Annotated in this window: 41 protein-coding genes and 1 pseudogene (2 of these 42 cut by a window edge); 36 read left to right on the top strand and 6 right to left on the bottom strand. The window is 42.4% G+C overall.

Features of this window, described 5'->3' with window-relative positions:
- Together DXA36_RS04140 and DXA36_RS04135 are read left to right on the top strand one after the other, a co-directional pair.
- Nucleotides 1-329, top strand: partial view of a hypothetical protein gene (locus tag DXA36_RS04140; RefSeq protein ID WP_118676616.1) — the end only. It extends 1,186 nt beyond the left edge of the window; the window shows 329 of its 1,515 coding nt (coding positions 1,187-1,515); the start codon falls outside the window, past its left edge; its stop codon occupies nt 327-329.
- Between the two features lie 2 nt (nt 330-331).
- A complete protein-coding gene (locus DXA36_RS04135) occupies nt 332-1,852 on the top strand; it encodes a hypothetical protein (protein WP_118676614.1) in 1,521 nt (506 codons plus the stop codon).
- Here the strand turns inward: DXA36_RS04135 and DXA36_RS04130 are convergent.
- On the bottom strand, nt 1,849-2,562 hold the full coding sequence (locus DXA36_RS04130) for a hypothetical protein (RefSeq protein ID WP_147366536.1): 714 nt from the start codon (nt 2,560-2,562) through the stop codon (nt 1,849-1,851). The genes DXA36_RS04135 and DXA36_RS04130 overlap by 4 nt on opposite strands.
- 1,005 nt (nt 2,563-3,567) lie before the next feature.
- Entirely contained in the window at nt 3,568-5,190 is a 1,623-nt protein-coding gene (locus tag DXA36_RS04120; protein WP_118676608.1) for a hypothetical protein, read from the bottom strand.
- Between the two features lie 147 nt (nt 5,191-5,337).
- Here DXA36_RS04120 and DXA36_RS04115 point away from each other — a divergent pair, with 147 nt between their 5' ends.
- Together DXA36_RS04115 and DXA36_RS04110 are read left to right on the top strand one after the other, a co-directional pair.
- Complete coding sequence (locus DXA36_RS04115) at nt 5,338-6,651, top strand: UDP-glucose dehydrogenase family protein (RefSeq protein WP_118676606.1); 1,314 nt, start codon at nt 5,338-5,340, stop codon at nt 6,649-6,651.
- Between the two features lie 23 nt (nt 6,652-6,674).
- Nucleotides 6,675-7,697 carry a GDP-mannose 4,6-dehydratase gene (locus DXA36_RS04110; protein WP_118676604.1) on the top strand — a complete coding sequence of 341 codons (1,023 nt, stop codon included), beginning with the start codon at nt 6,675-6,677 and terminating at the stop codon, nt 7,695-7,697.
- Between the two features lie 61 nt (nt 7,698-7,758).
- Here the strand turns inward: DXA36_RS04110 and DXA36_RS04105 are convergent, their stop codons facing one another.
- A complete protein-coding gene (locus DXA36_RS04105) occupies nt 7,759-9,390 on the bottom strand; it encodes a hypothetical protein (RefSeq protein ID WP_118676602.1) in 1,632 nt (543 codons plus the stop codon).
- Between the two features lie 177 nt (nt 9,391-9,567).
- On the opposite strand from DXA36_RS04105, the gene DXA36_RS04100 reads away from it, so the two are divergent.
- The 10 genes from DXA36_RS04100 to DXA36_RS04055 all read left to right on the top strand — a co-directional run bounded on the left by DXA36_RS04100 (nt 9,568) and on the right by DXA36_RS04055 (nt 22,123).
- Nucleotides 9,568-10,572: a glycosyltransferase family 2 protein gene (locus tag DXA36_RS04100; protein WP_118676600.1), complete on the top strand. Its 1,005-nt coding sequence runs from the start codon at nt 9,568-9,570 to the stop codon at nt 10,570-10,572.
- Entirely contained in the window at nt 10,556-11,473 is a 918-nt protein-coding gene (locus tag DXA36_RS04095; RefSeq protein WP_243114562.1) for a ChbG/HpnK family deacetylase, read from the top strand. The genes DXA36_RS04100 and DXA36_RS04095 overlap by 17 nt, the downstream gene beginning before the upstream one ends.
- A gap of 14 nt (nt 11,474-11,487) precedes the next feature.
- The gene (locus DXA36_RS04090; RefSeq protein WP_118676598.1) at nt 11,488-12,864 is read left to right on the top strand and encodes a DUF3329 domain-containing protein; all 1,377 of its coding nucleotides are present in this window, start codon (nt 11,488-11,490) and stop codon (nt 12,862-12,864) included.
- A gap of 54 nt (nt 12,865-12,918) precedes the next feature.
- The gene (locus DXA36_RS04085) at nt 12,919-14,397 is read left to right on the top strand and encodes a DUF6056 family protein (protein ID WP_118676596.1); all 1,479 of its coding nucleotides are present in this window, start codon (nt 12,919-12,921) and stop codon (nt 14,395-14,397) included.
- A 149-nt stretch (nt 14,398-14,546) separates the two neighbouring features.
- Nucleotides 14,547-15,596: a GDSL-type esterase/lipase family protein gene (locus DXA36_RS04080; protein WP_182478920.1), complete on the top strand. Its 1,050-nt coding sequence runs from the start codon at nt 14,547-14,549 to the stop codon at nt 15,594-15,596.
- Nucleotides 15,597-15,867: 271 nt separating this feature from the next.
- The gene (locus tag DXA36_RS04075) at nt 15,868-17,655 is read left to right on the top strand and encodes an HAD-IIIC family phosphatase (protein WP_182478919.1); all 1,788 of its coding nucleotides are present in this window, start codon (nt 15,868-15,870) and stop codon (nt 17,653-17,655) included.
- Between the two features lie 10 nt (nt 17,656-17,665).
- Nucleotides 17,666-17,908, top strand: coding sequence for an acyl carrier protein (locus DXA36_RS04070; RefSeq protein WP_118676592.1), 243 nt, complete (start codon nt 17,666-17,668; stop codon nt 17,906-17,908).
- A 221-nt stretch (nt 17,909-18,129) separates the two neighbouring features.
- Entirely contained in the window at nt 18,130-19,503 is a 1,374-nt protein-coding gene (locus tag DXA36_RS04065) for an MBOAT family O-acyltransferase (RefSeq protein WP_243114561.1), read from the top strand.
- 48 nt (nt 19,504-19,551) lie between these two features.
- Nucleotides 19,552-20,502: a glycosyltransferase family 2 protein gene (locus DXA36_RS04060; protein ID WP_118676588.1), complete on the top strand. Its 951-nt coding sequence runs from the start codon at nt 19,552-19,554 to the stop codon at nt 20,500-20,502.
- Nucleotides 20,495-22,123 carry an ArnT family glycosyltransferase gene (locus DXA36_RS04055; RefSeq protein ID WP_118676586.1) on the top strand — a complete coding sequence of 543 codons (1,629 nt, stop codon included), beginning with the start codon at nt 20,495-20,497 and terminating at the stop codon, nt 22,121-22,123. Before DXA36_RS04060 ends, DXA36_RS04055 begins: the two co-directional genes overlap by 8 nt.
- A gap of 50 nt (nt 22,124-22,173) precedes the next feature.
- Here DXA36_RS04055 and DXA36_RS04050 read toward each other — a convergent pair whose 3' ends face one another.
- Nucleotides 22,174-23,637 carry an MBOAT family O-acyltransferase gene (locus tag DXA36_RS04050; RefSeq protein WP_118676584.1) on the bottom strand — a complete coding sequence of 488 codons (1,464 nt, stop codon included), beginning with the start codon at nt 23,635-23,637 and terminating at the stop codon, nt 22,174-22,176.
- Between the two features lie 213 nt (nt 23,638-23,850).
- Between DXA36_RS04050 and DXA36_RS04045 the strand changes: the two genes are divergently transcribed.
- From DXA36_RS04045 to DXA36_RS04020, 6 genes are all read left to right on the top strand, one after another.
- Nucleotides 23,851-25,053, top strand: coding sequence for a glycosyltransferase 87 family protein (locus DXA36_RS04045; RefSeq protein WP_118676582.1), 1,203 nt, complete (start codon nt 23,851-23,853; stop codon nt 25,051-25,053).
- Between the two features lie 35 nt (nt 25,054-25,088).
- Nucleotides 25,089-27,392, top strand: coding sequence for a hypothetical protein (locus DXA36_RS04040; protein WP_118676580.1), 2,304 nt, complete (start codon nt 25,089-25,091; stop codon nt 27,390-27,392).
- 218 nt (nt 27,393-27,610) lie between these two features.
- Entirely contained in the window at nt 27,611-29,026 is a 1,416-nt protein-coding gene (locus DXA36_RS04035) for a hypothetical protein (protein WP_118676578.1), read from the top strand.
- A 151-nt stretch (nt 29,027-29,177) separates the two neighbouring features.
- On the top strand, nt 29,178-30,707 hold the full coding sequence (locus DXA36_RS04030) for an MBOAT family O-acyltransferase (RefSeq protein ID WP_118676576.1): 1,530 nt from the start codon (nt 29,178-29,180) through the stop codon (nt 30,705-30,707).
- A gap of 158 nt (nt 30,708-30,865) precedes the next feature.
- Entirely contained in the window at nt 30,866-31,927 is a 1,062-nt protein-coding gene (locus DXA36_RS04025) for a hypothetical protein (RefSeq protein WP_118677103.1), read from the top strand.
- A gap of 26 nt (nt 31,928-31,953) precedes the next feature.
- Entirely contained in the window at nt 31,954-33,039 is a 1,086-nt protein-coding gene (locus tag DXA36_RS04020; RefSeq protein ID WP_118676574.1) for a DUF6077 domain-containing protein, read from the top strand.
- Here the strand turns inward: DXA36_RS04020 and DXA36_RS34185 are convergent.
- The gene (locus DXA36_RS34185) at nt 33,015-33,092 is read right to left on the bottom strand and encodes a DUF6783 domain-containing protein (protein WP_334295093.1); all 78 of its coding nucleotides are present in this window, start codon (nt 33,090-33,092) and stop codon (nt 33,015-33,017) included. The genes DXA36_RS04020 and DXA36_RS34185 overlap by 25 nt on opposite strands.
- Between DXA36_RS34185 and DXA36_RS34180 the strand changes: the two are divergent.
- From DXA36_RS34180 to DXA36_RS04010, 3 genes and pseudogenes are all read left to right on the top strand, one after another.
- Nucleotides 33,075-33,203, top strand: a pseudogene (locus DXA36_RS34180) (DUF6783 domain-containing protein). The gene DXA36_RS34185 and the pseudogene DXA36_RS34180 overlap by 18 nt on opposite strands.
- A 6-nt stretch (nt 33,204-33,209) precedes the next feature.
- The gene (locus tag DXA36_RS04015) at nt 33,210-33,971 is read left to right on the top strand and encodes a hypothetical protein (protein ID WP_118676572.1); all 762 of its coding nucleotides are present in this window, start codon (nt 33,210-33,212) and stop codon (nt 33,969-33,971) included.
- 85 nt (nt 33,972-34,056) lie between these two features.
- Complete coding sequence (locus tag DXA36_RS04010; protein WP_118676570.1) at nt 34,057-35,604, top strand: glycosyltransferase family 39 protein; 1,548 nt, start codon at nt 34,057-34,059, stop codon at nt 35,602-35,604.
- A 58-nt stretch (nt 35,605-35,662) separates the two neighbouring features.
- On the opposite strand, the gene DXA36_RS04005 is transcribed toward DXA36_RS04010, so the two are convergent.
- Nucleotides 35,663-36,808 carry an SGNH/GDSL hydrolase family protein gene (locus DXA36_RS04005; RefSeq protein WP_118676568.1) on the bottom strand — a complete coding sequence of 382 codons (1,146 nt, stop codon included), beginning with the start codon at nt 36,806-36,808 and terminating at the stop codon, nt 35,663-35,665.
- Nucleotides 36,809-36,969: 161 nt separating this feature from the next.
- Here DXA36_RS04005 and DXA36_RS04000 point away from each other — a divergent pair, with 161 nt between their 5' ends.
- The 13 genes from DXA36_RS04000 to DXA36_RS03935 all read left to right on the top strand — a co-directional run.
- Nucleotides 36,970-37,344 (top strand): EamA family transporter, encoded by a 375-nt coding sequence (locus DXA36_RS04000; protein ID WP_118676566.1) that lies wholly within the window; start codon nt 36,970-36,972, stop codon nt 37,342-37,344.
- Nucleotides 37,334-37,675, top strand: coding sequence for an EamA family transporter (locus DXA36_RS03995; RefSeq protein ID WP_118676564.1), 342 nt, complete (start codon nt 37,334-37,336; stop codon nt 37,673-37,675). The genes DXA36_RS04000 and DXA36_RS03995 overlap by 11 nt, the downstream gene beginning before the upstream one ends.
- Before the next feature lie 712 nt (nt 37,676-38,387).
- Nucleotides 38,388-42,494: an Ig-like domain-containing protein gene (locus tag DXA36_RS03985; protein ID WP_118676560.1), complete on the top strand. Its 4,107-nt coding sequence runs from the start codon at nt 38,388-38,390 to the stop codon at nt 42,492-42,494.
- Between the two features lie 482 nt (nt 42,495-42,976).
- Complete coding sequence (gene rfbB, locus DXA36_RS03980) at nt 42,977-44,053, top strand: dTDP-glucose 4,6-dehydratase (protein ID WP_118677101.1); 1,077 nt, start codon at nt 42,977-42,979, stop codon at nt 44,051-44,053.
- Between the two features lie 31 nt (nt 44,054-44,084).
- Nucleotides 44,085-44,954, top strand: a complete 870-nt coding sequence (rfbA, locus tag DXA36_RS03975; protein WP_118676558.1) for a glucose-1-phosphate thymidylyltransferase RfbA — start codon at nt 44,085-44,087, stop codon at nt 44,952-44,954.
- Nucleotides 44,955-45,052: 98 nt separating this feature from the next.
- Nucleotides 45,053-45,607: a dTDP-4-dehydrorhamnose 3,5-epimerase gene (gene rfbC, locus DXA36_RS03970; RefSeq protein ID WP_118676556.1), complete on the top strand. Its 555-nt coding sequence runs from the start codon at nt 45,053-45,055 to the stop codon at nt 45,605-45,607.
- A gap of 24 nt (nt 45,608-45,631) precedes the next feature.
- Entirely contained in the window at nt 45,632-46,657 is a 1,026-nt protein-coding gene (locus DXA36_RS03965; protein WP_118676554.1) for an ABC transporter permease, read from the top strand.
- Between the two features lie 34 nt (nt 46,658-46,691).
- On the top strand, nt 46,692-48,062 hold the full coding sequence (locus DXA36_RS03960; protein WP_118676552.1) for an ABC transporter ATP-binding protein: 1,371 nt from the start codon (nt 46,692-46,694) through the stop codon (nt 48,060-48,062).
- 106 nt (nt 48,063-48,168) lie between these two features.
- On the top strand, nt 48,169-50,265 hold the full coding sequence (locus tag DXA36_RS03955) for a class I SAM-dependent methyltransferase (protein ID WP_118676550.1): 2,097 nt from the start codon (nt 48,169-48,171) through the stop codon (nt 50,263-50,265).
- A complete protein-coding gene (locus DXA36_RS03950) occupies nt 50,262-52,286 on the top strand; it encodes a glycosyltransferase family 2 protein (RefSeq protein WP_118676548.1) in 2,025 nt (674 codons plus the stop codon). Before DXA36_RS03955 ends, DXA36_RS03950 begins: the two co-directional genes overlap by 4 nt.
- A gap of 26 nt (nt 52,287-52,312) precedes the next feature.
- Nucleotides 52,313-54,328, top strand: coding sequence for a glycosyltransferase family 2 protein (locus DXA36_RS03945; protein WP_118677099.1), 2,016 nt, complete (start codon nt 52,313-52,315; stop codon nt 54,326-54,328).
- Between the two features lie 130 nt (nt 54,329-54,458).
- On the top strand, nt 54,459-56,186 hold the full coding sequence (locus DXA36_RS03940; RefSeq protein ID WP_118677097.1) for a phospho-sugar mutase: 1,728 nt from the start codon (nt 54,459-54,461) through the stop codon (nt 56,184-56,186).
- Nucleotides 56,187-56,727: 541 nt separating this feature from the next.
- A protein-coding gene (locus tag DXA36_RS03935; protein ID WP_182478918.1) for a glycosyltransferase crosses the window boundary here: on the top strand, nt 56,728-57,671 show its 5' portion. The gene runs 388 nt beyond the window's last position; only the first 944 of its 1,332 coding nucleotides appear in the window; the start codon lies at nt 56,728-56,730; its stop codon lies beyond the right edge, outside the window.

Genomic DNA, 57,671 nt, shown 5'->3' with positions numbered 1-57,671 from the left:
AGGAAATAACGTATTCACGCCTGTTGTTTCCGTTTGTTTTCATGATGCTGTTGATGCTTGTCCTCAATTCAACAAGAGGGCGATATACATCCTTTCAAGCGGAGGAAAAAGCAAAGCTTACAAATCAAGTGATTTCATTGATTGATGAAGCCAGTGAGTCCGGTTGCAGGGCAATAGTAATGTATGTGCCTGAGAATTATGACCTTCCGCATTGGGCTATGAGTAGGCTTTCGCATACTTTATACTACCACAAAATTACTCCGACAAGGGTGACTATATTGGATGTAAAATATAGTACTGATGGCAGTTTTTATTACGAGGCGGAATGAAAATGAAAAAATTACTGTATAGAGGAAACAATAATCTGATAGCAGTTATATCAGTACTCGTATTTGTCATGAGTATGCTGCCTGTTTGGTATTTGGCTGGTTATGCGCGCCCAAGCGGTGATGATTATGGTTACAGTGCATTGACGCATGCTGCATGGCTTGATACGCAATCTCTGATTGAAGTGTTGAAGGCTGCAATAGAAACTGTAAAGAATAACTATTATGGATGGAACGGAGACTGGTTCACAACATTTCTTTTTTCATTAATGCCCGAGGTATTTGTACCATATTCTTTTTGGATTGTGCCTTATATTATGACTGGTGCGGTGATAGCGGGTACACTTGTTTTTATGCACGAGATATGTGTCGAACTCATGGGAGGATCATGGGCCGAATGCCTGATCTTTTCTTCCCTTATTTTGTTTGCCAGTTATCAATATATTCCGAGTACTGCAATCGGAATGTATTGGTATGTGGGGGCAGTACATTATATGCTTCCATATGCCGCAGGCCTTTTGGGAATTGCTTTACTATGCAAATTCATTAGAAGAGGAAAAGTCATTTATCTTATTATCGCTTCCCTATGTTCTTTAATGGTAGGAGGCAGCAGCTATTTTACCAGCCTTTTACTGTTTATTGTTCTCTTTATTGCAGGTATTCTTATATGGAGAAAAGCTCCTATAAGAGCGGTGTTACTATTGGTTCCTTTTGTGATTTGTGCAATTGCATTTGGAATTCAGTGCAAGGCTCCCGGGAATATTGTACGAGGAGGAGAGAATTTTGGATTCGATTTTTCTGTAGCAGTATACACAATAATTGAGTCGCTGAAACGTGGTGTGCTTATGATTGGATTATATATGCGCGAAAAAACACTTGTCTTTGTTATTTTATTCATCATCGGTGTAATAGGATGGGAAATGATGAGTAGGATAATAAGGGATAATGAATTTACATATTCATATCCTCTGTTGTTCTTAATAATTATGTATGGAGTTTACAGCGCTATGTTTGCTCCTGAAGTTTATTCTGAAGTTTATGACTCTATTGGAATATCTTTAGGGCCGGCAACTATTCAGTATTTTACCTTTTTAGTTGCTTCTTTATTAGCTATTTTATATTGTGAGGGATGGTTGCTGAAAAGAATTGGGAGGAAGAATAAATCGGATAGCTTTGATAATTTTATGGAAAGCAGGTATCGTATTTTTGTAATGTTTCCGGTATTTTTTCTGTGCCTGGTTCTTATCGTGATAAATAAAGGGTGGCTGAAGGAAAGCGTTGATGTACGTGCTTATGAATATGTAAGCAGCGGACAGGCAGAGGATTTTAAAGACCAGATTGCTTCCCAAATGGAAATATTGCTGGATGATTCAATTAAAGACGCTTATCTTGTGCCTATTAACCAGGATCAGGGTCCACTAATGCATATGCCTGTCACTACGGATGAAAATGCATTTACCAATGTGGTTGTAAAAAATTTTTACAGAAAAAATAAGGTAGTTATGATTGAGAATGACGGAGTTTAATGTGCCCAAATAATGTAAGTGTACGGTGTGGTGTACATGATATCATAAGATTTAAAAGGGAGATATTTTGATAAATATTTTACCATATCATCTTTATTTAAAGCAGTATCTATAAAAATAGTAGCTGCCTTTTGCTTAAGTAATATTTTATCAGTTATGGGAGCCTGTTTATTTCCATCTATAAAAAACAACCCCTTAAATTGAGGATAATAAATATAATCCTCCCACATTTTCCAATTATATTCATCCCCTGTTATATATACACAATAATCTGTTTTTTCTGCCAATTCATTCATAATATCCTTTTTTTCAGTAAAGAAATCATCTTTAATTGGTATTGTACCAAAATCAACAGTTATGAGTGTAAATAACAAACAGATAATTATATAAGTAGGTTTAAGCAGACATTGTTTTAAGTTCATATGGCGGATCAGCTTTATTCCCCATATAATAATTGCAGCAAAAAATATGGCAGCCACAGGACTGATATATCGTATGGTTACAAATGGTGAAGCTTTGGAAATGCCAATAAAGTATATGCAGGCAGGAATGATAGGTATGCTGTTTTGTATTATCGATACTGGCTTAATTTTCTGCTTTTTTATTAATATGAATACTCCTGTTCCAATAAATATCAGGACGAGAATTAAAAAGCCTTTAAAGACCTGTTGATCATATTGCTTAAACATAGAAAAAATTTCATTAAACAAAGAACTTCCTTTGAGAAATTTGTGGACAGCATCCCTTCCTCGGTATTTAAAAAAATATGATTAAGCGCTGCAGGATAAATAATAATGTATAATAATGCGCTGACAATCAGGCTGCCAATATAAGAGAATGCATTATGTATTTTCCTTTGATGTATTAATGCTAATATAAATAGAGAAGAAATTAGACATTGATAGATAATAAAATAATAATGAGACCATGCTCCCAGTATGGATATAATAATAAGTATTAGATAATTCTTCCAATATTTATGTAGGCTGAAAATTTCAGTCTTTGACATTTTTTCAAATAGTTTGAGATGATACCATGACTGAAAAAGACACAGCGCCATAAGAAGTACGTACATGCGGATAAAAAGCACCATATTAACGGAAAATCTGGAACAGCAGAATATGGTACTAAAAATAATGGATAGATATCTATGGTTAAGAAAGTGCTGAAATAATAAAAAAAGGGCGGTCCAGACTAAAAGCATAAGAGCGATGTTTAATACAATACCAAACCATCTTGAAAATTGACCAGGGAAAAATGAAGTTATTAGATTAAGCAAAAGATAGTAAAATGGAGGGTGTGTATCCATAGACTGGTTTTCCACAACCATTTTATAATTAAAACGTTCTGTGCCCGTGGTAACCAGTGCATTGCTGAAATATTCATTACCATACCAAGTTTGATCATCTAAATAACATATTCCTTTAAAGCCTCCCAGTGATGTGGAGGAAATATAGGAAAAAACTTCATCGCCTTCCATCCCATAATTGTTTATTGCAGAAATAATATTAATTGTAATAATTATAATGAAAGAAGAAATAACAGTAAGCCTGATGTAAAAATTGTCTTTTCTTGAAAGGTCTCTCATAATAGATATATCCCCTGTTTTTTATTTTATAAATGCCTGCTTATATTTATAATTTAGATTTAAATATATGTCAAGTAGCAGTAGATGTAGCAGGAAGGATTTATTCGTGATTTATTCGATGAGAGGTTTATACACTACATCTGGATTTGTTCAGAAAATATTTATAACCAGCGTATACAGCAAGAAACAGATAAGTGGCGGTACTGATTATGTAAGCTATGGTTTGAAATACCGTACCGTGATACCATACGGTTACGGTAGCATCTGCTGATAAATTATCTATTTGGATTCGGGTAATTCCGGTTGTCGGGTTTTTAGTAACCTGTAAGGATTGGCCGTCAGAAGAAACTGCCTTATATCCTTTATACCATATAAATGGGACATCATAATACTTTGCATCAGAATCTGCTTTGAAACTGAAAAACTGTTGTATTCTGTTTCCTGGAACGGATATTCCGGTATTGGAAACAGCTATGTGAGGTGTCGTAATATTATCACGGGTCGTTTCGAGAGGAAGCCACTCTTCGCCAGATCCAATACCAGCTATTTCTAAATATAATGTTCTGTTACCGAAATCTTCAACAGCACCAAAACGTCCATCAATAAAGTTAAAGCCGGCATAAAGCGAAATAATAAATAAAAAAATATTAAAATACTTTTTGTATTGTTCCTTTATTTTAAAGGTACTGTACCATATACCGCAGGCAAATATCATCAGAATAGAGGCCGGCCCTATTAGTCTTTTGGGAAACTGAAGAAATTTAAAAATATTTCTGGTGATTTGCCAAAAATGGCCGCATAGTGGAAGAAGCATGAAAATCAATCCTATGGCATAGAAAAAAGTGATATTACTTTTGTAATTGCGATTAATAAGCATCCAGAAACCGAGACTAAATGTGGCTGAAGTGAGAACCAATCCAAAACCATCTGTACGGATAAGGTTTGTGAGTAGCACAACATTATCGTTAACATATGTCCATGGCTGTGATACCCGATATTTTTGAATGGAAAATTGCTCTAACATAGGAAGCCAAAAGGCGGCTGTCAAGCAAGATACTACAAACACTGTCAATAGGAGGGTTTGTAGTTTCCCGGGTATTGAAAATAACTTTTTATATTGTAGGAGCATAATAAATGCACATACTACAAGGGCCAGAGCGGTTGAAAGTATGTGGGAAAAAATTAAGCCTGTGAATCCTACGCCAAGCATATATGGATTTTGATTTTCTGCTAGAAATAGATACATGCCGCAAATAGCTATTGGCATAAAAATCAGCCCTAGTGAAGTCCCTAAAGTAAACTCATAATAGAAACTCCCCAGTACCTGATTTGTAAATATAAATACTATCGCTGCACCTAAAGAAACTTGACAATCATACGTAAATTTGTAGACACAATAAAAAATAGAACTGAAAATGCCGGTGAGAATCATTCCGGCAAACAATTTGAACGATACTTCAAGTGAAAGGCCCAGGATACCTAATAATGCCGGGATATATAGAAAAAAATCCGGATAGAAAAATCCGACTCCATAACCGTATCCATAACACAAGTCAACATGGACTTTCGTGGGAAATATTCCATAGCGTAAATTTTGTGCAAGAGTTTCAATTCTGGCTAAATGAAATGAAGAATCAGAACCGGTGATTAAATCAGCTCTGATGTAGGGAGAAAAGACAAAGAAAATTGCAAGAAAAGAAATGATAATCTCAAATTTATAAAAAATTATTTTATCTATATACTTTTTCATTTATATACCTCATATCATTGAGTTAATTAATATTATTATAACTTATTATAAAATTATTACAAGAAGAAATGATATTATTTGTATTTAAAAGTAATAGTAAGTGTGTTAAAATAAATACAAAAAAGAAATAATGAAGAAGGTAAAAGTATGAACATAGTTGTAGCGGGTACGGGTTATGTTGGGTTAGTGGCTGGAGTGTGTTTCGCGGAAAAAGGGCATGATGTAACCTGTGTGGATGCAGAAAAAGACAAAATTAGATTAATGGAAGAAGGAATCTCTCCCATATATGAGGCGGATTTAGAAGCCTTAATGAGGAAGAACTATGCTGCCGGCCGATTACATTATACGGTTGATTATAAAAATGCTTATAAATATCCGGATGCGATCTTCATAGGGGTAGGAACTCCTGAGCAGCCGGACGGTTCTGCAGATCTTAGTTATATTGCGACAGTATCCAGGCAAATCGCAGAAAATGTGGAAAAGAACTGCTTAGTAGTAGTAAAGTCTACCGTGCCGGTTGGGACTAACGATAAGGTAGAGCAATTCATACATGACTTCTTAAAGAAAAAAGAATTAAATATAGAAGTCGCCTCAAATCCTGAGTTTTTGGCGCAGGGAACAGCAGTTAGGGATACCCTGCATGCGGCACGTATTATTATTGGGACGGAAAGCAGGGAGGCAGAAGCTATACTGAAAAAGATTTATGAGCCATTTAATCTGCCAATTGTTTCAGTAAGCCGCAGGTCGGCTGAGATGATAAAATATGCTAGTAATGATTTCCTGGCTCTTAAAATATCTTACATGAATGAAATAGCAAATCTATGTGAGCTGGTTGGCGCCAATATAGAAGATGTGGCAATGGGGATGAGTTTTGATGCTAGAATCGGAGCTGATTTCCTGAGGGCAGGAATCGGTTATGGGGGCAGTTGTTTCCCCAAGGACACAAAAGCATTAAAGTTTATAGCAAGGCAGCACGGATACTCCCTGAAGACGGTAGAAGCCGCAGTGGAGGTAAATGTATGCCAAAAGCTTCGCCTGTTCCAAAAAGCGGATGAAAGAATGATTACTTTCCATGGCTTAAAGACAGCTGTATTAGGGCTGGCCTTTAAGCCGGGAACGGATGACTTAAGGGAGGCGCCATCTTTGGATAACGTAAAGCTGTTATTAGAAAAGGGAGCGGATGTCATCGCGTATGATCCGGTGGCGGCGGATCATTTCATGGAAAGATTCCCGGAAGGAAAGATGGGTAAAGGAAGCATTGCATATGCTGATGCTCCGGAGAAAGCATTACGGGGGGCTAATATATGCTTTATATTTACTGAGTGGGCTGAAATAAAGCAAGTATCTCCTCAAAAGTACGTTCAGTTAATGCAGACGCCTTTGGTATATGACGGAAGAAATATCTATGATCCGGAAGATATGAAAGTATCAGGAGTGGAATATTACAGTATAGGCAGATAGGCAGGTTTTTAAGGAGAAGGCGGATGAGAAAAGATTACAGGGCATTTGATAATAAAAAGAGAATTTTAATTACAGGCTGTGCAGGCTTTATCGGTTCATATCTCGCCGGGCGCCTGCTGAGCGCAGGAGCTGTTGTCGCAGGTATTGATAATATAAATGATTATTATGACGTTCGGTTAAAGGAAGAACGTTTAAAAAAGCTTTTAAGCAATGAAAAGTTCTCTTTTTATAAAGGAAATATTGCAGATGGAATATTTGTAAAGGAAATATTTAGCCAATATGGTCCTGACATTGTTATCAACCTTGCTGCTCAGGCTGGAGTAAGATATTCCATTGAAAATCCTTCTTCATATATGGAAAGCAATATTATGGGTTTTTATCAAATACTTGAGGCCTGCCGCCAATCCTATAACCAGGGAAACAGACCAGTGGAGCATTTGGTTTTTGCATCATCATCTTCCGTGTATGGAAATCAGAAGAAGGTTCCTTTTTCAGTTGACGATTGTGTTGACAGGCCTGTCAGTTTATATGCCGCTACTAAAAAAAGCAATGAAGTAATGGCTTATTCATATAGTCATTTATATCATATACCTGCAACCGGCCTTCGTTTTTTTACAGTCTATGGGCCAATGGGCCGGCCTGATATGGCTTATTTCAGTTTTAGTGAAAAGATAAGGAATGATATTCCTATAAAAATCTTTAACCAAGGAGATTTGTACAGAGACTTTACTTATATAGATGATATCGTTGAAGGAATATATAGGATTGTAAATAATCCCCCTGTCCCAAATGAAGAGGGGGATTTATACAAAATATATAATATCGGAAATAATAAGCCTGTTAAGCTGATGTACTTTATAGAAACCCTGGAGAATATATTAGGAAAAAAAGCGCTGAAAGAATATTATCCCATACAGCCTGGAGATGTATATCAGACATATGCAGATATTTCCGATTTAATAGCGGACTTTGGTTTTAAGCCGAACACATCATTGGAAGTGGGCTTAATGAATTTTGCTGAGTGGTTTAACAATTGGAGTAAGTAACGGATATTATGCTTTAAATACACTAAATTGGCGCCGCAGTCATCAATTTAGTGCATTTAGTTTATTTATTGGAAAACAGGTGCCATCTTTTTGAAGATAAAAACAAAAGCATTACTAAAAAACTAATACCGCTTAAAATATAACTTATTATTTGTAAAACAGTAGCTTTATACTGAATGGAGATAACAATATTGCCGTCAGTTTGATTTATGCTTTGTTCACTGAAAACGCGAACCAGCCCGGTCCGGGGATTTTTTGAGATGTTTAAGTCTTGTCCATCACTGTTTTCTGCTTTATATCCTTTATACCAAACCAGAGGTATATCATAGTAAATGGCGGAGGAATCTGCCTGAAAAATAAATTTTCTTTTTTCGTGGATTCCCTCAATTGTCGTTCCCTTGTCGGTAGTGACAATATTGGGTGTGGTTAGAAAATCCCGGGTCGTTTCAAGAGGAAGCCATTCCTCCCCTGCGCCAATTCCGGCTATTTCGTTATATAAAGTACGATTTCCGAAATCTTCTGTAAAGCCAATTCTTGAATCAATATATTGATAGCCATTATAGATGGCAAATAATAAAATGATGCAGGATAACAGCTTTTTAATTTCTGCTCGACGACAATAATTACTGAATATAACAGCAAAAGAAAAGATAAATAACAGGGAGGCTGGTCCTAATAAACGTCGGGGAAATTGGATAAAATTAAAACAGTCCCTGAAAGTCCTCCAGAAGTAATGCGATGATGGAAGCAGCAACAGTATAAAGCCAAAGGGATAAAAGATTTTTACTTTATCGGGGAGTTCCTTATTGCTTATAAAATAGAAGGCCATTAGTATTACCGCAGAAGTCAAGGTAAAGCCCAATCCATCAGACCAAAATAGTCTGACCAGGGAAACGGTGTTGGCATCTACTGTAGTCCAGGGCTGTGAAACTTTGAACCTTTGCGAGAGAAACTGCTCAAACATAGGAAGCCAAAAACATGCGGTAATCGATGCGACAACACAGACTGAATATAATAAAATTATAATTTTTCTGGGGCTTTGGATTAGATGTTTATAATGAATAATCAATAAAATAAAGCATACTAAGAAAGCCAGAAAAGTTGACAGGACATGCGAAAATATCAAGCCTGAAAAACCAATGCAAAGCATATATGGTTTTCTATTGTTTTCTGTAATAAAAAGATACATGCCACATATGGCTAACGGCATAAAGATGAGCCCAAGAGAAGTGCCCAAAGTAAATTCATAAAAAAGGCTTCCCAACACCTGATTGCTGAATAAAAACACAGCGGCGGAACTAAGAGAAGCAATTCTGTCCTTTGTTAATTGAAAAGCACAAAAAAAGACGGAAATATAAATCCCTGCTAGGATTAATCCTGCAAATAATTTAAAAGATATTTCTAAGGACAGTCCGGCCGTCTGCAGCAAAGCGGGAATATATAAAAAGAAATCCGGATAAAAAAAACCAACGCCGTAACCATAGCCATAGCATAAGTCTATATGGATTTTTGAAGGAATTGCGCCGTATAATATGTTTTGTTTAAGAGTTTCAATTCGGGCCAAGTGGAATGGTGTATCAGAACCAATAATTAAATCCTGCTGAATGTAAGGCAAAAAAATAACTGATAGGCATATGAAGCTAAATAGTATTTCAAATCGGTATTTAATAAGGTTTGTTTTTAAATTTTTCATTATATTCTCTCTTAGTATTTATTGTAAACATAATTATTGAATATTAATATTATATTTTGATAATTAAGAAAAGTCTATACTAAAAGATAAAAAATTGGGTTGCTTGACGCTGTTTATATGAAATGTTATTATAAACACAATTATAATAGTAGTTAATAAGATAAAGAGGAAAAAAAGATGTATGATTATGTATCATGTAGAAATAAGGCAGGTATACTTTATTTAGTAGTACCCTGTTACAATGAAGAAGAGGCGCTATCTCTTTCGGCCCGAAAGATAAAGGATAAAATACAGAGGCTGATTGCCTGTGGTCTGGTAGCTGAGAAAAGCAAGATAATGTTTGTCAATGATGGTAGTAAAGATGATACATGGAAGATCATACATTCCCTATGTAAAGAAGATAGTATTTATTGTGGTATAAGCTTTTCCAGGAATTATGGCCATCAAAGCGCAATTCTGGCAGGTATGATGGCGGCACGTAACTATGCGGATATGATAGTAACAATAGATGCCGATTTGCAACAGGATATAGAGGCGCTGGATCGTTTTATAAAATGTTATAATGAGGGTTGCGAAATAGTATACGGTGTCCGGAATGACAGAGATACGGATGGCTTTTTTAAGAAAACTTCTGCTACGTTATTTTACAAATTTATGAAACTTTTGGGGTGCCATGTACTGGCAAACCATGCCGACTATCGTTTGTTATCTAAAAAAGCATTGGATGCGTTGGCCGAATATAAGGAAGTGAACCTTTTTCTGCGAGGATTAATTCCTACTATGGGATTTCAGTCCGATGTGGTTTATTTTGATGTTAAGGAAAGAGAATTGGGAAAATCAAAATATACTCTAAAAAAAATGATGACACTGGCTGTAGATGGTGTTACTTCAATGAGTACAAGGCCTATTCAGATTATAACATTGTTAGGTTTTTTTGTTAGTTTATTTAGTGCAGTTATGATTATTTATTGCATTTGGGACTGGTTTTCAGGTCATAATGTTCCTGGTTACACAACGACCATGGTGGTTTCGCTTTTGATGGGAGGATTGACCATTTTCTCTTTAGGGATTGTAGGAGAATATGTAGGGAAAATATACCTTGAGGCTAAAGCAAGACCCAGGTATATAATAGAATCTATTGTGTGGAAGGAAAGCGAGACAGAGAATGGGGAAAATGTGTAAAATAGATATACATGCGGATGATTATTGTTTGTCACCTCAAACTTCAGAAGATATTCTTATTTGTATCAGAGAGGGAAAGCTTGATAGTATTAGTGTAATGACTAATATGTCCTGCTATGAGTCATGTGCGCTGGAGCTATTGAAAGAAAAAAATAAAGTAAAAAAATCCTTGAAATTATCTGTACATTTAAATTTTATGGAAGGACATTGTCTGGCAAGGAAAGAAGATGTGCCTGATTTAGTGGATGATAGAGGGTATTTTAATATATCTTGGGGGAACCTGTTTTTATGGAATTATTCACCGAATAGGTATATGCACATAAAAAAACAGTTAAAAGCTGAGATAAAAGCGCAAACAGAAAAGTTTCTCACAATGTTTGGACAAGATCAGTTATTACGGTTTGATAGCCATCAACATACTCATATGATACCTATTTGTTATTGGGCACTTTTGGAGGTGATCGTCGAGCAACATTACCGGACCGATTATATTCGCATTACGAAAGAGCCAATAATTCCGTATATGAATGAAATTTCATTATGGAAATCCTATAAACCGGTAAATTGGATAAAAAATTTGCTGCTTAATTATTATGCTATAGGTATGGAAAAAATAATTGAAAAAAATAAGCCATCCTGGCAAAAGGCAAATGAACCGATGTTTTTATGGGGAGTCCTAATGAGTGGGAAAATGGACGAGGGAAGGGTAAAGAAGCTCATTCCGGGTATGATGAAAAAAGCTGAAAAGAAGGGCAGAATTCTGGAAATCTTATTTCATCCTGGTACTGCTTCCGAAGATGAACTGGGAGAAGAATTCTGTAATAATGAAGCAAATAAATTTTATACCTCTGCAGGAAGGCATATTGAATATGAATGTGTGCTCTCACTGCATAACAGTTAGTAGAGGAAAAATAAATGAAAATATGGAAGCAACGTAAGCATGTATTTTGGGCTGCTGTTTTTTTGGCATTTCTCGCAATTTTTATTTTTAACATATTTACACCGTATATGACGGATGATTTGTCCTATAAAGCTACAGTTCTTAAGGCGGATTCCTTTGTAGATTTGTTAAAACAGGAATATGAACAGTATATGACCTGGACAGGCAGAAGCATCGGACATATAATTTTACGTTGCTTTCTGAGCGGAAGTAAGGCTGTTTTCAATGTTGCCAACAGTATCGTATTTGTTTTGCTTACACTTCTTATGTATTGGAATATCGATCATAAGAAAAAATATGATGTGGCCGTTTATTTATTAATTAATCTTCTTTTATGGCTTTTCGCGGTAATGTTTTGTCAGACTGTCCTATGGGAAACCGGTGCGTGTAATTATTTATGGGGCAGTACAATTATTATGCTGCATATTACACTATACCGCTGGCGTCTGAAAAAAACAGAACAGGGGAATGAAAAGAAAATTCTAATGTGGAGTGTCATTCTTTTTTTTACTGGGATACTGTCAGGGTGGTGCAATGAGAATACCTCGGGAGGAGGTATTTTGTTTGCAGTCCTTTTATTTGGTCAGTATATTTTCCTTTGGAAGAACAGGAAGGCTAATAAGCCGGAAGTGTGGATGGTGACAGGTCTGGCAGGCCAGATTATAGGTTTTTTGTTTATGATAGCAGCGCCAGGTAACCGTATCAGGGCTCAATTTATGGAAGAGGAGCATTCAGGAATTTTTGCTGTTGTATCACGATTTCAGAAAATTACTCTTGCAATCGAAGAAAATTTTTTGATATTATTAGTTTTTGTACTGGTTGCTATTGTTATTATTTATTTGCAGGAAGGAAGCTGGAAAGAATTTTTTAAGAAACATTTTATGTTTAATGTTTGGATTTTTATTTTTTTAGCTACCTGTTATGCATTGATTTTGACAGCGGAACCCATGCCAAGGGTGTATTTTGGTGCTGGTGTCTTTTTGATAATAGCTGCGGTTCAGGGGTATGCAGATATAAATGATGGGAAGTTAAGCCTTCAGGCTCTGAAATACTGTATATTATCAATATTAGCTTTAGTAATGTTTTTTTCATATATGGACAGCGGTGCTAATATGATCCGAATTTATAGAGAATATCATGAAAGAGAAGTTTATTTGGAGAAAATGGCGGCTGCAGGAGAGAAAGATGTGACGGTTCCTATGCTTCGTCCCGGTTTTGAAACGAAATATAGTGATGGTTATCAATCTGATCTGACAGGGGATCCGGAATATTGGATTAATGATGCATATGAAAAATTTTATGGCATAGATAAAATTACTGCGGTACCCCGAGAAAATTGGACAGTGTATTAGCCGGGTATTGAAATACCTAATATTATCAGGGATTGTAGTAGAAGGATGAAGTTTATGAAACAGAAAATGACAGAAAAAAGGATTGCGGGGTTTCTGGTTATAGTATTTATTTTGGCGTTGATACCCGTTTTATGGATTGGAAAATATAACTACCCTTGTGCAGATGATTTTGGTTTCAGCTCATATAGTCATATTGCGTGGGAAGAGACAAAGTCTATTATCCAAGTAGTTAGTGGAGCTCTTAAAACGGTCAAAGAAAGATGGTTTGGCTGGCAGGGAACTTTTTCAAGTATTTTTGTTATGGCTTTGCAACCCGCTGTATTTGGAGAAGCCGGATATAGACTTGTGCCGTGGATAATGATAGGTGCAATGAGTTTTAGCACCTTATTTTTATTATATGTAATTATAAGAAGAGTTATGGGAGCTAGGACTACTGTTTATGCAGGAATTTCCATGATCTATTTGATTTTTGCCCTGGAGTGTATGGTGGATAAGACCCAGGGCTTTTTCTGGTTTAATGGAGCCGCACATTATATCGTTCCTCATAGTGCAGCGGTAATTTTGATTGGACTTGTGATTTTGCTTATAAAAAATGTGGGGCATAAAATTAGTAAGATGGTGTTGGCCTGTCTTGTTTCTTTTTTTGTGGGAGGTGGAAATTATATAACTGCCCTAATAACAGCAATTCTGTTTGTTGATGCAGTAATAGCAATTATTTATGCAAAGAAAAGGAAATATGTAAAGTTTGTGATAATTCCTTTTTTGTTTTTTCTTGCGGCATTTTTAATTAATGTATGTGCCCCGGGAAATGCTGTCCGGCAAGGGGAAGTAGGGTATCGTCCTGGTGTGTTAAAATCAATTTTATTGTCATTTTATTACTGTGTGGAATATATTACGGAAACGTGGTTTGACTGGACATATATTATTTTCATCCTGGCACTTATGCCATTTTTATGGGAAGTTGTAAAGGCAGTAGGAAAAAAATTCAGTTATCGTTTCCCGCTACTTGTTCCGGTAGCTTCATTTTGCCTACTTTCAGCCATGTTTACGCCAAGTTTGTACGCAATGGGAATAGCTGGAGGAGGAAGAATATTCAACATAATTTTTTTGGATTATCTCTTATTGATTATTTTAAATATTTATTATCTGTTGGGGTGGATATACAGGCATTGCAGGTTAGGAGAAAATAAAGAGAGCTGCATGGAGTCAAGAGATATAAAACTTTATTTATTGGTTTTATTGTGTGCAACAATATTTATTGGAGGGTTATACAGTAAGGTTGATCCGGATTATTTTACAAGTACATCCGCTATTAAATCGCTTATAACGGGGGAAGCAGCTGATTATGGGGCAGAAACTGTAGAACGGACGTTTCGGCTTCAGAATAATAATCAGGACAGCATAAAATTGAAGATTTTTGAAACTAAGCCATACCTGCTTTATTATAGCGATATTGGAGCTGATGCTGACGACTGGAAGAATAATTCGATGGAAAGATATTACCGAATAGATGAAATATGGGGAGTTTATTGATAAATGAGGCCATAAGGAATATATTGGCCGGAGGATATTGCCTTAAGATTTTATGAAGAAACTTGTGGTTATAATTGAATTGCGGTATACTTGATGCAGTGTAAGAGTAAAATAAGTATGTCATAGATATGGCAGATAGTGAGGCAGTAATGAAAAAAGTTAAAAAAAGTTTGAGTTTTTTGATAATAGCTATATTGTTCGCGTCATATTTATTATATGGATGTGGATCGGTGCAGAGTTCCGGAGACAGTACAACGGAGTCACCGACACAAGATTATGAGGAACAGCTAAAACAACTACAGGAGGAAAATGAAAGGTTAAAGGAAGAGCTTGCTAAGTATATGCCTTCCACAGAGACTGAGGAAACCTCGGAGGAGCCGGTAACGGAGCAGGCAAGCGCATCAGAGGAGGCGGTTTCAGAAAATACGATTGCTGAAGACGCGGAAAGAAAACAGATAGTAGTATTTGGGGATAGTATTTGGGACAGTTCCAGAGATGAAACAGGGATAGCAGCACTACTTTCAGAATATATGAACGCAGATGTCTATAATTGTGCGATTGGAGGGACAAGAGCATCCTTAAAAGATGGTGAATCACCTGATAATTATGAAAACTGGGATTCTACATCCTTGTCAGGGATGGTAAATGTTGCAACCGGGAAAGTAAATCCTGAAATATTCCTTGAGGGATATCCTGCCGGCGGTGTTATACGAAACATTGATTTTTCCAAGACAGATTATTTCATTATTGCTTATGGTTTAAATGATTATTTTTCAGGAGCAACTTTGAATGTAGAAGATGGACGTGAATGGGATGCTCATGGTTACGGCGGAGCATTACGTTATGCGATAGATGAATTAAGAGGAAAATTCCCAGATGCACAAATATTATTAATATCTCCTACCTATTGTCAGTTCTGGAGAGATGGTGTTATGTATACGGATAGTAATATGAAAGATTTTGGAGGTGGGCCGCTTACAATTTACGCAAACGTATGTCGTAATGTGGCTGAAAATGAGAATACACTATATATTGATGCATACAGTAAAATGGGAATAAATATTTATAATGCAGAAGAATATCTGGAGGATGGTATCCATTTGACCGCAGCTGGCCGGGAATTGTATGCTAAGGCTGTATCCAGTTGTTTGAAATATGGAACGCCTGGGAAAGTTTCAGGGAATTCTGTATACTATTAATTAGTGTACATTCTATCATAATGGTAATAAATTCTACTTACTATAATAAAGATATAATAAAGAAACAGCCGGGACAATCCCTTTTTGAAAATTCCTGGTTGTTTCTTTTTGAGTTGTAGCATATTAAGTGGGATTACTGATTGCTGATTGCGGGGAAAAGTTAAATGTGTTATTATCATAGATGCATAAAGTCTTTATTGGATATACTACCTTGTATAATGCAAAACAGCAATTTATTATAATGGCTGACAGATAAAGGAGTATCGAGTGAATGTTGAAAGAGTTAGAATATCCTTTTGATAGTGATTATATATTAAAGAAATCAAAATTTCTGAAAAAGAAGCTTCTGGAGGACGGCAGTAGCAGGCTGGAGAAAAGAATTGCGGTTCTGGGTGGAAGTACGACTCATGATGTGGTTCGGATAATGGAACTATTTCTACTGAATCAGGGTATTTTACCTTTGTTTTATGAGTCTGAATATGCAAAATACTGGGAAGATGCTGTGTTTGGAAATGAAAAGTTAAATCAATTCCATCCCGACATTATTTACATTCATACCAGTAACCGAAATATTACTTTTTGGCCTCCTGCAGATTGTTCAAAGGAGGAAGCGGATATGTTTCTCAATCAGCAGTATGAACATTTTCGTATGATGTGGGAAAATATTGCTGTTGTTTGGAAATGCCCTATAATTCAAAATAATATGGAATTTCCTTTCTACAGGCTTTTTGGGAATCAGGATGGTGTATTTTTGTCGGGCAGGACTTCTTTTATAAACCGTTTAAATGAAAAATTTTCCGAATATGCGAGAAGTAAGCCAAACTTTTTTATAAATGATATCAATTATCAGTCTGCGGCCTTCGGGATAGATGAGTGGGCGGATCCTTTTTATTGGCATATGTATAAATATGCGTTAAATCTAAAGGCTATTCCCTGGCTTGTATTAAATGTATCTAATATTATTAAATCCATTTATGGCAAGAATAAAAAGTCTTTGGTACTTGATTTAGATAATACTCTTTGGGGAGGGATTGTTGGAGATGACGGTTCGGAAAATTTGGAAATAGGACCGGAAACCTCAATGGGACAGGTATATTCTGAGTTTCAAAATTATGTAAAAGCATTGAAGGATATAGGGGTGATGCTGAATATAGATACTAAAAATGAGGAAGAGAATGCCATAGCAGGGTTAAAGCATCCGGATGGGACGTTACGACCTGATGACTTTATCTTGATTAAAGCGAACTGGAATCCCAAAAGTGAAAATATTCTGGAAATTGCCCGGGAAATGAATTTATTGCCAGATAGTTTGGTTTTTGCTGATGATAATCCGGCGGAGCGCGAGATAGTCCGCAGCTATGTAGCGGGGGTATCTGTTCCGGAGATCGGAACGCCGGAGCAATATATCCGTGTGTTGGATCATAATGGTTATTTTGAAGTTACAGGATTGTCTGATGATGATCGAAACAGAAATGAAATGTATAGAGCGAATATACTTCGTGCAAGGCAGGAGGCTTCCTTTACAGATTATGGATCTTATCTGAAGTCTTTGCAGATGAAAGCGGTCATACGATCTTTTGAGCCTCCTTATATGTCAAGGATTGCTCAGTTAACTAATAAAAGTAATCAATTTAATTTGACAACCAAACGCTATACACAAGCGGAAATTGAACAGACGGCCCTGAATCCGGATTCGATTACTCTGTATGGTAAGCTTGAGGATAAGTTTGGTGATAATGGGGTAGTATCGGTAGTTATAGGTCACAAGGATGATAAAAACCTTCATTTGGATCTATGGCTGATGAGTTGCCGTGTACTTAAACGAGACATGGAATTCGCTATGATGGATGAACTGGTAAAAGTATGCTTGGGGCAGGGGATTTCTGTAATTTATGGGTATTATTACCCAACCGGAAAGAATTCTATGGTTAAGGAATTCTATGCTGCACAGGGTTTTGAAAAGATAAAAGAAGAGACAGGAAAAACGGTATGGAGATTTGAAATTACGAAGGAATATAAAAAAAAGAATTGTTATATAGAAGTAAAAGAAAAAATATAGGGAGAAAATCATGAAAAGAGAAGATGTTTTTGACAAATTAACGGAAGTTTTCAGGGATGTATTTGATGATGAAAGCATTAGGGTTACAGAAGCTACGACTTCAAATGACATAGCGGACTGGGATTCGTTGGAGCATATCAATCTGATCGCAGCTGTTGAACAGGAATTTCATATTAAATTCAACATGGGACAGGTGGTATCAATGAAAAACGTGGGGGAGATGGCGGATATTATAATAAGCCAACTTGGATAATCGGTGCGTAAAGGAGAGGAACAGAAAACTTGAGTATTACATCTTTTTATTTTCTGATTTTTTATGTGCTTATATTGGGTCTGTACTATCTTATACCCAAAAAGTGGCAATGGATAGTTCTTTTATTAGCCAGCATAAGCTACTATTTGTTCTCTAACCAAGGTTTTTTGATTTTGTATCCGATCTTTTCCGTTATCATTTGTTGTATAGGAATCCGCCGCATGGTGAGTGTTAAAGAGCAGGAAACAATTCTGAAAGAGAACGGAAAAGATCCGGAGAGAATGCGCCGAAATATCTTATTTGTGGTCATTTTATGTAATGTAGCAGTTTTATTTCTCTTAAAATATGTGAATTTCGGTATAAATACCATAAATTTAATAACAGATTTGATAGGAGAGCAGAAACCGCTTCTGCAGGTCACTACTTGGCTTGTACCGTTAGGCATTTCATATTATTCGCTATCACTAATAGGTTATGTTGTTGACGTATATTATGGTATTGCACAGCCATTAAAAAAACCGGCAAAGTTGGCTCTCTACGGGATGTTTTTTCCTTGTATGCTGTCCGGTCCTATTTTACGTTATAGAGAAGATGGAAATCAGTTTTTTGAACCACATTATTTTGATTATAAGCAGATAGCTATGGGGATGCAGCGGGTTTTGTGGGGATTTTTTAAGGTACTTGTCATTTCCGAGCGGATGGCTGTTATAGTAAATACAATTTATGGAGATTATACCAGTTATCCGGGGATATTTATTTGGGTAGGGACTGTTTCTTTTGCTTTTCAGCTGTATACCAATTTTTCAGGAGGGATGGATATTGCGCTGGGGATTGGTCAGACCTTTGGACTGAAGCTGCCAGAGAATTTTGACAGGCCGTTTTTTTCAAAGAGTATCAGTGAATATTGGCGCAGGTGGCATATCACTCTGGGCATATGGATGAAAGAGTATGTTTTTTATCCGTTATTGCGTTCTGATTTATTCACAAAAATGGGGAGAAAACTAAGAAGTAAATATGGTAAAAAGAGAGGGAAGCAGATTACTACCTTTGTGGGTATGTTCCTTTTGTGGTTTGCAGTTGGAATATGGCATGGTGGAGATTGGAAGTATGTGATAGGTTCAGGCCTGTTGCATTGGTTTTATATTGTTTCCGGTGAGTTATTAAAACCTTATTTTGAAAAATGGATGAAAGAACTTCATATTAATCCAAAAGCCTTATGGGTTAATATATTTAGGATATTTCGTACTTTTTTATTGGTCAATATAGGTTTTGTATTCTTTCGTGCTACAAGTGTGGGGGATGCATTACGGATGCTAAAAGAGGCTGTTTCAGTTTTTAATCCTGTTGTACTTTTTAATGGGACATTGTTCAGTCTGGGACTTGATTGGATAGAAGTTATCATTGTGCTGGTGTCTCTGTTACTGCTTTTCCTGGTATCATTTCTACAAAAGAACGGCTCTGTACGTGAAATGATCTGCGGGAAAAAAATAGTCATACGTTGGCTTATCTGGTATTCATTATTGTTTTATGTGATTTTACTGGGATATTATGGACCGGGTTTCAGTACTGCAGAGTTTATTTATCAGGGTTTTTAATAAAGTATTTGATGTCTGCAAACTGAACGAGTACAGGAGGGTTTGATTATGGATAGAATAGCAGTCTTGATTCCCTGTTATAATGAGGAGAAAACAATTGAAAAGGTAGTAACTGATGCGAAAAACGCGTTGCCGGAAGCTGTTATATACGTATACGACAATAATTCATGTGATAATACTGTGGCTCTTGCACGTAAGGCAGGAGCAATAATCCGGTATGAAAGGAAACAGGGTAAAGGTAATGTCATCCGTCGGATGTTTAGGGAAATAGAGGCACAGTGTTATATTATGATTGACGGAGACGATACCTATCCACTTGAGTATGCCAGACAGATGGCAGATAAAGTATTGAAAGAAGAGTCTGATATGGTGGTGGGGGACAGACTTTCATCAACCTATTATCTGGAAAATAAACGCCCATTTCACAATATGGGAAACAGTCTGGTAAAGGGAAGTATTAATACACTGTTTCATTCGGAAATTCAGGATATTATGACGGGTTACCGGGCATTCAGTTACCAATTTGTTAAAAGCTTTCCGGTTCTTTCCAAGGGATTTGAAATTGAGACAGAGATGACAATCCATGCCGTATATAATAATATGCAGGTTGATAATGTTATAGTTAACTATAGAGACAGGCCAGAAGGAAGTGTTTCTAAACTGAATACGTATTCGGATGGTTTGAGGGTTCTCAATACAATTTTGAAAATGTTCCGGCAGTACAAACCGCTTATATTTTTTACTGTCCTGGCGTTGTTTATGACAATGGTATCCATGGGATTTTTTATTCCGGTTCTGATTGATTTCCTGGAAACAGGGATGGTAGATAAATTTCCTACGTTGATTGTCTGTGGTTTTGTAGAATTGGCGGCTATTCAATCTGTGTTTGCCGGTCTGATATTGCATAACCTGGGAGTTAAGGAAAGACGGGATTTTGAATTGCATCTTAATAATATTCGGAAATATTTTATTAACGAAGTGGGGAAACAGGATGTATAAAGTAGAAAAGATATTACTAAATAATAAAAAATTGGTATATTTAATATTGTTTGTACTTGCATTGCTTATGCATTTTTATAAACTGGCCGATATTCCATATGGCTTGCATATTGATGAAGCTGGAATGGCATATGATGCTTATTGTCTTGCTAATTATTCTGTAGACAGATATCTGATCCGCTATCCGGTTTATCTAATAAATTTTGGGGGTGGTCAAAGCGCATTATTGGCTTATCTGGTTGCGGGACTTATAAAACTGACCGGAATTGTGAATCATTGGATTATTCGTTTGCCTGGGGCATTTATAGGCATTCTTTCATATGTTGCGGGTGTAAATATTATTAGAAATTGTATGGGAGAAAAATGGGGAATGCTGTCCGGTTTTTTTCTGGCTGTCTTTCCTTACTTTATCATGCAGTCCCGATTTGGTTTGGATTGTAATCTGCTTTTAGGCATGAGTACAATTGGTCTTTGGTTTCTGCTAAGGGCAGAAGAGAGTAAAAAGGTTACTTTCTGGATCTGGGGAGGGGTAATATGGGGAATCGCTTATTATACCTATGCTCTTAGCTATATTGGAAATACTGTTTTTTTAGTTTTACTCTTTCTCTATTGGCTGTATATGAAAAAGATAACATGGAAACAGGTTTTTTGTTTCTGTGTGCCATTAGTGCTGATTGCAATGCCGTTGCTTTTGATGGTGATTATAAACACCTACGATTTGCCGCAGATTGAAACCAGTCTGTTTACTATTCCCAGAATACCAGGTTATAGGAGCGGAGATATCATTTTTTCAAATAAGTGGGAAAACTTACTGGAAGCTATAAAGGTTATATTTACTAACGATTGGCTGTCCTATAATGCTCTTGAAAAGTATTATACCTTTTATGGTATATCAATTATATTTGGTATAGTGGGGAGTATTGCACTTTTCGTGGATATGGTTAAAAAAGTACTTCGAATGGAATATTTCAAACATATGATGTTTCTGTTATTTTTAAGTGCATATCTGATGATGGGAATGTTAATCGGAGGGGGCGGACCGAATATCAACAGAATGAATGGCATCTTTTTTGCCTTGTTTTATGCAGTTTTATATGGAATGAAATTTTTATATGACAGTTTTATAAAAGTAGTTAATAATAATGAGTGCAAAAAAAATGGAATGATACGTATCGCATCGGGTATCCCTAATGTAGAAAAGAAGTTGGCGTTTCTTGTTCTATTGGTGTATATTTTTTACTCGGTTTCATTTATCAGGTATTATTTTTGGAAATATCCGACTGACATTTATCCGCAACGTTTTTTTGCAGATACTTTTAATGATATTACGGAATATATTGAGACCAGCACTGGTGAACCCAAAGTAGTTTATACGAATGCTTCTTACGTTTATTATTTTTTGGGTGAAAAGATTGATCCATTTGATGCCAATATACCGCAGGAAGGTACGCGTGATTATTGGAAATATGTTTTTGAACTTCCTAGTGAAATTGAAATGGGGGCTATATATGTGATAAGAGAAACTTGGGAAGACAGCATAAAGGAATATATGGAAAGATTGGAAGAAGCAGGATTTGAAAAGTACAAATCAGGAATGTTCCGGTGCTATTATAAAAAGTAGTAGTTAAAAAAGGGCTGTCGTACTAAGTTAAGCGACAGCCCTATAACATATTAAAACTGCATATAAATAAATTGCGTAGATATACCTTTCTCGGAAAATAACAAAATAATTAGCAACACTAAGATATACACAGGCCAGCGGAGAAAAAAACGCTGCCTGGAAATGAGTGCAATAACATCTGTTTTAAGGGATGCAAAATCATAGAGTACCAACAAAATTATAGGAAGGCAATTATACATCAGTTGTGTAAAGGTAAGCCCCATCTGAAGCGCACAATCCTGGATATATACGGATAAGTGGGAAATCCCGGTAAACATATTCCGGATAACATAAATAGCATCCTGGATTGTTGATGCACGAAAGAAGATCCAGGCGAAGCAAACAAGCAAAAAAGTACAGGGAACCGTAATCAGGCTCAACAGTAAATGAAAATGTTTATTCCTCTGAAATAAACTTTTCTTGGAATTCCATGGAAATAATCCTTCTATTATTTGATAAAGACCATGAAGGCCGCCCCATAAAACATAATTCCAACTGGCTCCATGCCATAGACCACTGACAAGAAAAGTAATTAATATGTTTAAAGCATGGCGAATTTTACCTACCCGATTTCCTCCTAAAGGGATATAAATATAATCTTTTAACCAAGTGGAAAGGGAGATATGCCATCTTCCCCAAAAATCTTTAATGGAGGAAGCAAAATAGGGGGCTTTAAAATTCTGGGTTAAATTTATCCCGAGGAGTTTTGCGGAACCGAGGGCAATATCCGTATATCCTGAGAAATCACAGTAAAGCTGTATTGCAAAGAAAAAGGTGGCCAGAATAAGCGAAAAACCTGTATAAGAGGGTAAGTCATTATAAACTTGATTGACATATACAGATAGTCCATCGGCCAGTACCAGTTTCTTGAAATAGCCCCATGACATTTGTTTTATGCCATAGGATGCCTGTACATATTGAAAAGGGCGGCGTGCATGAAGCTGGGGTAAAAGCTTTTTGCCTTTTTCTATAGGTCCCTGCATTACCTTGGGGAAGAATGAAATATATACAGCAAAAATACCAAAGTCTTTTTCTGCATGGATTTCGCCTCGATATACGTCTACCAGATAACTGATAGTTTGAAAAATATAGAAGGATATCCCGATAGGCAGCGCTAATTTTAAAGTAATTGGCTGTATGGGAATTGCCATTTTTTCAAATAAGGCAGATATATTTTCAGCAAAAAAATTCAAGTATTTAAAGAAAAACAATAATCCGGTACATAAGAGTAAAGAGATAATTAATATAGTTTTTGAATACAACTTCCCGGTACGCTTAGAATCTATTAAAAGCGCTGCCACATATGAAACAATAGTGGTAAGAAGAATGATAGCTACATACTGCGGCCCCCAGCTGGCATAAAAATAATAGCTGGATATTAGAAGTATAATCCAGCGGAATTTTTGAGGGATAATCCAATAAATAATAAACACAATAGGAAGAAACAATGCGTAGCTAAAGGAATTAAATAACATAAAGGTCACCTTTCTGTTTGCCAAGTCTGTATGAATAAAGCTTTCAGATGATAAATAAGGCGACAAATAAGATAGTCTGCCTATATAATTGTACTATATTATACTACGGGTCTGGAAAAATATACAAGTATAAGTAAAATAATTTGTCGCAGGCCTAAAATAGTAGTAAATCCTATAAGAATAAAAAATGTTACGTAAAATAATGAGGTTGTTATGAAAAAATTCAAATGTACGCCTGTTCATTACATTTATTTGTTGTTTTCCGCAGGAATTCTGGCTTTACTTTTGTCTTTGATATTTTCAGGAGGAAGTTTTCTTGAAAATATTGTATTCGATTTCAGTTTGTTTATCGATTTTTTTGATCATATTAGAAGATTTTATTTGGGATTAAGCAGTGTATATGAGGAAGGAATGCATGCATGTTTCCCGCCGCTGGCTTATTGCATGTATTACCTGATTTCCCGAATTTTGTATAAGGATAATATCCGTAATCCGGAAGCGCTTAACATCAGTGGTTCGGGACTATTGGTACTTTGTATGTTAATGGCGGCGTTTGCGATGTTTTTTGTATTTGCCCTTTTTAGAATGTATCAAAGTAATAGGGAGATAGAAAAAAAGTGGCTGGCTGCGCTTTTTATGTGTTCTTACCCATTCTGGCTGGCGATAGAAAGAGGAAATATGTCGCTTCTCGTATTAATTCTGTTGATGTATGCTATGATACTTAAGGACTCTGATAAAAAATGGGAGAGAGAAACGGCGTTGCTGTTATTTGCTGCAGCTGCAGCATTAAAACTTTATCCGGCTGTATTTGGCCTGCTGTATCTGATAAGAAAAAGATATAAAGAAGCGGGCCGTCTGATCATTTATGGATTGGTCCTTTTCTTCCTGCCTTTTATATTTTTTGACGGATGGAGTGGATTTGAGATATTTCTCCATAATATCACGGCAGTAGGAAGTGGAACAACAGGGGTTACCATTGTTGGTATTTGCGGCAGAATCGCTGTAGTATTAGGCATGAGCCTGAAAGAAGGGCATGAAATAGGGCGGATTATTTCTTATTTTTATTTTATTACTGTACTTCTATATTGTTTTTATAAAAAAGAATCATGGAAGTCGATAACACTTCTGACAAGTTTGATGATAGTATTTGTAGCAGCGAGCGGCACTTATTGTCTGATTTATTGCGTAATTCCGTTTGTTTGTTTTATGAATGAGTTGATAGCAAAAAAAGAGTTTAAAAGAATGGATTATGTATATGCGACCATATTTGTTTTGATTTTTGCGGCTTATCCTATACAAAGACTGGGTTCTTCGGGGATTTTGTATATTGCCCTTTATTTACTGATAGCCATTCTGCTGGTTGAGCAGGCAATTCAAGTGGTAAAAAGCTTCTATTGGGCGATTAATAAACGATAAGGTAAAAAAATACGAATTTGTGGGGGAAGTATAAAATGGGTAACAAGATCCTAAAGAAAAAGAATATCCTTCTGCTATTGTTAGTAGAGATATTAATAATTTTATGGGCAGGGAGCAGTTGGGAACGGAATAAGCTGGATGTATGTTACAGCGGAGAAGATTTGGTGCATGAAGCTGGAATTTATTCCCTGGATCTTATGGGAGGAGGCTTATATATTGATAGCACATTTGGAATGGCAGAGAATTTTGCGTCCACTCCTGGCGTTGACTTAGCCAGAGGAACTTATCAGGTAGTTATAGAATATGAGGCGGAGGAAAATGGTCAGACTTATAGTGCCTCATCTGATAATCCGGGTTATTGGGTTGTAATGGGAAAGAAGAATGTAGCTCTTGATGCCGACAGGAATATAGAATCTTTCTCTATATGGATGAATCGGGAAACAAATGGTTATCGCATTAAAATAAACTATAATGGTTCTGGTTACTTATTGATTAAAAGTATACGTATCGTTCAGACGAACGCTTATTTTGGGATGCATATCCTGTTTGGCTTATTTGCGTTACTTTTGATAAATGTCTGGTACATTGCTAATAAGAAAAATTTTATTAAGGAATTAAGCCATAAAAATAAAATTGTTGCTGCCTCAATATTTTTATGTGCATTTATTGCTTCTGTTCCTTTGCTGTCCAGCTATTTGTTTTCGGGACATGATCTTCCTTTTCACCTTCTTAGAATTGAAGGAATTAAAGATGCCTTACGGTCGGGTCAATTTCCAGTCCGGATTCAGCCGGACTGGTTTCAGGGCTATGGGTATGCTTCATCGATCTTTTATGGAGACATATTTTTATATATTCCGGCAATTATCAGGCTCTTTGGGTTTCCGCTGCAGACTGCATATAAAATATATGTGGTATTTATAAATTTTGCAACCTGTATTATAACTTATTATTGTTTTAAAAGTATGCTGCGGAGCGAATATGCAGCACTTATTGGAAGTATGCTTTATGTGCTTTCCCCATACCGGTTAGGAAATATTTATATAAGGGGAGCGGTAGGGGAATATACGGCCATGGCTTTTTTTCCGCTTATTTTAGCAGGGTTATATCTGATTATGACTGATAGTGAAGCGAACAGGGAAATTAGGAAGGGAAGATTTTTCCTTGTTCTTGGTTTTTCAGGAGTACTGCAATGTCATATCATAAGCTGTGAAATGACTGGATTCTTTACTTTATTGGTGTGTATTCTTTGTATAAAAAGAGTCTATAAGAGGGGGAGATGGAAGGCTTTAGTGTCTGGGGCAGCCGCTGTTTTTGTACTGAATCTTTGGTTTTTAATCCCTTTTATATCTTATACTCTTCAGGGGAGATTTGGGATTGTAGAAGCAAATGGAACAGCACAAATTCAGACCTATAGTGCCTTTGCCTACCAGTTATTTGACTTTTTTCCAAATGCATATGGGAGCGCCTATAGTATCTATGAACGGATGCAGAACCCTACTCAAATGCCGTTGACCACCGGTTTTGTGCTAATTGGGACAATTTTTGTATTTATGGTATATGTGTGGAATTATAAAAAGGAAAATGTATCACAAATCAAGTTGGGAAAGCTATGTATTGCTTTGGCGTTTCTTGCACTGTGGATGTCTACTACCTGGTTTCCGTGGGACGCGTTGTCAAGGCTGGGGAAAATCCCCTCTCTGTTAATAGGAAACCTCCAGTATGGATGGCGTATGCTGAGTGTGGCTTCCATTTTATTGGCAGGTGCGGCGGGATGTCTGCTGAGTATTGTTGAAAAAAATGAGGAAAAGAATACAAAAAGGGGAATTTATGTACTGTATTGTATATTAGGAATTTTGTGCGGCGGATGGTTTTTAAGCAGTATTATGAATAATAGTACAGTAAACCTTTGCAGGGATCGTAGCGAACTTAATGAAGATGATGTTACAAGCCTGGAATATATTCCGAAAGGAACGGACAGAAATGGGTTTTCGGAAAGCCTTCCTATAGCAGGGGAGGGGATTGTCTGGGAGGATTATGAAAACAACCATGGAAGAGTCCGCATAACCTGTAGTAATGACAGGGAGGAGAATGGCTATATTACACTTCCTTTGTTAAATTACGAGGGCTATACGGCGGAAGCAACAGATAAGGGGGAAAAGTTAACAATTGAAAATGGGGATAATAACCGAATTAAAGTGATGCTCCCACCAGGCTTTAGAGGGGAAATAAAAGTGGGTTTTCATGAGCCGTTATTATGGAGATTGGGATGTATTATTTCATTGCTCGCAATATTTATGATTATAAAGGAAATGCGGCGGCAGTTTTACTCCAAAAGTTAAAAATATTTGCACCGGCATAACGTCGGTGCATTTTATCTTTCCATTTCTTTCGGGGAAGGAACAATGTCAGATTTCAGGGAGGGAATAACGTTAGATAATACAGGGAGGGAATAACGTTAGATAATATTGACAAATATAAAAATCAGATTATAATACATACAATGGAGGGGAAAACTTAATAAAACATTTTTCATTCACTGCTTGAACAGGAGGCAAAATTGAAAAAAGAAACTTCCCCTATACAAAACCTTATAAAAGTAAAACCAAATGCTTTCTCCATACTTTCACTCACCATTTCACTAGGTTTTTACCTATTTTTCGCCTTTTACGACGGTGCCGTTATCTGTGTGGATTCCCCCGGCTATATCACCATGCGCCTTTCCCGTGAACCCTTCTATCCGCTCCTTCTGGCCTTTTTCCGTAAGCTATTCTCCGAATTCCCCAACGATTTCTACTTAACAGCAGTAGCGTTTTTCCAGAGCATCCTTATGGCAATAGCCACATGGAGTCTTGTGGATTATATCCGAAAGGAACTGCGTCTGCCGAAAACAGTCGCATTTCTCACCCTGATGATGCCTCTCGCCGTATCCTTTTTATGTCGTTTTGCCGCCAAAAGGGAATCCATGTACTCCAATAGCATCCTGACGGAAGGGATAGCTATTGCCTTATATCTTTTATTTTTCCGCTATTTACTGGAATATTGCCTTCATCAAAGCAAAAAAAGCCTTCTTGTGAGCAGCATCCTGGTATTTATCATGATATCTACCAGAAAACAGATGTTTGTTACCCTTGCCCTGTTAATATTATGCATTTTTATAGTAAATATTGTCCGGAGGAAAACGTTCCGCGGAATCGTTATCCTGCTGTTATGTACTGCGGGTATCGTGGGCAGTGCCATATTGCTTGATATGGGATATAATTATGCACTTCGCGGCAATGCGGTAAGGCATACGAATGACAATCGTTTTATCACGACTATGGCGTTTTATACATCAGAAAGAAGCGATGCGTCTTATATTGCGGACGAAGAAGTCAGGGACATTTTTCTGAAGGTATATGATGTTTGTGACGAAAATGGATATCTGAAGCATAGTGCCGGAGAAGGCTGGTTTAACCGGGTAACTCATTTTGGGGATTATTATGATTGTATTCAGATTGATACCATGGGGCCGATTATAACGCAGTACGTACAGGATAATTACGAAGGCGGTGAGGTAGAGCAGGGGAAAAAAGTGGATGAGATTATGAGTACAATTAACCGGTCTGTTATGCCTCATAATGCTATGAATATTCTGGGTTCATTCTTCGATAATGTTCTTTCCGGACTTATCACCACAGTGGCTAAACGCAATATCCTTTTGAACTGGTACAGTTTCTTTATATACATCATTTATATTCTTCTGCTTGTATGGAATATACGAATACGGGGACATGAGAAAACGGCGGTACTGGCAGGTTTGACCCTTTTGGCAATTGCAGGGAATGTGACCCTGGTTTCCCTGGTGATTTTCTGTCAGACGCGATATACAATCTATAATATGGGATTGTTTTATATCTGTCTGGTTATCATGCTGTATAATGTAAGCAGGCATGAAGGGTGGCTTTGGCGTATTTCAAACAGGAAAAATAGATAAATTTACCGCTTTTTACGTTTTTTCTTGTAAAAATACGGACTTTGGGCTAAACTGATTAATGCATAACGATTGTAAAAATTCGTAACTGAGAGGGTATTGTACAGTTACCTTAAATGAAAACATCAAATCATGTATTTTATGGAGAGCCCATATGCTTTTTAATTCCTATATATTTCTGTTTTTATTTCTTCCATTATGTCTGGGGGGCTATTATCTGCTGGCCCGCTGCCAAAAAGCCAAGCCTGCCAAGTTGTACCTGACAGGCTTTTCCCTATGGTTTTATGGGTATTTTAATCCGAGTTATCTGTTGATTATGCTGTTCAGCATCCTGTTTAATTATGCCTTCTTCCGTCTGATTATTGCGGCACGTGGGGAAAAGCATGGCAGGATACCCGGAAGCAGCAGATTTTGGATGACGGTGGGGGTTCTCAGCAACCTGGGAGTGCTGTTTTATTTCAAATATTATGATTTCTTTATTGAAAATGTAAATGCTGTCGTTGATACTTCTTTCATGCTGAAAGGAATTTTGCTTCCGTTGGGCATCAGCTTTTTCACTTTTCAGCAGATTGGGTTCGTGGTTGATGCTTACCGGGGGGAGATAGAGGCGTGTTCTTTTCTGGATTATGCCTTATTTGTTTCTTTTTTCCCTCAGCTGATAGCGGGACCTATTGTAAATCACAGTGAAATGATCCCCCAGTTTGCGCAGATTGGCCGCCGTAAAATGGATTGGAATCAATTCACATCCGGTGTGTATCTGTTTACGTTGGGGATGGTAAAAAAGGTCCTTGTGGCAGATACCTTCGGAAAGGCGGTGAATTGGGGATATTCCAATGTGTCCGGGCTGACGGGGGTGGACAGTGCACTGCTGATTCTCTTTTATGTGCTGCAGCTGTATTTTGATTTCAGCGGCTACTGCAATATGGCAAGGGGACTGGGATGGCTCTTTGGTATTGAAATCCCTGTGAATTTTAATTCCCCGTATAAAGCGGTGGATATCGTGGATTTTTGGAAAAGATGGCATATCACACTGAGCCGTTTTTTTACCAGATATGTTTATATCCCGTTAGGCGGGAACCGTAAGGGCAGGGGGCGTATGTATGGCAATCTGTTTATGATTTATCTGCTCAGCGGTATCTGGCATGGAGCCGGTTGGACTTATGTGTTGTGGAGTGTGACGCAGGGGGTATTGTACATTCTGACCCGTATGTGGCAGATTCATCAGAAGGAAAAAAAAGTGGGAGCTGCAGCGGTCAGGGAAAGGAATCTTTTCGTCCGGAAAGCGGTTACAGTCGGCGGTACCTTTTTTACCTTTGTTTATTTCAGTCTTACCTGTGTGTTTTTCCGTTCGGAGACGGTCGGCCAGGCCCTGGAGATTTTCAGGCGGCTTTTTACCGGCGGGATAGCGGTGCCTGCGGTATCGATGACGGAAGGTTTTAATCTGGATGAGTTCTGGTATGTGATGAAGCTTTTGCATCTGGACAGGCTTCCATACAGCCAGATGTATCTGTGCGGCGTTATTACCCTGGTTACTCTTGTGGTGGTTTTTGCGGCGCCCAATGCGGATGAAGCGGCGGCCCGTTTTAAGCCCGGGGTATGGAATGCATTTGTTACTGCGGGGCTTTTCCTTTGGTGTGTATTGTCCCTTGCAGGAGTCAGCAGCTTTCTGTATTTTAACTTTTAGTGCGGCGTTTCGTGTAAATGCTACATAGATATGGTATTACGGGGTATAGGTGTGAAAGGAAGGTTACTGGGCACGGAGTGAACAGTAACGAAGGAACTTTCAAACGATTGATTGATGCAGTATTCCGGGTTTTGCCTGGGATATGCGGGAGTATGGGAATGAAATCTTGCAAAAAATGGCTGCTGCTGTTTGGCGGAATACTGTTGGCGGGCCTTGCGGCAATTGCTGCGCTGGTAATATATGTGGATCCTTTTTTCCAATATCATAAGCCTCTGTCTTTTTTCCCTTATAAGGTGGATAACCAGCTGAGCCAGAATCCGGGAATGGCCAGGCAGCTTGATTATGACAGTGTGCTGTTAGGTTCCTCCATGACGGCAAGCTTTGATACGGACTGGTTTACGGAAATCAGCGGACTGCATACGGTGAAGCTGAGCTATAACGGAGCTTTTCCCAGGGATGAGTCCAATATTATGGATATTATCTTTGAAACAAAGGGCGATTCGGTAAAAAAAATATTTATGGCGGTTGATCAGGGTGCTTTTTCGGCTGATACACAGGCAACGAAGTATCCGATACCGGAATATTTATATGATAAAAATCCTTTTAATAAGGTGCAGTATCTTTTTAATAAGGACGTTTTGCTGAATTATATTTTAAAACCTCTGGTGGATCCTACGGAAAAGACGGACTGGACACAGTTGTATAAGCCATGGTGGACGGATCAGTATTATACGAAAGCAAACGTGTTGATGTACTATGTTCCGGCGGAAGAAGCGGAACAGGAGATGGAGGCGGATGCGTTTGTAGACGGGATTCAGGCGAATCTGGAGGTGAATATCCTTCCCTTTGTGGAGGCCCATCCGGAAACGGAATTTATTTTCTGGTATCCCCCTTACAGTATTTTGTATTGGAATGATGTGATGCGGCAGAAAGAGCTGGATGCGGTCATCAGGGAACTGGAATATATGACGGAACAGCTGCTGGCCTATGATAATGTACGGGTTTTCTGTTTCCAGAATAACAGGGATATTGTGTGTAACCTGAATAATTATGCGGATTATACCCACTATCATGCAGATGTCTGCCGGTATATTGTGGAGAGTTTTGAAAACGGGGAGAATGAGCTTACTTTGGAAAATTATGAAGCGGTGCTTGCTGATTTGAGAGAGCTGGCTCTTACGTATGATTATGAGGCGATTTATGATAACTGGTATGATTGACAGTCAGTACGAGGAGAGGATGTAGGATGATAGCAAAAGTTCTGATTACCTTTGGGGTCCTGTTTGCGGCTCCTTTCTGTATGGGATTGCTTCCGGTAAGGTTTATGCCGGGGGAGGAACAGAAGAAGGATCCGCTTGCCGTTTATCTGGCAGGTTTTCTGCTTTCGCTGGCGGTGTTTCAAATCATAGCGGTGCCGGTGATTTTAATAATGCCATGGGGATTTCCGCAGATTGTAATCCTTTATTCCGCCGCCCTTGCGGTATTATCGGCTGTCGGCCTGATAGCCGGCAGAGGTGTGCTGAAACGGATGGTTGGTGCAGGTAAGGTGCTTTGGGATAAGAGAAGCCGGTTTTCGGTGGAAACCTTTATTTATTGGCTGATTGCGGGCGGTTTGATTGCATTTCAGGTTTATATGGCCTATACGCGGGCTTTTTTTGATGGGGATGATGCCTATTATGTGGCGCAGTCTGTGATTGCGGAGCAATCCAATGTACTGTACCGGATACTTCCTTACACGGGGCTGACGACGACGGTGGATGTACGTCATGCATTGGCGTCGCTTCCTGTCTGGGAAGCGTATCTGGCGAGAATCAGCGGAATTCATCCGGCTATCATTGCGCATTCGCTTCTTCCGTTGGTTATCATTCCGGTGACTTATCTTTTTTATTTTCAGATTGGGAAAAGGCTGCTGAAAAAAGACTGCAGAAAAATGGCGGTTTTTATGATATTTGTAAGCGTGCTGCAGATTTTTGGTAATACATCGATTTATACGAATGCCACGTTTTTCCTGATGCGTACGTGGCAGGGGAAATCTATGCTGTGCAACATGGTTCTTTTGGCGGTTCTGTGGTGCCTGCTTTCTCTTTGGGATAAGCGGAAGGAAGAGGGGGCGGAAAAACAGGCCGGCTGGTGGATGGTATTGTGTGCCGTAAATGTAGTGGCGGCGACGGCAACGACGATGGGAGCCTTTTTGACGGGGCTGTTGATTGCCGTGGTGGGGCTTGTGACGGCAGTACGGGACAGGCGGCCGCAGGTACTCCCGAAGCTGGCGGCCAGTTGTATTCCCTGTATCGTGTATCTGGCGGTTTATGTGGTATTAGAGCGTGTTTGAAAATTCATTCCCGCAATCTGCACGCCCCACTTTGCGTGGAATTTATCCCAAATTCAATCAACGTAGCCCGCTACGCCTCATGAATTTGGGACAAATTCCCCACAAATTGTGACGCACATCTTGCAGAAAGCAATTTTCGAACACGCTCTAGTCTGAAAGGATGAAGAAAAGTGAAAGAGATTCTCACTATTTTTATGGATTACAGCGGAGATGGGATTTACCCGTTTCTTTTCCTGATAGCCCTTATTTATCTTTTAGTGACGGAAAAGGATATGAAAATACGCAGGGTGCTTCTGGAATCGTCTGTGGTGATCACGGTTCTGTTTTTCTTCCCGTTATTTAAGATGGTAATGGACAAGGTGGAGGAGGCGGGGACTTATTACCGGATCCTGTGGCTGCTGCCTATGACTGTAGTAATAGCTTATGCCGGGGTGAAGGTGATAGGGCGGCATACCCGGATCGGTATGGCGGCCGTGGTGATCGTGCTTGTGCTGGGCGGGGAATATTTATATAAAAATATTAACATTACGCAGGCGGAGAACCGGTATCATCTTCCTCAGTATATTATCACAATATGTGATCGGATCGGCCCGGAAGAGGGCGAAGAAAGGGTATGGGCAATCTTTCCGCCGGAATCGGTGCATTATGTGAGGCAGTATACGTCTGAGATCCAGATGCCGTATGGGCGGGAGATGCTGGTGGCAAGCTGGGAACATGTGGAGCACCCTATTTATGCATTGATGAAGGCCGATATTATAAGAATTGATTTGCTTGCCGAATTGGCCGATGATTATAAATGCCAGTATATCATACTGAATAAGGCAAAACAGACAGAGGGAGATCCGGGGGCATGCGGATTGGAGAAAATAGCTGAGGTCGGCGGATATGATGTGTACAGGAACAGCAGTGTGGAACTGAATGCATCTCCATAAACGAAAATCAGATTTGTACGATGCAAAAGAAAAAAGGTAACTGTGAAGGGACTGAACAGTTACCGATTTAGAAGGAAGGCTGCAAATGTTAAAAAGATTCCATAGAAAAGAATATATCTGCCTAATCGCAGTTTTGTTCGTTTTTTTACTCATGTCACTGTATAAATTGACGGAAGCACCGTTATGGTATGACGAAATCGTGGAATTTTATTATTCGAAGTACCTGACCGGCCCGATTCAGGGTGTGAGTGTTTATAATAGTTTATATGAGAGGCTGCAGTTTAACAGCTTTCAGCCGCCCTTATATAATCTTATTATGTATGTCTGGCTTTTGTTCGGGGAGTCGGAATGGTGGTTCCGTTTCAGCGGCGTGGTCTTTGGATTTATAGGAATGCTTGGCCTTTATGCCTGTATGAAAATGATTACCAATTGGAAAACAGCAGTTCTTGCAGTTTTTGTCAGCTCTTTTATCTATGAATTGATGTATTATGTAAAAGAAGCGGCAGAGTATAATTTTATGCTGATGCTGTTATATTGGCTCCTGTATTTCTATTTCCGGACATTCAGGGATTTAACACTTAAAAATGTGGGGCTGTTTACCGGCATTTCGGTGTTGCTGCTTTATACACAATATGGGGCGGTTTTGGCTATCCTGCCGTTGGCTGTTTGCCTGTTCATCAAAGCCTTCCGGCAGAAAAATAAACAGCTCTACGGAAAAATTGCTTTGATTTATGTGGTAACAGGAGCTGTGGCAGGTCTGCCTTTGTTTTTTTTCCTGTTCCGGATTCAGCTTCAATGGAATCAAAGCGTCAATTATTATACGGTAGCCTTTGAAAAGAACAATGTGATATATGATTTCTTTATGATGCTGCTGACAACGGCCCAGTGGCTGTTTACGGAGTCAAAAACACGTTTTACTGTCATATTTGCCGTGGCCTTACTGCTTTGTGTTATATTTGCGGTTCTTTGTATGATTAAAAGAAAAAAGCAGGAGTTTACATATTTCCTTTTTAGCTGTGCCGCCGGCTGGATCATTTATTATATAATCGTCCGTTCGGGCCTGTACGCATATGGTGACTTCGGTAACCGGTACAGCTTGTATTTGCTGCCGGTATGGTTCGTAGCTGTATTTTATGTAGTATACGAAGCTCTTCAGCTGATTGCCTCCTGGGAAATTCCTTATAAAAAGGCGGCTTTGATTGCGGCAAGATGCCTTCTGCTTTTAACAGCGGCGGGATATTGTGTATATGGCTTCTATAGGATTGATCTTCATTGGGCAAAAAGCAATACAAGAAGTGTGGTTGATTTATGGTATGAGGAAAAAGGATATGATATGCCCACCTATGTAATATTCGGGGAAGCGCCGAGCTTTACGTATTATCTTACTCATGATGACCGTTTTAAGCAGGAATATATGGATAATATCACTTTTGAATATGAAAATAAAGAAACGAAATTAAATGCAGAGGAGTACTGGGATTACTTTGCGGATAAATACCAGGGGCAGCCTCCCAAAGAGTTTTATTTGTCTATTGGGCATGATAATTCATTGACGGAAAGCTTAGAACAGAATGGTTATACGTTGGAAACGGAATATGTAACGAATACCATATTATATCATGTATATCAATGATATTGGCTTATTATAAAAGGCTTTGACCAGCCTGATTTGACTGGCCAAAGCCTTTTCTTTATTCTTTGCCTACATTAAAAATTTCCCGTGCAAACCGATCAGCCACCCGTTCCCGTCCCTGTTTATTCAGATGATACCCGTCGGTCAGACATGTTTCCGCATCGTCCTCATTCACCGTACCATAGTAGTGATCCAGAACACTGACGCCGTTTCCCATCGCCACATCGATTTCATGAAGAACATAATCGGGAAGCACGCCGTTCCCGAAATCTTCCGTATCCCCGTTTATCAGCTTGCCGTCACTGTCTTCAAACTGTCCGAAGGCAGGTGTCATAACCACCAGCCGGATATAAGGATAGGTCTGCTGTATCTGCTGCAGGGAGGCGTTCAGGGCTCCGTCCCAGGTCAGCAGATTGATGTCATTGTTTTCGTCCATAACAGGCCGCTTATCCTTATAGTCGTTCAGATCATACATGATTACGATCATATCCACCTTGGAGAAATCCACGCTTTTTAATGTTTCCAGGGCTTCCTCATACGTCTTGTCTTTTTCGGAAAGCAGGCCGGCCGCGTGCTCCATGAGATCGTAGCTGTTCCCGCAGAGGGAGGCGGTTACCAGATACAGGCTCAGGGCATCCAGAGGATAGCTGTCGGAATATTCGGTATTTTTCATGGATAGATAGGTGTCGGGAAATGCACAGTTATAAACGGTTGCCTCACATTTTTCCGCGATCCTTTCGGCCAGCCCGTCTTTTCCCCGTTCGTCGGAGAAGGGGTTGTTGCCCAATGCGACAATGGTGGTAACGCCATCGTCTTCTCTGCCCGCGAGAAGCTCGGGATCCAACGGCTGGATATAATCCAGGGCTTCGGTATCAAACTCGGAAGAAATATTGTTGGGGTCGTAGCCTGAGTCCTTGCCGATATTCCAGATAATCAGCTTTGCTGCGGCCACGATAACCATTACGATAAGGACGGCCGCAATAATATAGTGAATGTATTGCTCCGGTCCGGCTTTCCTGCGTCTGCCTGATTTGCGGCGGGATGCGCTGTGCCCGGCACCCGGTTTATGGGGGGCGGTACGTTTGCGGGATGGCTTCTGCGTTCCGGTATTGCCGCCCGTGCGGGAAGGCGTTATATCATCATCCTCCAGGGGCAGAAATTCTTCCTGTCCGTCAGGCTGTCCGATTTTGTTTTTGTCAGTCATAGTCTACCTCCTTACCGTCCTATAGTACCATTATGGGCGGAGTGTGTCTATCTTATAAGAAATTTTTAATAAATTCCGGGTGTGTCGGCATATGCAAAGCTCAGCAAACCTGTTATAATCACACAGGAACAAGGAATTCATCAGACAGAGGAACAACAGATATGAAAAAGAAAATAACGGTGAAAGATATTTTGCTTCTGCAGGCCGTAATAGCGATCTATACGCTTTCCACGGTTATGGCAAAAATGGCAGGAGGCCAGCCGCTTTTCTCGGCCGGTTTTTTTGGATTTTATGGAGCGGAACTTCTGATCCTCGGGGTTTATGCCCTTCTTTGGCAGCAGATGATTAAGAAGTTCGAGCTGTCCGTTGCTTATACAAACCGGGCTATGGCGTTGCTATGGTCTTTGCTATGGGCAGTGATTATTTTTAAAGACAATATAACCATAAAGAATGTGATCGGTGTTGCCCTGGTTATTGCAGGGACGCTCATTGTAAACGGCGGACATAAAGAGGAGGGGGTAACCCATGAAGAGTAGTATGTATTACCTTTTGCTTTTTGCCGGCGTCCTTGCGGCATCCTTTTCCCAGGTGCTTTTGAAAAAGGCGGCCGGAAAGCAGCATAAATCCTTTCTCAGGGAATATCTGAATCCCTGGGTAATCGGCGGATATATGCTGCTTTTAGGATCCACGGTATTGAATATCAGCGGTTTGAGAGGGCTGTCTTTTATGAATGGGCCTGTGATGGAATCCTTTGGTTATGTGCTTGTCCTGTTCCTGAGCCGCTTTTTCTTCGGAGAGAAAATTACGATACGGAAACTTGCAGGCGTGGGCTGTATTCTGGCAGGCGTGCTTGTTTATTATCTGTAGAAGCTAAGGAAGGTGCAGGCGCAGCGGTTCCTGCATTGTCCCCGGCGGCCGGCAGGTTCTTGAACCATTTGCTGTACCGGTGCATCCGGTATTCTACAGAAAGCTCCTTCAGACCTTTTTCGTCCGCGCATTTTTCCTTCAGCAGGCCGCGTTCGGTTTTGCTCAGATTCACGTATTTCATATAAGAAATACCAAGTTCCGTCAATTTTCCGCTGCAGGCCGGACAGTACACCTTGTGTCCATTCAGGATATGGATACGACGGCAATATTTACAATAATGGATATACATCATGACGAATCACTCCTTTTCTTCTTTCTTGGCAACGGTCCAGCTTGTCTGAACCGTTACCTTTCTATCTCATTCTGTCATATTCTGCCAAATCACGCAACGTAAAGCGTTCGACAAAAAAGGGCGGTTTCTGCAGACCTGCGCACGGTTTTGGCAGTTATGATGCGGAAGGCTGCTGCGGAATTTGGCCGGAATATGGGAAAATTAAGAGAATATTAAGGAAGTAATTGCTGGAAATAGAGGGCGTAAGGTTGAAGGCCGGTGAAGGGATGTGGTATACTGTTCCTGCGGGAAAATGCCTGCTATATGGCTGGTTTGGAAGAGGTTTTCCGCTATTTTGGGTTGCTGAGGTAAGAAAAAGATTGCGGTGATTTCTGGTGCATCTGAAAGAAATCATGGCAAAGAAAGTAATGGAGAATTCATATGTCTAACCATTCAAATGATGAAAAAAGAAATGATATGCAGGATAAAACAGGAAAAAGATTGTCGAATCCAAACGACGAATTGACAGGGAAAAGAACGGCGCGTGTATCCCCGGAGGAGCTGCTGCCTGAAAAGATAGAAAAGGTTACGGAAAGCTTGTTGTCTCAGTGGGAAATCAGCGAAGATGATTTTGAGGATACCCAGGATCTGACGGAAACAGCAGCTCATCTTTCCGGTTATGAGACGCCGCCTCTGCGGAGGGAAGAAGGGCGGGGAACAGATAAAGCTCCGGCTGCACGGACAGGTTCCATGGAAGAAAGAAGGACGGCGGCTGAAAGAAAAGAGAGCCGGCCTGCTGACACTGGGAGAACAGTAAGCGCGTCCAGAACAGCAGGAGCCGCCAGAACGGCAGGTGTTAACAAAACAGCAAGTGCCGGAGGTAACGGATCCGGAAGAGAGGAAAGGCAAAAGGCATCGGGATCTCAAAGCAGTGAGACGCGCCGGAGTTCACCGGATAAAGGCGGCACGCACAGTGCATCATCAAACAGAACCCCCTCTGACCGGAGAAACACGGAACGGGTGTCTGCGGAGCGCAGGGCGGATTCAGGCAGCCATAAATCGGATGCCGTAAGAAGCCGTCAGGAGAACGGCGGGAAAGAGAAAGCACAACGCAGCGTAAAAGGCGATCCCCGGCAGGAGGAAAGAGCGCCCAGACATGTTTCTTCCGAGCGTTCCCGGAATACATCCAGAGCGCAGGTGGCGGATCGGGAAGATCATCGCCGCAAGGAAGCTGCCAGGATAAGAGAGGAAGAGTCAGGAAGAAAAGCGGCAGATACGGGTAGAAAAAAGGCGGATCCGGGAAGGAAAGCGGCAGAACGCCGGCAGCAGCCGTCCGGAGGAAGAAGCGACAGCCGTTTGGGATATGATGAGGAACGTTTCGGCAATTCCGGCCGCGGATCGGGTTCCGGGAAATCATCTTCCCGCAGAAAGCAGGCTAATCCGGTGGTGGAATTCTGGAACAGCCTGCATACCATGGATAAGGTCGTTGGATTTACCGGAATCTTTGTCTGCCTTTTTGCTGTTGTTACGTTTTCCGTCCTTGCCAATGCCAAATCCACGGATAAGCAGGTAGAGGCTTTTGCCGCTGTAGGGCAGAATCTTTCCCAAATAAATGTGGCGGATGACAGTATCTTTCTGGCTGTTGCGGATGCGCATAGGGCAAAGCAGGAGGCCGCGGATATAACCGATACGGGTGAATCGGAAGAATACAATGAAAAAGATGATAATTCTGACGTTCAGGTTGGCCTGAATATGACTTCCGTGGAAAAAGACCTTAAAATCAAATTTGTAAACAGAAAGACGGGAAAGCTGGTCCCCCGTGTTGATTTCCAGGTGGAAATTAAGGGGCCTGACAAGACCTACACGAAGAATGATGATGATCAGGACGGGATTATTTACCTTACAGGTATCACTCCCGGGAAATATACGGTAAAAATAACCGGACCCGAGAATCAGGAGGGGTACAGCATTCCTTCGGATGCCCAGGAGGTTACGGTTAAGGATCATATAGAATATAAGAAAATTGATGTCACGGATGAAGTAAAGAAAGAGTCCGAAGTCAATGCGGCTAAAGAAGACACGCAGGTAAAGACCCAGACAGAATCTGTCTTACAGGATACTGTGGAATGGGTGGAATCCACAAAAACGCCCGTGGGCGGTTCCGGTAATGACGGGGCATATGTGGAAGTGAAAAAGGCGGACGTGCCGGAGCCTTCGGCATCAGCGAGTCTGGTATTTGATAAATTCCTTGGGGTAAAATCACAAAAACCGTGGATAATGTTTGAATCGGTACAGCCCCGTACAGGGACGGGAGATGGCGATGCGGCTGATTCAAAGACGAATACAGATCCGTCAACGGAACCGTCAAAAGAACCATTACCCGACCCTACAGCGCCTCCTGAATCCGAAAATGTAGCAGTGACAGGAGTGAGTATTCCACAAGGCAGTATTTCTGGCAAAGTGGGAGAAGAAAAGAATCTTTCTGCGAATGTAAGTCCTGATAATGCCAGTAATAAAAAGGTAAGCTGGACTTCCAGCAATGATAGCGTCGCCACCGTAAGCGGCGGAACGGTGCGGCTTGTGGGAACTGGGACAGCTACCATTACAGTTACTACAGAAGATGGTAATTTCAGCGATACGGCTTCCGTTACCGTAGAAGCAAAAGATGTTCCTGTAGAAAACGTATCCATCAGCGGAGATGCCAGCGTTACAGTGGGCAGCAGCATTACTTTGTCCGCGAACGTTTCCCCGGATGGTGCCAAATATGACAGTATAAAATGGTCCTCATCCAACGGAGGCATTGCAACGGTTGACGGCGGTAAGGTTACCGGAGTGAAAGCTGGAACCGTAACAATTACGGCAGAAGCCGGCGGAAAATCAGGGATAAAGGAAATAACGGTAAAGGATGCGGAGGTGGTGCTGAACAGTATCGCTATTAAGGGAGAAAACAGCGGTAAAAAAGGTACGACAGTCCAGCTGACCATTTCCCCTAATCCTTCCAACGCAGATGCTTCCGTCACCTGGAAATCCTCCAACGAAGGAGTTGCGACGGTTGATGCCAATGGTAAGGTTACTTGTAAATCGGCCGGTGACACAACAATCACAGCAACATCGAAAAAGGATCCGGGAAAAACGGCAACTCTTGGCTTTAAAGTCACCGAGGATGTCCAGAAAAAATTTGAATTAAAAGAGGTAAGCGTAACTGCGGGACAATTTAAAAATCTGGAAGACTATTGCACAATACAGGGCAGCTCCAGCCGTTCTTTCAGTATTGAGAATACCAAATATGCTACAGTCGACGGAAACGGCAGGATAAAGGCAATCCGTTCGGGGGAAACCAAAATATCAGTGACTGTTAAATTTCAGGATGGAAGTACCCAGACGCAGACCAAAAAGCTGACCGTAACAGCCGCGGAGGTCAAAGAAGTAAAGCTTGATAAAACAAAAGTAACCATGAAGGTAGGGGATACCTTAAAGCTTAACCCTACCATCAATACTACCGGTTATACCGGCTGCCTATGGTATACCTCCGACAAAACAATCGTATCCTTAGAGGAACATGGCAATGGTACCATCAAAGCCCTGAAACCCGGCAAGGTAACGATTACTGCCAAAAGCTCTGAAAACACCTCCAAAACCGCCACCTGCGAGGTAACCGTCACCGGTGAAGACCCCAGAAACGACACCAAGACCCCGCTCAAAGACAAAAGCGGCAAGCCGCTCTTCGTGAAAACCGCAGACGGCAAATACGTGGCGGCAGTGGTGGCCGACTACTATAAATACGATGTATTCTACCGAGAAAATGAAAACGTGGAGTACAAATATACCGGCTGGCAGACCATTGACGGAAAACGCTATTATTTTGACAAAAACGGCAACAAGGTAACCGGCGACCAGATAATCCAGGGTGTGAAATATTCCTTCGGAAGTGACGGGGCGCTCAGCTCCGGCTCCGGCGTTCTGGGCATCGATGTGTCCAAACACAATGGAAACATCAACTGGACCGAGGTGAAAAATTCCGGTGTATCCTATGTTATCATACGATGCGGCTACCGGGGGTCCTCCACCGGCGCCCTCATTGAGGATCCCAAGTTCAAAGCCAATGTCCAGGGCGCGACGGCGGCGGGCCTTAAGGTGGGAATTTACTTCTTCACCCAGGCGGTGAACCAGATAGAGGCTGTGGAAGAGGCTTCCATGACGGTTTCGCTGATCAAAAACTATAAGATTTCCTATCCGGTATTCCTGGATGTGGAAGCCAGCGGCGGCCGGGCCGACGGGCTGGACGCGGGGACGAGGACACAGATTGTCAATGCCTATTGCCAGACTATCCAGAACAGCGGCTATACGGCAGGGGTTTATGCCAACAAATCCTGGCTGAACTCCAAGCTGAATGTAGGCTCCCTGGGAAGCTACAAGATATGGCTGGCCCAATATGCGGCTGCGCCCACCTACAACGGCAGATACGATATGTGGCAGTATTCTTCTACCGGAAAAATCGGAGGAATCAGTGGAAATACCGATCTGAACATCAGTTATCTGGGTTATTAATCTTTCGTTTTTGGCTGCAGAAAAGCCCTGTCCGCCATCAGCCGGCCCTTTGCCCCCAGCCCTTGGCCCCTTCCCGGCGGGCGGCCTGTGCCTGGCATATCAGGTCCTGATTCAACTGCAAAAAAGGGATATTTCTATCAGTTCCGCCTTTCCTGCCTGCCGTCAACGCGGCTGAACTCCTCCCGTTGGTCGTCAAACAACGCCGCTAAGAACAGACGGCAGGCAGGAAAGGCGGAACCGTAAGAAATATCACCTTTTTTTCAGATTCATCAGGACCTGATATGCCAGGCACAGGCCGCCCGCCGGGAAGGGGCCAAGGGCTGGGGGCAAAGGGCCGGCTGATGGCGGACAGGGTTTCGATGCAGCTGAAAGCAAAACTTTGTTATAGGTTTTATTTGGTAAAAGGCGACTTTTGTGGTATACTAATTAAAATTGTACGGTTCGGGTTTGTCTGAATTGTTGCGATAAAGGAGAAAACGATGATGAGAACGTATTTGGTGACAGGCGGCGCAGGTTTTATCGGTTCCAATTATATTCATTATATGTTCCGTAAATACGGAGAGGAAATCCGTATTATCAATGTGGATACCCTTACCTATGCCGGTAATCTGGAAAACCTGAAGGAAGTGGAAGGCAGAGAGAATTATACCTTTGTTAAGGCGAATATCTGCGATAAGGAAGCGATAGAGAAGATTTTTACGGAAAACGACATAGACCGGGTGGTGCATTTTGCGGCAGAAAGCCATGTGGACAGAAGCATACGCAACCCGGAAATTTTTGTGCAGACAAATGTGCTGGGTACGGCGGTGATGCTCAATTGTGCCAAAGCGGCCTGGGAAAATCCCGACGGAACCTTCCGGGAAGATAAGAAGTTTTTACATGTTTCCACAGATGAGGTTTACGGTTCTCTGGAGGAGGAAGGGGAATATTTCTATGAGACGACCCCTTATGCGCCCCACAGCCCTTATTCCGCCAGCAAAGCGGGATCGGACATGCTGGTGAAGGCTTATATGGACACCTACCATTTTCCGGCGAACATCACCAACTGTTCCAACAATTACGGCCCTTACCAGTTTCCGGAAAAGCTCATTCCCCTGATCATCAACAATGCCCTTCACGGAAAGAAGCTGCCCGTATACGGCGACGGCAAAAATGTGCGTGACTGGCTGTACGTGGAGGATCACGCCAAAGCTATCGACATGGTACAGGAAAAGGGCAGGCTTTTTGAAACCTATAATGTGGGCGGACATAACGAGAAACAGAATATTCAGATTATTGAAATTATTATAGAAACGCTGCAGGAGATGCTTGCAGACGATGACCCGAGAAAAGCGCTGGTGTCCAAAGATCTGATCACCTATGTGGAGGACAGAAAAGGGCATGACCGCAGATATGCCATCGCTCCTGACAAAATCAAGGCGGAAATCGGCTGGGAGCCGGAGACGATGTTTGTGGAAGGCATTAAGAAAACCATAGCCTGGTATTTTGAGCATGAGGACTGGATGAAGAATGTGACCAGCGGGGATTACCAGAAATATTACAACGAGATGTACAAGTAACCGTCCGGCGTTACATGATGGAGGATTTTGTATGAAAGGAATTATACTTGCAGGAGGAAGCGGGACAAGGCTGTATCCGCTGACAAAGGCGATTTCCAAACAGATTATGCCGGTATATGATAAGCCTATGATCTACTATCCGCTGTCTACGCTGATGCTGGCGGATATCCGGGAAATACTTATTATTTCCACACCCAGGGATCTTCCTGTTTTCCAGGAGCTTTTCGGAAACGGGGAACAGCTGGGGCTGTCTCTTAGCTATGCGGTGCAGGATGCACCCAGGGGACTTGCGGATGCATTTATAGTGGGTGCGGATTTTATAGGAAACGACAGTGTGGCTCTGGTGCTGGGGGACAATATTTTCTACGGGCAGAGCTTTTCGAGAGTGCTGCGCACCGTGGCCGCCCGGGATAAGGGGGCTACAATTTTCGGTTATTATGTGCGGGATCCCAGGGAATACGGTGTGGTGGAGTTTGATGAAAACGGTAAAGCGCTTTCTATTGAAGAAAAGCCGGAAAAGCCCAGAAGCAATTATGCGGTGCCGGGGCTGTATTTCTACGATAATGACGTAGTGGAAATTGCCGGGAATGTAAAACCCTCCGCAAGAGGGGAAATCGAAATTACGGCGGTAAATAATGAATATCTGCGCAGGGGGACGCTCCGGGTGGAAACGCTGGGCAGAGGGTTTGCCTGGCTGGATACGGGAAGCCATGATTCCCTGCTGGATGCGGCGGATTTTGTATCGGCGTTCCAGAAAAGACAGGGGCTGTATATATCCTGTATTGAAGAGATTGCCTTCAAGAGAGGCTTTATTTCCAGAGAGCAGCTTCTGAAGCTGGCGGAGCCGCTGATGAAGACGGACTACGGGAAATATATGGTTGAGGTTGCGAACGGGCTGTAAGCCTGCCGGCACATAAAAAGCGGGCAAAAAACAAGAAAAGTCCCAGTTCAGACAGGTCTGGACTGGGACCGGAAAAATGGAATAGAGGATTTGTGGAAATGGGAAAAATTACGGTTGAAACATGTGAAATAGAAGGGCTGAAGGTCATAACCCCTACGGTATTTACCGACGAACGCGGATATTTTATCGAGACCTATAATTATAACGATTATAAAGAAGCAGGAATTGATGAGATTTTTGTCCAGGATAACCAGTCCTCCTCTTCAAAGGGCGTGCTCCGGGGGCTTCATTTTCAGATTAATTATCCCCAGGGTAAGCTCGTCCGCGCCCTGAAGGGGGAAGTATTTGATGTTGCGGTAGATTTGAGGGAAGGTTCCCCTACTTTTGGAAAGTGGTATGGAGTGCTTCTTACCGAAGAAAATAAAAAACAGTTTTTTGTCCCTAAAAATTTTGCGCACGGCTTCCTTGTGCTTTCAGATTATGCGGAGTTCGCTTATAAATGTACGGATTTCTATCATCCTAACGATGAAGGCGGGCTTGCCTGGAACGATCCGGATATCGGGGTGGAATGGCCGATCCCTAAGGGCATGCAGCTGATTCAGTCCGAAAAGGACACCAAATGGGGCGGAATCAAAGAGTTTAAGCGGCCATGACCCTGATAGGAAGATAGAATAGAAATGAAAAACAAGAAGAAAAAACAAATTCCTGTTATTGGACAGGGAATCAGTAAAAGAGCAGGAATTACTATATTCACCCTCGTAATGTTAATCATGGGGGTGATTATTGTGTGTTACCACAACCCACTGGCGAATCAGACGGATGAACTGGTGAAAAAAATCATTGCCTGTACCTTGATAGCGGCGGCTGTAATCGCATTTATAAAATTGTATGACAAGATTACGCTGCTGCCTTTTGAATTGTATCAGAACAGGCGGCTCATATGGCGTCTGGCCAAAAATGATTTTAAGAGAAGATATGCGGGATCGTATATGGGCGCCTTATGGGCGATGGTGCAGCCGGTGGTAACGGTGGTGATGTACTATATTGTATTTCAGGTCATTATGCCCCAGAAGGCGCAGCTTGTGGGTGACGGGATAGAGGTTCCCTATCTGGTGTTCCTTACCGCAGGCCTTGTCCCCTGGTTCTATTTTTCCGAAGCGTTGGTGAACGGTATGATGGCGCTGCTGGAATACGAATATCTGGTTAAAAAAGTGGTATTTAAAATAAGCATACTTCCTATTATAAAAATTATTGCAGCCACGTTTATTCATGGCTTTTTTGTGCTCGTGCTGCTGATCATTGCCTGGTGTTATGGGTTTACGCCAAGCCTGTATACACTGCAGATTTTTTATTACAGCTTCTGTATGTTCGTGCTTGTGCTGGCTATCAGCTATACGACCTGTTCCGTTGTTATCTATTTCCGTGATCTGCAGCAGATAGTAAGCATTGCACTGCAGATCGGTATGTGGGCGACTCCCGTGCTCTGGTATCTGGGAGGCTTCAGCAAGAAGGCGCAGATGCTTGTTAAGATCAATCCTCTTGTCTACATCGTGGAGGGATACCGCAGTGCGATTTATGAAAAACAGTGGTTTTGGGAGGATTTTTATTCTACCATGTATTTCTGGATTATCACTGTCAGCCTTTTCTGTATCGGGGCTTTGGTATATAAACGGCTGAAAGTACATTTTGCGGATATTATGTAGTGCGTATGACATGTGCCCCGGAGGAAAACAGACTATGGAAGAAAAACAGCTGGCCATCCATGTGGAGGGCCTGGATAAAATATATAAACTCTTTGACCATAACCGGGACCGGCTTGTGGATTCTCTGGGCCTGACCAGAAAGAAGAAATACCGGGAGCATTTTGCCCTTAAGGGTGTGAATCTGGATATTTACCAGGGAGAATGTGTGGGCATTATCGGGACAAACGGTTCCGGAAAATCAACGATTCTGAAGATCATAACCGGTGTATTGAATGAGACAAACGGCACCGTGCAGGTGAACGGCAGGATTTCCGCTCTTCTGGAGCTGGGCGCCGGCTTTAACATGGAATATAACGGCATAGAAAATGTGTATCTGAATGGTACCATGATTGGTTTCTCGGAAAAAGAAATTGATGAAAAGCTTCAGGATATCCTGGATTTTGCGGATATCGGAGAATATGTATACCAGCCCGTCAAAACGTATTCCAGCGGTATGTTTGTAAGGCTGGCTTTTGCTGTAGCCATCAATATTGATCCGGAAATCCTCATTGTGGATGAAGCGCTTTCGGTGGGGGACGTGTTTTTCCAGGCGAAATGCTATCATAAATTCGAGGAATTTAAGAAACAGGGAAAAACAATTCTGTTTGTGAGTCATGATTTGAGCGCAATCAGCAAATACTGTGACAGAGCGGTGCTTTTAAACCAGGGCGTGAAACTGGGAGAAGGCAGTCCCAAGGAAATGATCGATACCTATAAACGGGTGCTGGTAGGACAATATGAAATGCCGGAAACGGACGGCAGGGGCGGGCTGCTTCAGGATGAGGACATCCGTAACGCGGCGGCTGCCAAAGCAGGCGAAAAAGCGGAAAAAAAGGAACCGGCAAAAGAGGCAGGGGGATTACCTTCCCAGGCGGCAAATTCCCAGGGCGTGAATCCCCAGGCGCTGGAGTACGGGACCAAAGAAGCGGAAATCACAGGATACTATGTGACGGACGGGAACGGGATTCAGACGACCACGATTCTGAAAGGGGAGGTTTTCACCCTGCATATGAAGGTGCGCATCCATGAGGATGTGGCGGCCCCTATTTTTGCCTTGTCCGTCAAAAATATCAAGGGTGTGGAAATAACCGGAACCAACACGATGGTGGAACGGGCGTTTCTGGAAGGGGTAAAGGCCGGGGAGGAGCTGGAGATCACGTTCACCCAGAAGGTGCGGCTTCAGGGAGGGGATTATCTTCTGTCCCTGGGAGTGACCGGCTATAAAGGCGATTCTTTTACCGTCTACCACCGGCTGTATGATATCATCAATCTGACCATTATCTCCGACAGGGATACGGTGGGTTACTTCGATATGGAATCGGATGTAAAGGTGAAACATGCGGCCAAACAGGTACATGGAGCGTAACTATGTTACTGGTCACGGAGTGAACAGTAACGTAACTATTCAGTCAGGCCTGCGCACTTGCTGCGCCGGCCGTAGGAAAGTGATTCAGGAAAGGCAAGGGCCAAAGATGACGGAGCAGATAGGAAAGGTGACACTGGACTTATCCTTTTACCCCGGAGAAGACTTCTACTGTGACGGCACGGTGGAGGATGAGATACTGGAAATTGTTAAGACATGTCCTCCGGAGGATTATCAGAAAAAGATTGAGGAGAAACACAGCTGGCCTGTGTTTTATCATCTTTCTCCCCAAAGGCAGAATATCGTATCCTGGCTTCCTATGGATAAAAATACAAAGGTGCTGGAGGTGGGAAGCGGCATGGGGGCCGTTACCGGCGCTCTCGCGGAAAAGGCCGGCAGCGTGACCTGTGTGGATTTGTCTAAAAAAAGGAGCCTTATCAACGCTTACCGCAATCAGAAATATGATAATGTGACCATTTATGTGGGCAATTTTAATGATATTGAGCCTGTACTTCCCTGTGATTATGATTATGTATTGCTCATAGGTGTTTTTGAGTACGGGCAGAGCTATATCCCCACGAAAACCCCTTATGAGGATTTTTTGAACATTAACCAGAAACATGTGAAAAAAGACGGGAATCTGGTTATTGCCATAGAAAACAAAATGGGGATGAAATACTGGGCCGGCTGTGCGGAGGATCATCTTTCCCAATTTTTTGCAGGGATTGAGGATTATCCCGACGGCGGTGCGGTGCGTACCTTTACCCGGGGCGGGCTGGAAAAGCTTCTGCATAAATGCGGCATCCCCGACTATCATTTTTATTATCCCTATCCGGACTATAAATTTACGGATACCATCTATTCGGACAGGCGTCTGCCCAAGGTGGGAGAGCTGAGTAAAAACCTGCGTAATTTTGATGCGGACCGGATGCTGCTTTTTGATGAAAAAAATGCGTTTGATATGGTGATAAGGGAAGGCATTTTCCCCATGTACAGCAACTCCTATCTGGTGATGACCGGCCCCCCGCCGGAGACTGTTTACACCAAATTTTCCAACGACCGGGCGGAAATTTATGCCATCCGTACGGATATCCTGGAAGCCGGCAGCCGTCCCGGAGAGTCCTGCAGGGGGGATAAAAAACGCTGTGTGCGCAAATATCCTGCCTGTCCTGCAGCCGTGGAGCATGTGCAGAATATTTATGAATATTATAAAAAATTGAAAAAAAGATTCGAGGGAAGCGGTCTTTTTATCAATGATTGTCATCTGATAAAAGACGGGTATTCGCTGCCTTATGTGCAGCTGGAATATCTGGAGGGCTGTACCCTTGAGGAAATGCTGGACGAATGCCTGGAGGAAGAGGATATGGACTCCTTCCAAAGGCTGTTTGGCGAATATCTGGATAAAATCAGCTACAGGGCCTGGCAGCCGGTAGCGGATTATGATTTGGTTTTCGGCAATATCCTGGTGGATAAGGATGGCAGATGGAATCTGATCGATTACGAATGGACCTTCGAGGAATGTGTGGACACAAACGCGCTGGCCTTCCGTGCGCTGTACTGCTACCAGATGGGCAGCGGAAAGCGTAAGAAGCTCGTCCTGGAGGACTGGGTGAAAAAACTGGGGATACAGGAGGAAGCAGCGAAGGAATACCGGGCAAGGGAACGCAGGTTCCAGAAAGCAGTCACCGGCAACCGGGTGTCTGTTTCCGATATGAGGGTTCTGCTGGGGAGAAGGGCTATTCCCTGGCAGGGATTTTTTTCGGATGTGGAAAATAATAAGGTACAGATTTTTGAAGATTATGGCTCCGGCTATAAACCGGAGCATTCCTACTATCTTTATCTCAGTTATCTGGTAGGGGGGCGGATGCGTGTCTGTGTACCTGTGAAGGAAGCCGTGAAAGGGATCCGCATTGATCCGGCAGAAGATTCCTGCCTGGTGCGGATGCTGACGGCCAGGCTGAATGAAAGGCAGCTTCCCCTGGAAGAACGCGCATATCTGGCAATGAACGGCTGGGAACTCAGCGGGAAAAAGGAGAAAAAACCAGTGTTCTTTTTCCACACCAAGGATCCCAATATCAATATCAGGCTGGAAAACGTACCGCGTAACGGGGAAGAGATACTGGAGGTAGAGTTTGAGATAGAAAGGCTGTCGGAGGAAACGGCATCCGCACTGGATGCGAATCTGAAAAGGAGGCACTGGTTTTGAACCTGAAAAAAACATTGCAGGCTCCGATGCGGAGAAGACAGGTAAGAAAGTATGAAGAACGGATAAACAGCCAGACGGTGGCTTACCATGACTGGATTATAAAAAAAGAAAAGCAAGAAAGGGAAGCAAACTTCCCCGAAGAAACCTCTCCGGAAGGCAGGACCCTTCAGGGACAGGCGCTCTCCATGGAATATATCGCTTACAGCGGGTGCGGGGAACACTTTTCCCTGAAGGATGTGGAAGCGGATCTGGCTGTTTTTTACGGGGACGGCGGAAAGCCGGATAAGGAAGAGATGGAACGTATGGCGGACTATTTTGCCCGCCGTCCCCAGGTCCTGATCGCCTATAGCGACGAGGATGAAATAGATACGGTATCCGGGGAGCCGCGCCGTAAAAATCCCTGGCTGAAGCCGGACTGGTCGCCGGACACTTTGCTTTCCTATTTCTATTTCGGGAACCTGTTTGCGGTACGGACCAAAGCCTGCCGGGAAATTCCCTGGCTTGGAAGCAGGGATTTCCGCAAGAACCTGTACGATTTCTGCCTGAAGGCTGTGGAGCTGGGCGGGAAAGCAGGCCACGCGGACAGCGTCCTTTTCCACAATACAAGCCCGATCTGTCCTTTTGGGATGGAAGAAAAATACGAGGATATCAAAAAAGCGGCCTACATAAGACGAGGATGGCCTTTGAGGCCGGAAGGCATGGTGTCGATCGTGATACCCTCCAAGGATAACCCGGGGGTCCTGTCCACATGTATCCATTCGATTCTGGAGGCCAGCACCTACCGGAATTTTGAGATTATAGTGATTGACAACGGAAGCAGCATTAAAAATAAGGAGCGTATCCATCTGATGCTTTCCCAGATGCAGGAGGAATGCCGGTTCCGCTATATTTATGAGCCTATGGAGTTTAATTTTTCCGCCATGTGCAATAAGGGGGCGGCTTTGGCAAAGGGCGATTATATCCTGCTTCTGAATGATGATATTGAAATCATCCAGGAGGACTGGCTGGATAAAATGCTGGAAAAGGCCATGCTTCCTCATGTGGGGGCAGTGGGGGTAAAGCTGCTGTATCCGGGCAGCCATACCATCCAGCATGCGGGGATTACCAACATCCGCCTGGGCCCTGCGCATAAGCTCCAGTTCCGGGATGACCGCACGGATTATTATTTTCTGCGCAACCGGCTGAGCTTTGATGTGCTGGGAGTGACAGGCGCCTGCCTCATGGTAAAGAAAAACGTGTATGAAGCGGCGGGCGGCTTGTCCGAATCTCTCCGGGTGGCATTTAATGACGTGGAATTCTGCTATCATTTATATGAAATGGGCTTTGTCAATGTTGTGAGAAACGATGTTGCCCTTTACCACCATGAATCCCTGAGCCGGGGGATGGATGACAGTGTGGAGAAGCTCAAGAGGCTCCACCAGGAGCTGGATATGCTCTATGAAATGCATCCTTCCTTATATGCACAGGATCCTTTTTACCACCGTTATCTGGTAAGGGATGTGCTGGATCAGGAGTTCTATGCCGGGAACCGGTATGAATATACCGACCGTTGTGATACCGTGGAGCCGGAAGCTCTGCGGGACGGTCTGCAGCCGGAATGGAGCAACGAGGTGCTGCGCATGGGGATAGAGTTCGCCGGGGATTTGTGTAAATGGGAGACCGGGAAGAGCGGCGGCGGTAATTATTTTATCCAGGGCTGGTGTTATGCCCTGCAGGTAGATAACAGCCAGTACCGTTTTCATGTATTGCTGAAGCCCGTAGGGCGGGACGACGGCCCGGTAAAGGATACGGAGGACGGGGAAAGTGCGGTGTGGAAGCTTCCTGTGAACCGGCAATACCGGCCGGACATCCAGGAAAACCTGGGGCATCTGCAGATGGTGGCGCTTACCGGCGTCTGTCTGCAGTTTGACAGGGAGGCGCTGCCTGAAGGGGAATACCTGATCGGTTTTCTCTGGGAGGACTGCTGTTCCAGACAGAAGCTGTATCAATGGACGGCGGAAACTATGGTAATCGTTCCCTGAAACGGTATGGAAAAGAGGCAGGTTGTATGGATCAAAACAAGAATGAGCAAAAGGAAGAACCGTTTGTACCAAAGGACGGTGCGGTTCTTCCTGAAAAGGATTATAAAGAGGCGTATGAGCAGGAGCATTATAAGAGCACATATCTGGCAGGCCGTGTAGCGGATCTGGAGGATAAAGTGGACGATCTGCAGTTCAAGCTGGACAGGATCAAGAATAATCCGTTCTGGAAGGCGAGCACACCGTTGCGCAAGGGGATGCACTTCTGTATCCGTCAGGTGGATCGGGTGAAAAACTGCGGCAGCATCGGCGGTGTGATGACCAAAGTAAAGTATAAGGCGAATGAGCGCAAGGCTATGAAGCATTACGGTACGGAGAGCTTTCCTTCGGAAGAGGAAAGGAAGGCTCAGGAGGAAACGGTTTTCCCCAAAATGGTGAAAATCAGTATTCTTACCCCGCTCTGGAATACGCCGGAGAATTTCCTGCGGGAAATGATAGGTTCGGTACAGGCACAGACGTATAAGAACTGGGAGCTTTGCCTTGCCGACGGTTCGGACGATGCCCATAGTTATGTAGGCCAAATCTGCCGGGAACTGGCGGAAAAGGATAAGCGTATCTGTTACAAGAAGCTGGAAAAGAACGAGGGGATTGCCGGAAATACCAATCAGTGTCTCACGCAGGCTACGGGGGAATTCATCGGTCTGTTTGATCATGACGACTTGCTCCATCCCTGCGCCCTTTACGAATACGTGAAGGCAATCAATGAGAAAAATGCGGATTATGTCTATTGTGACGAAGCAACCTTCAAAAACGGGGACATCAACCAGATGATCACCATGCATTTTAAGCCGGATTATGCGATTGATAATCTGCGGGCCAACAATTATATCTGCCATTTCAGTGTATTTTCCAGAGAACTGCTGGACGGGACGCAGCTGTTTAACACCAAGTTCGACGGAAGCCAGGATCATGACATGATCCTGCGCCTGACGGATCGTGCCGGGCATGTGGTTCATGTACCAAAGCTTCTCTATTATTGGCGCTGGCATCCGGGCAGTGTGGCCTCCGGCATTGAAGCCAAGCCTTATGCTATTGAATCGGCAAGGGGAGCGGTGGCGGACCATCTGCGTAAACATGGGTTTTCCCATTTTACCATTACCAGTACCCGGGCTTTTGAGACGATTTTTAAGATTACCTATGAGATTATCGGCGAACCGAAAATATCCATTATCATCCCCAATAAGGATCATGTTGAGGATCTGCGGCGCTGTATTTCTTCTATTATAGAGAAATCCACCTATGACAATTATGAGATCGTGGTGGTGGAGAATAACAGTGAGACAAAGGAGATTTTTTCCTATTATGAAGAATTGGGAAATAATCCGTCTATCCGGGTGGTGACTTACGAAGGGGAGTTTAATTACTCTGCCATCAACAATCTGGGTGCGGCCCATGCCGCCGGCGACTATGTGCTGCTTCTGAACAACGATACCCAGGTAATCACCGTGAACTGGATGGAAGAACTGCTTATGTATGCCCAGCGCAGTGACGTGGGAGCAGTGGGAGGAAAGCTTTATTACGGGGATAAAACCATCCAGCATGCCGGTATTGTGATCGGGCTGGGCGCCCACCGGACCGCAGGCCATACTCACTACCGCCAGAAACGGGAAAATCTGGGATATATGGGCAGGCTGTGCTACGCCCAGGATGTATCCGCGGTGACCGGCGCCTGCCTGCTGGTGAAAAAGGCGCTGTACCGGGAGGCAGGCGGCCTGGACGAAGGCTTTGCCGTTTCCCTTAATGATGTGGATTTTTGCCTGAAGCTCCGGAAATTGGGATATCTGAATGTATTCACTCCTTTTGCGGAACTTTACCATTATGAATCCGTATCCAGGGGCCTGGATACGGATGGGGCCAAAGCGGCGAGATATAATGAGGAATCCGCCAGGTTCCGGGAAAAGTGGAAGGAATTGCTGGAAGCAGGGGATCCATACTACAATCCGAATTTCACATTAGATAAAAGCGACTATTCTTTACGGGTTTAATGTTTTGTAGTATACTGATAGCAAATCAGCCGGGGAAGGACACGCAACCGGATAAATTCTGTAATTTGATTTGACTTTGGCAACCATAAATAGAGGGCCGCAGACGGCGGCGGAAAAGGAGGAGAAATACATGGGATTTATGGAGGAATACAAATTCTGGCTGGAAAATGATTATTTTGACCGGGAGACCAAAGAAGAACTGAAGAAAATCGAAGGCAATGAGGCGGAAATCGAGGATCGTTTTTATAAGGATCTGGAGTTTGGCACCGGAGGCCTGCGCGGAGTAATCGGGGCAGGAACCAACCGGATGAATATTTATACGGTCAGAAAAGCAACCCAGGGCCTGGCCAACTACATCAAAAAACAGGGCGGAGAGAAGAAGGGGGTTGCTATCGCGTATGATTCCCGTTTCATGTCTCCTGAATTCGCGGATGTGGCAGCTCTCTGTCTTGCGGCCAACGGTATCAAGGCGTATGTATTTGACGAGCTTAGGCCTACCCCGGAGCTTTCATTTGCCCTGCGCACGCTGGGCTGTATTTCCGGTATCGTGGTAACCGCTAGCCATAACCCGCCGGAATACAACGGATATAAGGTTTATTGGGAGGACGGCGCTCAGGTTACCTCTCCCAAGGATAAGGAAATTATCGATGAAGTGAAAGCGGTGACCGATTACGCTAAGGTTCTGACCATGGACAAAGAGGCGGCTGTGGCAGCAGGGCTGTATCAGGTAATCGGCGCTGAAATAGACGATGCCTACATGGTGGAACTGAAAAAGCAGATCATCCACCCGGAAGTGATCCGGGAAATGGCGGATGAGATCAAGATCGTATATACCCCCTTCCATGGCACCGGCAATAAGCCCGTTAGAAGAGTCCTTTCCGAACTTGGTTTCAAGCATGTATATGTGGTTCCCGAGCAGGAGCTTCCGGATCCGGAGTTCACCACCCTGGATTATCCCAACCCGGAAGATCCCAAGGCATTTACCCTGGCGCTGAAGCTGGCTAAGGAAAAAAATGCGGATATCGTTATGGCTACCGATCCGGATGCGGATCGCCTGGGAATTTATGCCCTGGATACCAAGAGCGGCGAGTATGTGCCTTTTACCGGTAATATGTCCGGTATGCTCATCGCAGAATACATTTTAAGGGAACGCACCGCAACAGGCACGATGCCTGGTAACCCGGCTATGGTAAAAACCATAGTTACCACCAATATGGCCGATCCTATTGCTGCAGATTATAACGTAAAATTAATCGAAGTATTAACCGGGTTCAAGTATATCGGAGAACAGATCAAGCTGTTTGAAGAGACCGGATCCAATCATTATGTATTCGGACTTGAGGAAAGCTACGGCTGTCTGGCCGGAACCCATGCAAGGGATAAGGACGCCGTCGTTGCAGTTATGTGTCTCTGCGAGGTTGCCGCATGGTGTAAAAAGCACGGCTTGACACTGTGGGATAAGATGGTTGAGCTGTACGAGAAATACGGATATTTTAAAGAAGATCTGTACACCATTACGTTAAAGGGGATTGACGGTTCCAAGCAGATCGGTGAGATGATGGATAAGCTGCGGAAGAACCCGCCTTCCTGCTTCGGGGATCTGGAGGTTATCAACGTAAGGGATTATGCGACCGGAATTACCAGGGAACTGGCTACCGGCAAGGAATCCCCCACCGGCCTTCCGGAATCCAACGTATTATATTTTGATTTGACCAACGATTCCTGGTGCTGTGCAAGACCTTCGGGAACAGAGCCTAAAATCAAGTTTTATATGGGTGTAAAGGGAACAAGCCTGGAGGATGCCAAAGCCAGGAATGAAAAGCTGACGGAAGAGTTAAAAGCAGTAATTGAAGCATAAAATTTTGTTGTAAACGGCAGTAGCCAAGTGGACCGGAGGACCCTGGGGTCTTTGTAACGTTTGGGTCGTTGCCCGTAAAAAGGAAATGAAACAGATGCAGCCAGGTACCGGTGTTCATCCGTTTATTGGATGGACACCGCTTCTTGCCTTTCGGGGAGCGGCCGTATATCCCGGAACCGTACGTCTGCCGCCCTTCCTGCCGCCTGTTTGACCTGCCGTGTCTCATCCGTCCGGGGCCGCCGGAGATGCTTCCTCTCGGGTGCCATTATACCGGGCGTTCCGATGAGCCCAAAGCAAAAAAATGTCAGGAATGCCTTCCATTTTTCAGGTCTCCTCTTCACGGTATAAAAGGCGCCCGGGAGGAAGCATCTCCGGCGGCCCCGGACGGATGAGACACGGCAGGCCAAACAGGCGGCAGGGAGGGCGGCAGACGTACGGTCCCGGAATATACGGGGGAAGGTATTGCAACATATCAAGTAAGAGGCTGTGCGTTTGCTGTATAGGTCATGAGAACGTGTGGAGGAAGCAGGAGACAGATGATATGGGACAGGTTTTCCGTTTATCCAATTGGATAAAGGCATTTCGGTATTTGAAGAAGAATGGAATACGGGCGGCGGTCTGGGCGGTACAGGAGCGTGTGCTGCAGGAACGTAAGGCCGTCTGGCAGTACCGTAGGCCTGACAGGGAGGTTCTGGAGGCGCAGCATATGGAAGCAGTCGCAGCCAGGGAACCGCTTGTGTTCAGTATTGCGGTGCCTGCCTTTCAAACCAACCCGGTTTATTTGAAGGAACTGCTGGATTCCCTTCAGGAGCAGTCTTACCCTTACTGGGAGCTTTTGCTGGCGGACGCAGGCGGGAGCGACGGAATGGAGAAGGCAGTCCGGGAGCGTGCGGATGAGCGGATCCGCTATATCCGGCTTCCTGCCAACGAAGGCATTGCGGGGAATACCAATGCTGCGATCCGGGAGGCTTCGGGAAGCTATATCGGGCTTCTGGATCATGATGATGTGTTGACTCCGGACGCGCTGTATGAAATGGCCCGGGCAATACGGGAAAAAGAGGAAAAAGGGATCCGTCCGGTATTCCTGTATTCTGACGAAGATAAATGGGATGGGGAAGAAAACTATTATGAGCCGCACAGGAAGCTGGATTTTAATCTGGATCTGCTGTTATCCAATAACTATATCTGCCATTTCCTGGTTATGGATGCCACGCTGATGAAGAGGCTTCTGCTCCGGCCGGGATTTGACGGCGCGCAAGATTACGATCTCGTGCTGCGTGCCTCGGAAGGTGTGCTGCATGGCAGGCCGGAGGAAGCCTATGTACACATTCCCAAAGTGCTGTATCACTGGCGCTGCCACAGGGAATCCACCGCTTCCAATCCTGCAAGCAAAAGCTATGCATATGAAGCAGGGCGCAGGGCTTTGGAGGATTTTGCCCGGAGACAGGGGTGGACGGTAAGGGTAGCGGATACCAGACACCTGGG

The organism is Eisenbergiella sp. OF01-20 (assembly GCF_003478085.1).
Lineage (GTDB): Bacteria > Bacillota > Clostridia > Lachnospirales > Lachnospiraceae > Eisenbergiella.
This window is presented reverse-complemented; position numbering and strand designations above follow the sequence as displayed.

Bases quoted from the DNA above. Each gene is read 5' to 3' on its own strand.
- DXA36_RS04040 (WP_118676580.1), top strand. From the start codon at position 25,089: ATGGGTAACAAGATCCTAAAGAAAAAGAATATCCTTCTGCTATTGTTA.
- DXA36_RS04005 (WP_118676568.1), bottom strand. From the start codon at position 36,808: ATGACTGACAAAAACAAAATCGGACAGCCTGACGGACAGGAAGAATTT.
- DXA36_RS03960 (WP_118676552.1), top strand. From the start codon at position 46,692: ATGGAAGAAAAACAGCTGGCCATCCATGTGGAGGGCCTGGATAAAATA.
- DXA36_RS04065 (WP_243114561.1), top strand. From the start codon at position 18,130: ATGGTGAGTGTTAAAGAGCAGGAAACAATTCTGAAAGAGAACGGAAAA.
- DXA36_RS04120 (WP_118676608.1), bottom strand. From the start codon at position 5,190: ATGAAAAAGTATATAGATAAAATAATTTTTTATAAATTTGAGATTATC.
- DXA36_RS04075 (WP_182478919.1), top strand. From the start codon at position 15,868: ATGTTGAAAGAGTTAGAATATCCTTTTGATAGTGATTATATATTAAAG.
- DXA36_RS04085 (WP_118676596.1), top strand. From the start codon at position 12,919: ATGAAACAGAAAATGACAGAAAAAAGGATTGCGGGGTTTCTGGTTATA.
- DXA36_RS04030 (WP_118676576.1), top strand. From the start codon at position 29,178: ATGCTTTTTAATTCCTATATATTTCTGTTTTTATTTCTTCCATTATGT.
- DXA36_RS03955 (WP_118676550.1), top strand. From the start codon at position 48,169: ATGACGGAGCAGATAGGAAAGGTGACACTGGACTTATCCTTTTACCCC.
- DXA36_RS04090 (WP_118676598.1), top strand. From the start codon at position 11,488: ATGAAAATATGGAAGCAACGTAAGCATGTATTTTGGGCTGCTGTTTTT.
- rfbA (WP_118676558.1), top strand. From the start codon at position 44,085: ATGAAAGGAATTATACTTGCAGGAGGAAGCGGGACAAGGCTGTATCCG.
- DXA36_RS04050 (WP_118676584.1), bottom strand. From the start codon at position 23,637: ATGTTATTTAATTCCTTTAGCTACGCATTGTTTCTTCCTATTGTGTTT.
- DXA36_RS03985 (WP_118676560.1), top strand. From the start codon at position 38,388: ATGTCTAACCATTCAAATGATGAAAAAAGAAATGATATGCAGGATAAA.
- DXA36_RS04095 (WP_243114562.1), top strand. From the start codon at position 10,556: ATGGGGAAAATGTGTAAAATAGATATACATGCGGATGATTATTGTTTG.
- DXA36_RS04055 (WP_118676586.1), top strand. From the start codon at position 20,495: ATGTATAAAGTAGAAAAGATATTACTAAATAATAAAAAATTGGTATAT.
- DXA36_RS04045 (WP_118676582.1), top strand. From the start codon at position 23,851: ATGAAAAAATTCAAATGTACGCCTGTTCATTACATTTATTTGTTGTTT.
- DXA36_RS04010 (WP_118676570.1), top strand. From the start codon at position 34,057: ATGTTAAAAAGATTCCATAGAAAAGAATATATCTGCCTAATCGCAGTT.
- DXA36_RS03940 (WP_118677097.1), top strand. From the start codon at position 54,459: ATGGGATTTATGGAGGAATACAAATTCTGGCTGGAAAATGATTATTTT.
- DXA36_RS04115 (WP_118676606.1), top strand. From the start codon at position 5,338: ATGAACATAGTTGTAGCGGGTACGGGTTATGTTGGGTTAGTGGCTGGA.
- DXA36_RS04070 (WP_118676592.1), top strand. From the start codon at position 17,666: ATGAAAAGAGAAGATGTTTTTGACAAATTAACGGAAGTTTTCAGGGAT.
- DXA36_RS04025 (WP_118677103.1), top strand. From the start codon at position 30,866: ATGAAATCTTGCAAAAAATGGCTGCTGCTGTTTGGCGGAATACTGTTG.
- DXA36_RS04100 (WP_118676600.1), top strand. From the start codon at position 9,568: ATGTATGATTATGTATCATGTAGAAATAAGGCAGGTATACTTTATTTA.
- DXA36_RS04105 (WP_118676602.1), bottom strand. From the start codon at position 9,390: ATGAAAAATTTAAAAACAAACCTTATTAAATACCGATTTGAAATACTA.
- DXA36_RS04135 (WP_118676614.1), top strand. From the start codon at position 332: ATGAAAAAATTACTGTATAGAGGAAACAATAATCTGATAGCAGTTATA.
- rfbB (WP_118677101.1), top strand. From the start codon at position 42,977: ATGAGAACGTATTTGGTGACAGGCGGCGCAGGTTTTATCGGTTCCAAT.
- DXA36_RS03995 (WP_118676564.1), top strand. From the start codon at position 37,334: ATGAAGAGTAGTATGTATTACCTTTTGCTTTTTGCCGGCGTCCTTGCG.
- DXA36_RS04020 (WP_118676574.1), top strand. From the start codon at position 31,954: ATGATAGCAAAAGTTCTGATTACCTTTGGGGTCCTGTTTGCGGCTCCT.
- DXA36_RS04080 (WP_182478920.1), top strand. From the start codon at position 14,547: ATGAAAAAAGTTAAAAAAAGTTTGAGTTTTTTGATAATAGCTATATTG.
- DXA36_RS04110 (WP_118676604.1), top strand. From the start codon at position 6,675: ATGAGAAAAGATTACAGGGCATTTGATAATAAAAAGAGAATTTTAATT.
- DXA36_RS04000 (WP_118676566.1), top strand. From the start codon at position 36,970: ATGAAAAAGAAAATAACGGTGAAAGATATTTTGCTTCTGCAGGCCGTA.
- rfbC (WP_118676556.1), top strand. From the start codon at position 45,053: ATGGGAAAAATTACGGTTGAAACATGTGAAATAGAAGGGCTGAAGGTC.
- DXA36_RS03965 (WP_118676554.1), top strand. From the start codon at position 45,632: ATGAAAAACAAGAAGAAAAAACAAATTCCTGTTATTGGACAGGGAATC.
- DXA36_RS04060 (WP_118676588.1), top strand. From the start codon at position 19,552: ATGGATAGAATAGCAGTCTTGATTCCCTGTTATAATGAGGAGAAAACA.
- DXA36_RS03945 (WP_118677099.1), top strand. From the start codon at position 52,313: ATGGATCAAAACAAGAATGAGCAAAAGGAAGAACCGTTTGTACCAAAG.